Annotated in this window: 40 protein-coding genes and 1 pseudogene; all 41 read left to right on the forward strand. The window is 43.5% G+C overall.

Annotation, left to right across the window (positions count from 1 at the left end; translation table 11 throughout):
- Positions 1-474: nucleotidyl transferase AbiEii/AbiGii toxin family protein (locus tag U9Q77_13405; protein ID MEA3288353.1), on the forward strand; the 474-nt coding region annotated here is incomplete at its 5' end.
- Between the two features lie 135 nt (positions 475-609).
- On the forward strand, positions 610-2,157 hold the full coding sequence (locus tag U9Q77_13410) for a Fic family protein (GenBank protein ID MEA3288354.1): 1,548 nt from the start codon (positions 610-612) through the stop codon (positions 2,155-2,157).
- A gap of 372 nt (positions 2,158-2,529) precedes the next feature.
- The gene (locus U9Q77_13415; GenBank protein ID MEA3288355.1) at positions 2,530-3,255 is read left to right on the forward strand and encodes a DUF6088 family protein; all 726 of its coding nucleotides are present in this window, start codon (positions 2,530-2,532) and stop codon (positions 3,253-3,255) included.
- On the forward strand, positions 3,252-4,226 hold the full coding sequence (locus U9Q77_13420) for a nucleotidyl transferase AbiEii/AbiGii toxin family protein (protein MEA3288356.1): 975 nt from the start codon (positions 3,252-3,254) through the stop codon (positions 4,224-4,226). The genes U9Q77_13415 and U9Q77_13420 overlap by 4 nt, the downstream gene beginning before the upstream one ends.
- A 477-nt stretch (positions 4,227-4,703) precedes the next feature.
- Positions 4,704-7,634 carry a TonB-dependent receptor gene (locus U9Q77_13425; protein MEA3288357.1) on the forward strand — a complete coding sequence of 977 codons (2,931 nt, stop codon included), beginning with the start codon at positions 4,704-4,706 and terminating at the stop codon, positions 7,632-7,634.
- Positions 7,635-7,653: 19 nt separating this feature from the next.
- A complete protein-coding gene (locus U9Q77_13430; GenBank protein MEA3288358.1) occupies positions 7,654-9,957 on the forward strand; it encodes a hypothetical protein in 2,304 nt (767 codons plus the stop codon).
- A 10-nt stretch (positions 9,958-9,967) separates the two neighbouring features.
- Complete coding sequence (locus U9Q77_13435; GenBank protein MEA3288359.1) at positions 9,968-10,936, forward strand: PorV/PorQ family protein; 969 nt, start codon at positions 9,968-9,970, stop codon at positions 10,934-10,936.
- 11 nt (positions 10,937-10,947) lie between these two features.
- Complete coding sequence (locus tag U9Q77_13440; GenBank protein ID MEA3288360.1) at positions 10,948-12,486, forward strand: hypothetical protein; 1,539 nt, start codon at positions 10,948-10,950, stop codon at positions 12,484-12,486.
- A 9-nt stretch (positions 12,487-12,495) separates the two neighbouring features.
- Positions 12,496-13,998, forward strand: coding sequence for a T9SS type A sorting domain-containing protein (locus tag U9Q77_13445; GenBank protein ID MEA3288361.1), 1,503 nt, complete (start codon positions 12,496-12,498; stop codon positions 13,996-13,998).
- A 16-nt stretch (positions 13,999-14,014) separates the two neighbouring features.
- On the forward strand, positions 14,015-18,565 hold the full coding sequence (locus tag U9Q77_13450; GenBank protein MEA3288362.1) for a DUF5123 domain-containing protein: 4,551 nt from the start codon (positions 14,015-14,017) through the stop codon (positions 18,563-18,565).
- Between the two features lie 48 nt (positions 18,566-18,613).
- Positions 18,614-21,328: a chondroitinase-B domain-containing protein gene (locus U9Q77_13455; GenBank protein MEA3288363.1), complete on the forward strand. Its 2,715-nt coding sequence runs from the start codon at positions 18,614-18,616 to the stop codon at positions 21,326-21,328.
- Between the two features lie 8 nt (positions 21,329-21,336).
- The gene (locus U9Q77_13460; protein MEA3288364.1) at positions 21,337-22,602 is read left to right on the forward strand and encodes an alginate lyase family protein; all 1,266 of its coding nucleotides are present in this window, start codon (positions 21,337-21,339) and stop codon (positions 22,600-22,602) included.
- Positions 22,603-22,604: 2 nt separating this feature from the next.
- The gene (locus U9Q77_13465; protein ID MEA3288365.1) at positions 22,605-23,321 is read left to right on the forward strand and encodes a FadR/GntR family transcriptional regulator; all 717 of its coding nucleotides are present in this window, start codon (positions 22,605-22,607) and stop codon (positions 23,319-23,321) included.
- 91 nt (positions 23,322-23,412) lie between these two features.
- On the forward strand, positions 23,413-24,177 hold the full coding sequence (locus tag U9Q77_13470; protein ID MEA3288366.1) for an SDR family oxidoreductase: 765 nt from the start codon (positions 23,413-23,415) through the stop codon (positions 24,175-24,177).
- A 17-nt stretch (positions 24,178-24,194) separates the two neighbouring features.
- Entirely contained in the window at positions 24,195-26,393 is a 2,199-nt protein-coding gene (locus U9Q77_13475) for an alginate lyase family protein (protein ID MEA3288367.1), read from the forward strand.
- Positions 26,394-26,415: 22 nt separating this feature from the next.
- Complete coding sequence (locus tag U9Q77_13480; GenBank protein MEA3288368.1) at positions 26,416-27,711, forward strand: MFS transporter; 1,296 nt, start codon at positions 26,416-26,418, stop codon at positions 27,709-27,711.
- On the forward strand, positions 27,711-28,049 hold the full coding sequence (locus tag U9Q77_13485; GenBank protein ID MEA3288369.1) for a cupin domain-containing protein: 339 nt from the start codon (positions 27,711-27,713) through the stop codon (positions 28,047-28,049). The genes U9Q77_13480 and U9Q77_13485 overlap by 1 nt, the downstream gene beginning before the upstream one ends.
- A gap of 8 nt (positions 28,050-28,057) precedes the next feature.
- On the forward strand, positions 28,058-28,705 hold the full coding sequence (locus U9Q77_13490) for a bifunctional 4-hydroxy-2-oxoglutarate aldolase/2-dehydro-3-deoxy-phosphogluconate aldolase (protein MEA3288370.1): 648 nt from the start codon (positions 28,058-28,060) through the stop codon (positions 28,703-28,705).
- Positions 28,706-28,714: 9 nt separating this feature from the next.
- Positions 28,715-29,740, forward strand: a complete 1,026-nt coding sequence (locus tag U9Q77_13495; protein ID MEA3288371.1) for a sugar kinase — start codon at positions 28,715-28,717, stop codon at positions 29,738-29,740.
- Positions 29,741-29,871: 131 nt separating this feature from the next.
- The gene (locus tag U9Q77_13500) at positions 29,872-31,587 is read left to right on the forward strand and encodes a right-handed parallel beta-helix repeat-containing protein (GenBank protein ID MEA3288372.1); all 1,716 of its coding nucleotides are present in this window, start codon (positions 29,872-29,874) and stop codon (positions 31,585-31,587) included.
- Between the two features lie 38 nt (positions 31,588-31,625).
- Positions 31,626-33,926: a heparinase II/III family protein gene (locus tag U9Q77_13505; protein MEA3288373.1), complete on the forward strand. Its 2,301-nt coding sequence runs from the start codon at positions 31,626-31,628 to the stop codon at positions 33,924-33,926.
- Positions 33,927-34,073: 147 nt separating this feature from the next.
- A complete protein-coding gene (locus U9Q77_13510; GenBank protein MEA3288374.1) occupies positions 34,074-35,102 on the forward strand; it encodes a LacI family DNA-binding transcriptional regulator in 1,029 nt (342 codons plus the stop codon).
- 159 nt (positions 35,103-35,261) lie between these two features.
- Positions 35,262-36,827: a hypothetical protein gene (locus U9Q77_13515; protein ID MEA3288375.1), complete on the forward strand. Its 1,566-nt coding sequence runs from the start codon at positions 35,262-35,264 to the stop codon at positions 36,825-36,827.
- 7 nt (positions 36,828-36,834) lie between these two features.
- The gene (locus U9Q77_13520) at positions 36,835-37,929 is read left to right on the forward strand and encodes a glycoside hydrolase family 88 protein (GenBank protein MEA3288376.1); all 1,095 of its coding nucleotides are present in this window, start codon (positions 36,835-36,837) and stop codon (positions 37,927-37,929) included.
- A gap of 3 nt (positions 37,930-37,932) precedes the next feature.
- Positions 37,933-40,407 carry a glycoside hydrolase family 2 TIM barrel-domain containing protein gene (locus U9Q77_13525; GenBank protein MEA3288377.1) on the forward strand — a complete coding sequence of 825 codons (2,475 nt, stop codon included), beginning with the start codon at positions 37,933-37,935 and terminating at the stop codon, positions 40,405-40,407.
- Positions 40,404-41,594, forward strand: a complete 1,191-nt coding sequence (locus U9Q77_13530) for an alginate lyase family protein (GenBank protein MEA3288378.1) — start codon at positions 40,404-40,406, stop codon at positions 41,592-41,594. The genes U9Q77_13525 and U9Q77_13530 overlap by 4 nt, the downstream gene beginning before the upstream one ends.
- A gap of 7 nt (positions 41,595-41,601) precedes the next feature.
- On the forward strand, positions 41,602-42,768 hold the full coding sequence (locus U9Q77_13535) for a DUF4861 family protein (GenBank protein MEA3288379.1): 1,167 nt from the start codon (positions 41,602-41,604) through the stop codon (positions 42,766-42,768).
- 57 nt (positions 42,769-42,825) lie between these two features.
- Entirely contained in the window at positions 42,826-43,659 is an 834-nt protein-coding gene (kduI, locus tag U9Q77_13540) for a 5-dehydro-4-deoxy-D-glucuronate isomerase (protein ID MEA3288380.1), read from the forward strand.
- Positions 43,660-43,661: 2 nt separating this feature from the next.
- The gene (locus U9Q77_13545; protein MEA3288381.1) at positions 43,662-44,423 is read left to right on the forward strand and encodes an SDR family oxidoreductase; all 762 of its coding nucleotides are present in this window, start codon (positions 43,662-43,664) and stop codon (positions 44,421-44,423) included.
- A gap of 1 nt (position 44,424) precedes the next feature.
- Complete coding sequence (gene uxaC, locus U9Q77_13550) at positions 44,425-45,837, forward strand: glucuronate isomerase (GenBank protein ID MEA3288382.1); 1,413 nt, start codon at positions 44,425-44,427, stop codon at positions 45,835-45,837.
- A gap of 7 nt (positions 45,838-45,844) precedes the next feature.
- Positions 45,845-46,840 carry a TRAP transporter substrate-binding protein gene (locus U9Q77_13555; protein ID MEA3288383.1) on the forward strand — a complete coding sequence of 332 codons (996 nt, stop codon included), beginning with the start codon at positions 45,845-45,847 and terminating at the stop codon, positions 46,838-46,840.
- The gene (locus U9Q77_13560; GenBank protein MEA3288384.1) at positions 46,837-47,331 is read left to right on the forward strand and encodes a TRAP transporter small permease; all 495 of its coding nucleotides are present in this window, start codon (positions 46,837-46,839) and stop codon (positions 47,329-47,331) included. Before U9Q77_13555 ends, U9Q77_13560 begins: the two co-directional genes overlap by 4 nt.
- A complete protein-coding gene (locus tag U9Q77_13565) occupies positions 47,331-48,626 on the forward strand; it encodes a TRAP transporter large permease (GenBank protein ID MEA3288385.1) in 1,296 nt (431 codons plus the stop codon). The genes U9Q77_13560 and U9Q77_13565 overlap by 1 nt, the downstream gene beginning before the upstream one ends.
- A 31-nt stretch (positions 48,627-48,657) precedes the next feature.
- Positions 48,658-49,476 (forward strand): SDR family oxidoreductase, encoded by an 819-nt coding sequence (locus U9Q77_13570; protein MEA3288386.1) that lies wholly within the window; start codon positions 48,658-48,660, stop codon positions 49,474-49,476.
- A gap of 144 nt (positions 49,477-49,620) precedes the next feature.
- Positions 49,621-51,078: a decarboxylating NADP(+)-dependent phosphogluconate dehydrogenase gene (gnd, locus tag U9Q77_13575; protein ID MEA3288387.1), complete on the forward strand. Its 1,458-nt coding sequence runs from the start codon at positions 49,621-49,623 to the stop codon at positions 51,076-51,078.
- A gap of 70 nt (positions 51,079-51,148) precedes the next feature.
- Positions 51,149-52,396, forward strand: a complete 1,248-nt coding sequence (locus tag U9Q77_13580; GenBank protein ID MEA3288388.1) for a lactate racemase domain-containing protein — start codon at positions 51,149-51,151, stop codon at positions 52,394-52,396.
- A 20-nt stretch (positions 52,397-52,416) separates the two neighbouring features.
- On the forward strand, positions 52,417-53,499 hold the full coding sequence (locus U9Q77_13585; GenBank protein MEA3288389.1) for a sugar kinase: 1,083 nt from the start codon (positions 52,417-52,419) through the stop codon (positions 53,497-53,499).
- 20 nt (positions 53,500-53,519) lie between these two features.
- Positions 53,520-54,284, forward strand: a complete 765-nt coding sequence (locus tag U9Q77_13590) for an HAD family hydrolase (protein MEA3288390.1) — start codon at positions 53,520-53,522, stop codon at positions 54,282-54,284.
- A 25-nt stretch (positions 54,285-54,309) separates the two neighbouring features.
- Positions 54,310-54,522, forward strand: a complete 213-nt coding sequence (locus U9Q77_13595) for a hypothetical protein (GenBank protein ID MEA3288391.1) — start codon at positions 54,310-54,312, stop codon at positions 54,520-54,522.
- Positions 54,523-55,958: 1,436 nt separating this feature from the next.
- Positions 55,959-56,279: pseudogene (locus U9Q77_13600) on the forward strand (Fic family protein).
- A 222-nt stretch (positions 56,280-56,501) separates the two neighbouring features.
- On the forward strand, positions 56,502-56,952 hold a 451-nt coding region (locus tag U9Q77_13605), incomplete at its 3' end, for an ATP-binding protein (GenBank protein ID MEA3288392.1).

Below are 56,952 nucleotides of genomic sequence, written 5' to 3' on the forward strand. Positions count from 1 at the left end.
AGGACTAATAGGTCTCAGAATTTGAAGATCAAAGTGGAGATCGACACGGACCCTCCTCCGGATTTTAAAACCGAGGTGCTCCAACTTTACAATCCCATCCCTTATTCAGTCAAGACATATGTGCAAGAGGATCTCTTTGCGGGGAAGATGCATGCTGTGTTATTCAGAGAATGGAGAAGTAGGGTGAAAGGCAGGGACTGGTACGATATGCTCTGGTTTATGCGCAGAGAGATCAAGCTGAATCTCCACTACTTAGAACAGCGTATGCGAGCATCGGGGAACTGGACTGGGGAGAATGGTCTAACTGAGAAGAAATTTATGTCGCTCTGCATGGACAAGATAAACAACCTGAATATCGAGAGTGCAAAGGAAGATATAGAAGTGTTCCTACACGATCCACGTAGCATCGAAGCCTGGTCGCAAGAATTCTTCCGTGGAGTTGTCAAGAAAATAGAAATACTCCAAATCAATTGAGGGAATCGTATATCAAAAACTGAACGTATTCTTCCACATTATTTTCTGAAAGTCGACTTTTCTGTCAGACACTAAATAGATACTGGCTTTGAGTATTATACTTCCATTAGGCATGATAATACCTATAATTCACGCATGATAGCAAATAATACCCAATATTCATGTGAAATACCTCATATTCATGACAGAACTCTACCTGAGCCCGGATCATTGGTGGGCTACACTGCGATCATCAATGCTTTAGAACTAGAGGTTCCAATTCCAGATATCGTATCGATAATATCAAAGAAAAATAAACGGTATGAAGAAGATGGCTGGAAAGTCTTTACGCCCAAGCATCAGCCAGAAGATTCCCTGTATCACCATTTGGTGTTCGCCTTAAAGTACGAAGGCATAAATCTGCTATTATTCAAAAAACTGTTTCAAAGTCTCTCTGAATCAGAAATTATTGAAATACTACAAATAGCGCCAACAGGGCAGTACAGTCGGAAAATATGGTTTCTGTATGAATGGTTGATGGATAATAAATTGGATATTCCAGACCTGCGGATAAAAAATGCTGTCCCCCTTTTGGACGATAAACTTCAATATACTGGAAAAGGGGTTAGCTCTCCCCGGCACAGAATTTTAAACAATCTCCCCGGGACGAGTACATTTTGTCCGTTGATCAGGAAGACCGAGAAACTTCAGGCTTTTATCCATTCAAATTTAGCTGACAGAAAAAATGATTATTTGCAGAGCGTCCATAAAGATGTATTGCAGCGTGCTTCGGGATTTCTTTTGTTAAAAGATTCTAAGGCATCTTTTACCATCGAAGGTGAAACTCCAGGCAATAAACGGGCTCAACGGTGGGGGGAGGCAATTGGTCAGGCTGGGAGTCAGCCCTTGACTAAGGATGAGTTACTTCGGTTGCAAAAACTGGTCATCGAGAATAGTCGGTTTACAGCTATGGGTTATAGAGAAGCAGGTGGTTTTGTAGGATCACATGATCGTTTGACAGGAGAACCGATTCCAGATCATATCTCAGCAAGATGGCAAGATGTGAGTTCTTTATTGGATGGTCTGATCGAAATGGATCATTTATTAGAGGAATCAGATTATGACTCGGTCTTAGCAGCTGCAATCATAGCTTTTTCTTTTGTATTTATACATCCATTTGTTGATGGCAATGGCCGATTACACCGTTACCTAATCCATCACATCCTGGCGAAGATGAATTTTACTCAACAGGGGATTGTCTTTCCGGTCTCCGCCTCAATGTTGGATCATATTGGAGATTATCAGAAAGTTCTAGAGTCATATTCACGACCACTACTTGAATTCATTGAATGGAAAGCCACATCAAAGGGTAATGTGGAAGTTCTTAATGAGACATCAGATTATTATCGGTATTTTGATGCAACCAAACAGGCTGAATTCTTGTACGCCTCTGTCCAGGATACGGTCGAAACAATTATACCATATGAGGTCGATTACTTAAATCATTATTTTGAAATGAAACGGTATTTAGATAATAATTATGAGATGCCTGATGGAACCGTTGCACTTCTTGTACGCTTTTTGGAACAAAATGGAGGGAAGTTATCAATTAGGGCAAGGTCAAAAGAATTCAGGGCACTATCCAATGATGAAGTTACTGATATTGAAAATGTGTATCAGGAGATCTTCGAAATAATCAAATAGACAATATAGATCTCCATACTTGTATATTATTTTCTGTATACATGATTCTGTTGATTTAACCGCTAATTACACTAATGTACGCGAATTTTATGATTTATGTATTTGTTTCTATTGAACAATTATTTATAATTAAATAAGACGAGTAATTTCTATTGAATCCGGCATGATGGGCTCCTCTGATATTCTACCACCTAGTTTACCATAATCATGATTGATAAACACAAAGTATAATTATCTCCATAAATATAAACTAATTAGCCAGCATGATTTGATACTGTATAATGTAAATATGTCAAGTAAAATATGATAAAAACTTGACAATAGATAAAATAGACTTACCTTTTCTGTAGATAGTACAAGGGAGGGTGCTTAATGAAGGTTACAGAGAAAATCGCAAAAAAGATTAAGCGGATGAAAGAAGGATCCGTATTTGGGTATACTCAACTTGGAATAGAGCCCGATGAATTTGTTGCTGCAGCCAAAGCATTAGAGCGGTTTGTGAAAAATGAGACTATTGGCAAAGTCTCTAAGGGAAAATTTTATAAGCCAAAGGAAACAGTGTTCGGAAAGCTGAAGCCACGTGAGGATGAATTGCTGAAATTGTATTTATTTTCTGGTCGGAAGCAAGTTGCCTATATCACCGGTACAGCGCTTTTCAATCGATTGGGGCTAACAACACAAGTTCCTAAGGTTATCAAAGTGGCAAGTCAGGATAAGCGGATATCTATTAACAATGGAAGTTTGCGAGTGAAGTCTGTCACAGGCTATGTGAGAGTAACAAACGACAATGTCTACCTTCTTGAGCTCCTTGATGTCATGAAAGATTTCTCGAAAATACCGGATTTAGATAAAGATATGGCAATTCGTTATTTGAAAGGACGATTAGGGAACCTGAGTGGGAAAGAGAAATCAAAAATAGTAACGTATGCCCTGGAGTATCCCCCGAGAGTTCGGGCGCTACTTGGCCTGCTCTTAAGTGAAATTGGGTCCTGTGAAAAGATTGAGAAGCTCAAGGAAAGTCTCAATCCACTATCGAAGTATGATTACGGTCTTAGCAGTGCCTTGGTTGAAGGGGCAGCAGCGTGGGGGGTGGCTTGAATCTCCATGAAAACGAAGAATTGTTTCAAGATGCAGTTGTAGCTACTGCACAAATGCTTGATATCCCTGAAATCTTTGTAGAAAAAGACTATTGGGTAACATTGGTACTGCATAAGATTTTTCACTCAAGTATGGCTGAGGCTGCTGTATTTAAGGGAGGCACAGCACTTTCAAAATGTCATGGGTTGATTGAGAGATTTTCAGAAGACATAGACATGGTCGTATTGAAAAACCCAGGGGATAGTCATAGTCAGTTAGATAGAAAAGTTAGGAAAATAGGAAAGGTAGTCGAATCGATTCTACCGGAGATCCACATTGAGGGTGTGACAAATAAAATGGGAAAAATCAGGAAAACAGCACACCAATTTGAAAAAGTCTTCTCTGGGGATTATGGTCAGGTTCGACCTGATATCATTGTAGAGACAACCTGGTTCGGAAACTCTGAGCCTAATACTGAAGAGGATGTAAGTTCTTATATCGCCGAGATGATGCACAGGCAGAATCAACACGACCTGATCGAAGAATACGGTTTACAGCCTTTTAAAGTGAGAGTCGTCAGTAAAGAGATATCTCTTTGTGAAAAGATAATGAGTCTTGTCCGATTTTCTCGCCGGGAAAACGCGTACGAAGATCTAGCCAATAAAATTAGACATATTTATGATATACATATGATGTTACTGGATAGTGAGATTGAACAATTCTTTAAGAGCCAACTGTTTGATAAAATGCTCATAACAGTTGGCAAAGAAGATGTGGAGAGCTTCAACAACAATAACGAATGGCTTGTTGAACACCCGGGAAAAGCGGTCATTTTTAATCAAGTTCAAGATACTTGGAATAATATTCGCTCAACATACCGGGGTGTCTTCAGCGAATTAGTCATTGGCAAGCTTCCTGATGACAATGAAATAATCTCTACACTTAAGAGAGTCTCAAATCGGCTAAATAAAGTGGATTGGAAATTGGGCTGAAACTAGAGATGAAATAGCATCGAGGGACATTAAGTCCCTTCAAGAGGTAGCTAAGTATTTTGATCAAGGGTGATTCCTTATAGATTTTGATCCGTATTTGTTGCTTTCACCGGATATCATTTGACCATTTAATTGTCTTTGTTTGGCAGTATCAAACGAGCTTCATCAGATTGACAATATCTCTGCGTTGGGATGCCGCCGGGGACGTGGGGAGTGAGTGTCAGTCGGTCACAGATTTACATTTTGATTTTCGAACAACTGCTTAGTAAATGGGCAGAAATATACTTGACATGTGGGATGGCATCTTTTAAACTAAATACGTCATACATCTTACTAATTCTAATTGTTTGACAAGTATTAAATAAAACATAGACAATAAAGGGTACAGCGTATTCTTGTTCAACTTGATGGTAGTTTTTTCCCTTTGATACATAAATGTGTCATACATCATTCACATTATTTATGGAGAGTCTCTTCATGACTTGGTTACGTAAGTGGCAATCATCTTCTTTGATCGTACTGTTGTTGGTCGCACAGGCCACTTTTGGCGGACAGGGTGGAAAAATATCTGGACAGGTCAGCGATGCTCAATCTGGAGATCCATTGCCGGGTGCGAATGTAATGATCACCCATCGTTGGATCGACGGCCAGGAAATCCCTCTGGATAACCTGATTGGAACAGCGACTGATGTGGATGGTCACTATTACCTCTTAAATATTTATCCCGGTAGCTATTCACTAAGAGTCGATTTTATTGGAATGTCGAGTCGGGTGGTCACCGATGTTGCGATTATGGTCGATATGACAACCTTTATAGATATTGCTATGGAAAACAATGCGCTCGAAGGTGAAGCGGTTATCGTTGAATCTCAACGAAAGAATACGGTCCAAACAGATCTCACAGCTACCAAACAAGTCTACCAAATATCTGATGTTCAAAGTATTGCCGGTGTTAATGATATCGGTGATATCATTAACCTGCAAGCCGATGTGGTTGATGATCATTTTCGGGGAGGGCGAGTCGGCGAGGCAAGTTATCTCCTCGGTGGTGCAACCATCGTTAATCCTTTGACCAATGGCAGGGCTTTTAAGCCAATCGTCACCGGTCTGGAACAGGTTGAAGTCTATACCAGTGGCTTTAGCTCTGAATATGGAAATGCCCAGTCTGGTGTGATCAATATGATTACTAAAGAAGGCCGGGAAAAATGGGAATCACGCCTGGAGGTTTCCATAGTTGCACCGTACTATAAGGTCTGGGAGGAATTTCTGGATGCCGATAGTAACCAAACACTGAAGCCGGGAAGTCCTTATGATAAAAACAGTCTGGATTTTTATGAAATGTTGACTGATACAGCTGAATGGTTAAAAGAAAATCCACAGCAGCCCGGGAGAGTTCTGTATGACCTGGGGTATGGCTTCGGTTCCATCTATTTGCCACCACGTACAACCTGGCCTCCCAATCCGCTCTCCTTTAGCGATTCGATCCAACTTGCACGTCTGGGACAGGTCGCCTGGCTTCAATCTGTAAGGGATGTGGGGCTCCAGTATGACAATACATTTGACAATCGCTTAGACTTTTCAACAGGGGGACCGGTTGCTGAAAATATAAAGATGTTTGTGGCTGTACGGCAGAACAGATCCTATACCCGAATTCCAACCCAGAACCCGGATACTGATAGACAACTGATGAGTAGCTTGGTCTACAGACCTACTGTATCTGATAAATATAAATTGAGTTGGAATTATAATAAATCTAGTCAAACCTACTTTAGCAGTTCATATCGATACTGGCTCTTTGATCCAGCCCTGGCAACCTCCCAACGATTATCTAAGTCCACCCAGTTGGGACTGGATTGGAACCATGTGGTTAATCCTTCAACCTTCTGGCATTTGCGTTTTAGCACCTTAGAACTTATGAATGAGGAATTACTGGCTCTGTTAGCTGAGGATCAATTTGTAACCGATTATATGAAATCTTCTAACTGGGTTGACCTGGTTGGCCCCTCTGCCCACCGGGTTGGAAGAATGAACGATGATGGTGGCCGTGATATTACCACTACCTATGCAGCCCAAGCAGATATTACATCTCAAATTGACCCCGCCAACATGCTCAAAGGTGGCATTCAGTTCAATTACTATGATATTGTTGTGGATAAAATGTATAACCGGTATGGCGAAGCCGATATCAGGTATTTAAGCTTCACTGGAAATCCCTTTGAAGGCGCTATTTTCGCTCAGGACAAGATGGAATTTGAAGGGATGATCGCCAACGTGGGAATGCGTCTTGATTTCTATCAGCTCAATACAGACTTCTATGCTGACCTATATGCCCCGCTGCGAAATCCCAACTATGATCCAACTTTACCCTATCTTGACCGGGGTCCATATTATTCACGGGACCTGGCAGCAACTGAACATTCCCAAGTATATTGGAAGCTACAGCCTCGTATTGGTGTCAGTTTCCCAGTAGATGAAACAACAGTATTTCATCTTAATTATGGTACTTTTTCACAGCGTCCAAATTTTAATCAACTCTTCTATAACCAGATCACACAGAATAACGAAATAGAAATTCTCGGTAATCCCAGATTGAAGCCCGAAGAGACCAATGCCTACGACATGGGTATTGTAAAAGGCTTACCTGTGTTTGGGTTGACCATTGATGTCAGCGCTTATTATAAAGATGTTAAAAATCTCATTCAAAGCGCCTACTATTATGATGAGCAACAAGCCATTTACCGAACTTACATCAATCGGGATTATGCAGATATCAAAGGCTTTCACGTGAATATGGAGCGCAAACACGGGAATCTCCGAGGATATCTACGCTATAATTATGAATCGGCCACCGGCAAGAGCAGCAATGATCTAAATGCGCCCGTAACCTTTTTTGAAATAGCAGATCCGGTATACGGTCTTGAACAATTGCCAGATCCTGCTGATGTATATCTGGACTATGACCGAACCCACAAAACGGTGATGAATATTCGCTACAAGACACCAAAGAGATTTGGACCGGATATTGCCGGAATTTATCCGCTGGCTCAATTTAGTTTTAGTATGACTAATAAATACAGTACAGGAAGGCCCTATACAGATCCTGAAACAGGTCTCCTCTTTACTGAAAGAACTCCCGATGAAGAAGAAGTTCGCCTCCGGATTGAGAAGGGGATGACCCTCTCCGGCACGAAAGCAACCATCTATCTGGAAGGCTATAATGTAACCAATCAAGTCGTTTGGGATTACAGTCGCACCTATGATAATCCATATAATACACCGAGGCTGAAGACTGATCCAGAGGGTATTTTGACCTACGAACTTTACGAACCTTATGTGAGCAGTCAGGATATATATCTATTGCGCAATCAACCCAGACACTGGCGTTTTGGCCTGATAGTGAAATTTTAAGAATGGACCTGGAGAATATATGAGAACCACAACACGCATTTTCATTCTTATCCTTTCCCTAGGATTAACGCAGACAATATTGGGACAAATACGAGAATACAGAATCCATGATCGGGGCATGCTCCACAATACTGTATTTAACACAGGAGAGATTGGACGCGCCTGGCAAACTGGAGATGCAGGAAATTACACCAGCGTTCCTCTTTTTGAGTGGCCCCCTTACTCGAAAACAGTGGTAGGTGGGATTGAATATGATGGACAGCATAATATTTTAGGTGCTGGTGTTTATATCGGCGCCAATCTGGAGGGTTCTCCTGGAGAGACAAATCGTTTGTTTGCGCTATGCGGGGCGGTTGGGGCCAGTTCACCTGAAGTCGCCATCGGTCGATGGTCCTTTCCCCTCTACATGGAGGAGATTGAGAACTTTCCCCTGAATGCAGACGGTCATTTAAATGAAGATTATAATCCCAATGAAGCCGAGGAAATAATCACTGCAGCCTGGGCATCATCCACAGGTATTACCGTAACGCGTACATCCCGCCAGTGGAGCTATCCGGATTATGATGATTTTATTATCTATGAATATGAATTTGAATACACTGGCGATACAGATGGTAATCCTGCGACCATTGAAATGACTGATGATCTTAAAGATGTGATGATTGCTGTAAACTATGGATTCGCTCCCTCGATGTATGGCTATCAGAGACAATATCTTGAATGGAAATACTCAGGGGGGCTTTACCGGGGCGATCAAAACAATTTTTGGGATAGTGACTGGTGGCTATCCTTCAATATGAATTTACGGGTTAACATTTCTGATGCTTCTCTGCCTGCCAAGCCGGAACCAGATCCAGAACGCTTCATGGAGCTTGCCCAATCAGGAATAAATGGGGGTGCCTTAGGCTCACCACAAGCACCAGGTTATGCCATCCTGTTCTATGATACCACTCATCTTGCCTATGTAGTTCCTGAATCACTTGATAGCCTGGGCTTGAATGATTCAGAAACACAAGCCGCTCTCAGGACGTCCACATTACTCTCCCTTGATGACTATGACCAGGTTGATATTTATCGGGAAAATGATGATGGGTCCTTTACCTGGTACTATGAATTAGATGAAAAACATCATATTAAACAGCCCTGGTCCAACAAAGTTTCTACTGGAAATACCAATAGTCCCAAAATGATGTACGAAAAAGATGCCTTTAATCCCAATACACGCTGGAGTGGGGTTTATTCACCAAACAGCGTAACTTGGGCAGAGCGAAAGGGCGACCACTGGTTGGGACGCGCGGCATATCCCTATCGTCAAAGTGCTGATGCCGGGATGAAATTGATAGTCTTCGGACCTTACAGCCTCAAGATAGGGGACAAGCTCGAGCTCAGTTACGCAGAAGTTGTTGGCTATGGCGCTGAGCCGGATAAAAGAATCGAAGGGGGAAATGTGACGCAGCAGTGGATGAGAACTCCAGACTGGAATAGACGATATGTCATAGATGGTCAAGTCATGACCGAAGCCTACCTCGATGATTTTGGATATCCTGATTATGTGAATTCAACGACAGTTCGGACGGTTACTGAAGTGACTGAAAAAGCTTTTGAAGCCTATATGGGGCAGACACCAACTGTCCCGGTTTGGCCAGAGGCAAATGGAAAAGATGGCAGCTATCAGATTCCACCACCGTTCCCTGCTCCCATCTTAACCATAAAGAACAATGAATTGGCAACGGTGAAGTTGACCTGGTATCCTGATCAGGAAGATTTTGTGCATCCCCTTTTAAGTAGCACGTTAGAAAGATACTATATCTGGAGATCCGTCGCTGGAATGGGGCCCTGGACCCTGCTGGACAGTTTGGAAGTGGGAACCCCGATGAATATCGATGGTAAGTACGAGTACATCGATGTCGAGGAGAATTTTAAAGTTGGTGAGTACCGCTATTATGCCGTGACTTCTGTGAGTGATGCCGGTCAGCAAAGTGGGAAAACGAATATAGGACGCTTTGGAAAGAATATTGCTGCCGTTGAAGAACTTACCGATGTCTATGTCGTTCCCAATCCCTATCGTGCTGATATTGGATCATTTCACGGATTAGATGCTGGCAAAATTGGTTTTTATGGTCTGCCCGAAGTGTGCACCATTCAAATCTATAGTTATGCCATGCAATTAGTGCGGACCATTGAGCATGCGGAACCTGCCTATTCCAACCTGAATCACCAGACGACCCGAGTGGGGCAGGAGATGGCTTCTGGAATTTATTTCTATGTTGTTACCACACCTGAGGGTGACAGCTCTAACGGTAAATTTGTGATCATTAAGTAGGGGTGCGGGTATGATTAAAAAATCAATTCTGGCCTGGATCATGTTTTCCCTGATTTCTTTTCAAAGTTTTGCATTTGAAAAGGTGGGTGTAACATCTTTTCAGTTTTTAAAAATTTCCATGGATCCCACAAGCGCTGCAATGGGAGGAGCCTTCGCTGCCGTATCAAGAGGGACCGAAAGTATGTATAACAATCCTGCTGCGTTGGTCAAACAACGAGGATTTGGTACCTTTCTATCTCAATTGGATTATGTATTTGACGCGAATCACAGTACTGGCGCTGCTTCCTGGGGGTTTGGTGACTGGGCGATTGGCGTGTATGGCATTTCTGTAGACTATGGATCAATCCAGGTCACAGATATTGACCACCTGTTCTATGCAGACAACGGAAGCTTTAACCCGGGGCTAACTGGGGAAAAGCTATCTCTCGGGGCCACAGATATAGGGATTGGGTTTAGCCAGGAGTTGACAAATAAATTCTCATATGGCATTATCAGCAAATATATACGCGAAGATTTCTCGATTATGAGCAGCTCGCTGGTTGCATGGGATATTGGTGTTTTATATGACTCAGGATTCAGAAGTATCGTGTTGGGAGCAACCTTGAGAAATTTTGGTCCTCAAGTTAAATATATCACCCAAAGCTATCCTTTGCCCCAAACCATGAATCTTGGTGTTTCAGCAGAATTGCTTGGGGCAGGTACGCCTCTATTCAAAGAAAGTGACTCCCATACTTTGCTCATTTCCGCAGACTTGCTTCAGCCCCGAGACTATGGGCAACAGTATAATATTGGGGCGGAGTATGCTTTTCGTGATCTCTTGTTTGTCAGGAGTGGCTATCGGTTGAATTATGATACAGAAGGTTTGAACATTGGCCTGGGATTTAAACTGAAAAGTGTGGCCTTGAACTATAGTTACAGTGACTACGGAGAACAGCTACCAGGTGTTCACCGTGTTAGCATTGGCTTTATAAATATTTAGGGAATGGCAAGATGACTCAATTACGTGGCTTCTTAATGGTGATCGTGTTGACAGTTCTTGGGCTTAGTACAATTACAGCTCAAAACCGGGGAACGGCATTGTCATTTCAGGGAGTGGAAAATGCACTTCTTTTTACACCTGGTTTGTTTGGCTCTGGTTTAGACGGTGTTGCTGGTCTTGGAAAAACAGTCTCAATTTTTAATAATCCTGCGGGTTTAACCGGCTTTCAGAAGATCACGATGAGCGTTGGCTATGGTCAGAATCAACACAAATGGTGGGAGAATCAGAATATTAAACCGAACCGTCTTTTTGTCACTTTACCTTTTTATTTGGAGGGCCTGTATATACCGGATCCTGCCAATAATGGATTGCTTGATTCTGATATATTTTTTGAATCACTCCTGGATACTACCTATGTCGTAGCTGATCCAGAGATGGGTGTAGAACACTTTTCCGAAGAAGCAGCCGATTGGTCTCGGGAAGAAAATACCAATGGTTTAACCCATCTGGGCCTTGCCATACCCGTGCGATTGGGTGGAAAAGAGATAACCTTTAGTCTTGGTTATGCCAATCTGCTCCATGCCATAAGCTTTGACCGAAACGCTACTTATCTAACCCCAAACCCGGGATATATTGATTATGCAATGCCTGCAAAGGCTGAGGGAATGGATACCGTTCACATCGACTGGTTTGCTTTTGAACGATTGCAGAAACACAAATTTCAGCAATATGATATAAGTGTAGGGTTTCAGCCTATGAATATTATTCATCTGGGTGCTGGCTTTTCACTGGTAAGTGGAAGCTCTCAGGAATATCAGCATCAGGACAAAATCGGGTATTTCGATCTCTATGACCAAAATGAATTTTCCTATTCTTATGATACACTGAATACACGATACCTGGGGGAGGCTGATTATTCTGGGATTAAGGCTCGACTTGGAGCTATCCTGGAGTTTGATAAAATACAGATAGGTCTGTCATACACAACGCCCCTCGAACTGAGCAAAAGCTGGTCGTATACCGAAACCACTAGCTTTATTGATGATGATTCACTCATGGCAGACAATATCCGTGAGCTTGAGGGAGAGGATACTTTTCGCATTCCTGCTTCCTATTCCATCGGCTTCCAGGTGACACCAGTGAATCGGTTTGCTTTTAGCCTGGGTTACGAGATTCACCCTTATGTTGATGCAGAACTAACGCTGGATGAAAATAATCCCTTTTCCCAGGGCGATGTACAAACCTGGATGGATCAGACAATCCTGTATTACGGCTGTCAGTATCAGGTCTTCAATTTTCTGGGTGTAAGCGCGCTCTACCGATCCATTCCTCAAGTCTATATTCCTGATGGCTCACCAATAAAAGATTCTGGCCCAGAGACAAACAGTTACACGTTTGGTGTAGCGAGTGATTTGGGTGTATTTGGCAATGTTTATATCAATCTTGAATACCTCGACTTGAAATATCAGGACATCTATTTTTCAAATACAAATTATGCTCATGAACAGGGATGGTCCCTAAGGATGAGCTACAGTTATTCCATTAATTAAGGAGGCGGTATGAAGAAACTGCAACTAGGCCTTTTATCGTTGCTGATCTCAGTAACATCGTTTGCCCAGATTCCATCACTCATTGAAGTGGGTGCGGATAACTGGGAATCGTGGTATCAAGGTGATTTTAAGAATGTATTGGGCTTTGTGGCACAGGGTGCTGATACAGTCCTGTTGACCTCGGGAGGTTTTGTCTATACGACATCAGATACCTTCCCATTGCTCATCAACAGCCCCGTGGTCATTATGGCTGCTCCGGGTTTGACTGAGAAACCTATTTTGACTCATTCAAATCCTAATCTCAGTACTTCCATGGAGATTTTTCGCATTACAGATGATGTGGAATTCCATGGAATTGCTTTTGAGGGAGCCCTTGATCAGCCCCATGGCCTCAAATACGCATTACGTTATGGCGATTTTGAAGATACTGGAACCGGTATGATAACCTTGGGTAAAACAGATGTAGACATTACCGTAAAGGATTGTAGCTTCAATAATTTTCATTCTGAAGGTGATCAAAATCTTCAAGGGAATGCCTTCTACTTTCTCAAGCCAATTGATATTACGAATGATCACTTGAGAGCGCATAAGATTCTCATCGAGAATTGTATGTTTACCGATATAGGGGATGAGGCTATCCGCATTTCAGAAGGTGAGAAATACCCCTTTGGTTCAATCGGTACAGTGGCCTACGATACGCTTATCGTTCGAGATTGTACTTTTGATGATATCGATGCCGAGTGTATCCGGATCTATGGTGACACAGATACCAGTTTCGCAGGGCCTACCTACGTTGATGGGTTAACCCTCATCGAAAATGTCACGGCAGTAAACTGTTCTCCGCGCTTCATTTATGCTAAGAATTATCGGCAGACGATTGTGCGGGACGTGTTGGTTGCTCACGGACGAGGAACTTCTCTAGCCAGACCGGAACGTGGTGATTTTGTCATGCAGATTCAACTGAGCTCATCCTACATAGCTCATATCGATACATTTGATCTGTTGTTTACCATGTATTACGATAAACGCATTGGAGCAACCAAGGGTGGATGGGTCGACACGAATTCAGTCTATGGCTTTGATCCACTATTTGCTGATTTTGCCAATGGGAATTACGAAGCACAATCCAGTTCGCCGCTTTACTGGACCAGTTCACTTGGTGGATTTAACTCCAACGGTGGCTTTATTGGTGATCGTCGTTGGGCTACTGATCCGCCTGCAGCAGGAATTAATTCTGAGAATAAACCCGAAAGATTTCAACTGGGTCAGAATTATCCCAACCCATTCAATCCATCAACAACCATCAATTTTTCCATTGAGAGACCTGATTTCACGACGTTAAAGGTTTTCAATGTTAGGGGGCAGGTCATCGCAACCTTGAAGGATGGATTTCTCATGGATGGAAAGTATAGCCTCGTATTCAATGCATCTGATCTGTCAAATGGCGTTTATTTCTATGAGTTACGCCAGGGGCAGCAGGTACAAATTCAAAAAATGATATTACTTAAATAACGAAACGGGAGGAAACATGAAACGATTGCTACTGGCTATTTGTCTTGTGACATTAGCATTTGGAACCCTGCAAGCTACGGTGATTCCAGTAGAAAATACTGTAAACAACTCGCTGTCAGATGCTATTGCTGCTGCGACTGCAGGTGACATCATTGAGTTGATTACAGATGGAGATTATCTGTCAACATCACAGATCGTTATTGATAAGGATCTGACGATCCGCGGTCTGGAAACACTGGCCAATAAACCAGTATTGAAGTATATCGGTACTTCAACAGGTGCCTATATGTTTAAGGGCGTTGGTTCATCCCATATCGAATTCCACAATCTGGAACTCGATGGTGACGGAACTGCTGAAGGTGGTGCCGCTCTAGCAAAATATGCTTTCAGATTAGACAATGGTGATCCTACTATGACCATGGACCTGTTCATGGACAATTGCCATGTCCATGATTTCAATGAGAAGTTCATCAAACCTTATGGAAACACTGGACTTGACTCCCTGGTTATTACCAACACCGTTTTCCATGATGGTGCCAGAGAAGGTATCGTTCTTTATTCAGGTTCTACCAGTGACCCAGCTGTAGTTTTTGCTTATGCTGAAATCTCTAATTGTACCTTTTATGCCATAGAACGTGAAGCCATTAAGGGTGATACCTATGTTGATGGTGTGGTTCGTATAGATCGCATCACTGCTTACGATTGTGGAAGCACTCAGAATAAACCCATGATTTATTTCCGGGATATGACGGATGTTATCGTAACAAACAGCATTTTTGCAAATAATACCAATCCTGATGCAGGTGAGGAGTTTGCTGAATTTGACTCTGACTTGAGTTTATTTAACCATAATTGTGTCTGGGATATTGTGAATTCAGATGTTAGTGCTGCAACCGTGAGTGATACCATCCATACGGATCCTCAGTTCACCGACGCAGCCAATGGTGATTTCTCCATTCCTGAAGCATCTGTATTGTATTTCTTTGCTGATGATGGCGGCGCTATTGGTGATTCACGTTGGGCTCCTGTAATTGAAGCGACCGTGATTCAGATTAGCAATGCTGCACCAAATGCCCTGGCTGACGCTATTTCAGCAGCCGCTGAAGGTGATATCATTGAGCTGATCTCTGATGGTGTCTATACCAATGATTCTCAGATTGTTCTAGATCAAGACATAACCATTCGTGGTTCATCTAATATCCCCAATCGACCGGTTGTAAAATATAATGGTACATCCACTGGTGCCTATATGTTCAAGGGGGTTGGTTCACCACATTTGGTTATTAAGAATCTGGAGCTCGATGGTGACGGAACTGCTGAAGGTGGTGCCGCTCTAGCAAAATATGCTTTCAGATTAGACAATGGTGATCCTACTATGACCATGGACCTGTTCATGGACAATTGCCATGTCCATGATTTCAATGAGAAGTTCATCAAACCTTATGGAAACACTGGACTTGACTCCCTGGTTATTACCAACACCGTTTTCCATGATGGTGCCAGAGAAGGTATCGTTCTTTATTCAGGTTCTACCAGTGACCCAGCTGTAGTTTTTGCTTATGCTGAAATCTCTAATTGTACCTTTTATGCCATAGAACGTGAAGCCATTAAGGGTGATACCTATGTTGATGGTGTGGTTCGTATAGATCGCATCACTGCTTACGATTGTGGAAGCACTCAGAATAAACCCATGATTTATTTCCGGGATATGACGGATGTTATCGTAACAAACAGCATTTTTGCAAATAATACCAATCCTGATGCAGGTGAGGAGTTTGCTGAATTTGACTCTGACTTGAGTTTATTTAACCATAATTGTGTCTGGGATATTGTGAATTCAGATGTTAGTGCTGCAACCGTGAGTGATACCATCCATACGGATCCTCAGTTCACCGACGCAGCCAATGGTGATTTCTCTATTCCTGAAGCATCTGTATTGTATTTCTTTGCTGATGATGGCGGCGCTATTGGTGACTCACGTTGGGCACCCCCCATCGGACTCTATGCTCTAAATGTTTTCACAGATGGTTTGGGCTCTGTAGCTCTAGATCCTCCTGGTGGTGTTTATACTGAGAATACGGTAGTTACGCTGACAGCTACACCGGATGATTATTATGCATTCGAAGGCTGGAGCCCCAATGTACCAGCTTTTCCACCTAGCAACCCAGTTGTTTCAATTACAGTAACTGAGACCATGGATATCACAGCCTACTTTGTTCCGACTATCACGGAATACTTTATCGAGATATCCAGTATTGGCCTGGGACATGTTGATGCAACCCACACACCTCAGTTCCCGGTAGATGGTTACTATGAAGGGGATAACCTTGCCTTAGTGGCTGTTCCCGATACCACAACCTGGGAATTTGCCTATTGGGTCAACGCTGCAATGGACAGTATTGATGTCGGTGATATCGATTATACCATCGATGCCGATACCAGCTTTATTGCTTATTTCCGTAGCACCATTGATCAGGTTACCCTGACCACCAGTTTTACGGGGATGGGGTCTATAGCAATCAGTCCTACTCCAGTAGCCGGATTTACAAGCTACGATACAGGTACTGAGATTACCTTGAATGCCATTGCTCCACTAGGTTGGGAGTTCACTGGATGGACAGGAGATCTAACTTCAACTGATAATCCACTGGTCTTTACAATCAATGCGGATATGGCTTTGGCAGCGAGTTTTGCTGAGATTAGCCATCCAGATGGCGTTCTTGCAGTTGATCTCAGCTGGGAAATTCTGGATGCAGTTGAATATGCAGCCAATAATAGTCAGGTAACAACGCTTCTATTGACCAGTGTTGGTCCATATGTGCCCTCTGAAGACCTGCGCGTTAATGGTAAAATGCCACCAATTACCCTCCGCAACCATCTGAACATATATGGGGCCGATACCCTGGCCATGCGACCCTTGATCCAGGGCTATACCTCATCAACAGGTGGAACCAGCTCTGAAGGTTTTTTCCGATTTAGAGATGGGGGTAGTCTTACTCTTAAAGATCTTCGCGTAGATGGATTAATGGACGGTGCAGTTGTTCCTTCAAAATACATCTTTCGCGCAGATGATTCTGCAGTGACTGAATTTCATTGTTCTTTGAATGCCTATAACGTTGATTTTAAATCAACAGTAGAGGTCTTCTATAAGAATTATGGAACTGCCTATGTAGATACCATGCGATTTGTTGACTGTGTGGTTTCGGATATTGGCAAGGAGTTAATATACTTGAATACTGTAGGACAGGCTGATTATGTGGAGCTTACCAACAGCACGTTCCATAATATTGGTCGTGAGATTATTTACCTCAAGAATATGAACCCCCAGATCGTTGTTGACCACATAACCATCGACTCTTGTGGTTATGGCTATGGTACTGAAGGTGATAAATTCGGTGCTTTCCGGATCGAAAATACAACGAATGTCAGTTTTACCAACTCGATCATCAATGATATGCCAAATACTATCTATGATTATGCCATGAGAATTTCCGGCGAGAACTCAATCATTGATAATATTCTAATGAATAATGTGTCCATGAATATCCAGAATAGAGATGGTGCGACGATCGGATCCAATGTCTTCTGGTATGATCCCATGTTCGCCAACGAAACAGACCATGACTATAATTTGGCTGACGCTTCCGTGGCTTACCACTTAGCCGATGATGGATCAGCTGCTATTGGTGATCTGAAATGGGCCACATCAGTAAATGTAACACCGTACAACGCACTCAATCTTGATGTTATTGGTGAAGGACTTGTTATGGTAGTTCCTGAACCCATGGCCAAATTCTATGTGCCTGGTACTTCAGTAACAGCTTCAGCTGCTCCAGATTCATTGGCACAGTTTGATGGTTGGAGTGGTGATGTTGTCTCTCCTGATGCAGCGATTACTTTCACAATGGATGCTGACAAATCAATCACAGCAACCTTCAGTGTACCTACCTATACGCTTAACCTGAATGTGAAGATGCAGTATCAAATCCATATTGGGACCTTCAACCCAGCAACCGATTCACTAGATGTAGCTGGATCATTTAATAACTGGGGTGCCGATGGGACCTGGTTGTATGATGTTGATGGCGATACGGTCTGGTCAGTTGCCATGGTATTTCCAGCCCTTTCACCAGACCTGAATTTTGAGTATAAATTCAGAATCAATGCCAGTTGGGATGATGCTACAGCTGAGTTCCCATATGGTGGACCAGCTCGTGTTCTGAATCTCACCAGTGATACTACTATCACGGTATGGTATAATGATCTGGATATGACTACTTCCGTGGATGAACATTTCATGCCTGAAGTTTATAGCCTATCTCAGAATTTCCCCAACCCCTTCAATCCTAGTACCACTATCTCCTTCGATCTCATCGAAACAGCGGATACTAGATTGATTCTTTATGATATGCGGGGTCGAGAAGTTGAACACCTTGTGAATCAGAACATGGCTCCAGGGCGCTATACTGTCACCTTTAATGGTGCTGCCCATGCCAGTGGCGTTTATTTCTATCGCTTGACGAGTGGCACATTCTCAGATGTTAAGAAGTTGATGCTTATAAAATAAGTTAGTGACCATCCTGCGGGGTGCCTGGTCACCCCGCAGGGCTTATTTATGAAAATACTGATCTATATATTATCCTTTTTAAGTGCGGTTCAACTACTGGCAGACAATACGCTGGTCTATACAGCGCTTGAAATTCATAATATCATGGATGAATTGCTTCCAGGTGATACTCTGACCCTGAATAATGGGGTTTGGAATGATCAACGGATCTCTATTCACGCAGAGGGAAGCGCAACAGAACCAATTGTGTTAATTGCAGAAACTCCCGGCCAGGTGATCTTGACCGGGTTTTCTACACTCGCTATTTCTGGTTCGTGGATTGAAGTAAACGGACTTAATTTTAGAGATGGTTATTCTACCGGATCTGGCGTTATTGAATTTCGACGGTATGGTGACAGGGCTAATTATTGTCGTGTAACCAATACCACCATATTCAATTTTAACCCATCTAGTAACACAGCGAATTATAAATGGGTTTCCATGTATGGTCAACACAATCAGGTGGATCATTGTTATTTCGCTGGAAAATCTCATGATGGGGCTACTTTTGTGGTCTGGCTGACAGAACCACAGGATCGTGAGAATCAGCATATCATCGAGTACAACCATTTTGGCTATCGACCACCCCTGGGTTTTAACGGTGGCGAGACTATTAGGATCGGGACCAGCACGCACTCAATGTCGAATTCTCAAACTATTGTCAGACATAACTTATTTCAACAATGCAATGGTGAGATCGAGATTATTTCCAACAAGTCCTGCGAAAATATTTTTTTCAGTAACACCTTTCGAGACAATGAAGGTTGTCTCACCCTCAGACACGGAAACCGCTGTCGCATCGAGGGAAATTTCTTTTTTGGCGCTGGCAATACTGAAGCTGGTGGTGTTCGTATCATTGGAACAGACCACGAAATTGTAAATAATTATTTTGAAGGGTTACCTGGAACCGGTTATCGATCAGCAATCACATTTGTTATGGGTGTCGTGGACTCACCCTTAAATCGTTACTTCCAGGTTGAAAATACAACAGTAGTCCACAATACACTGGTGAATTGCTCCCAATCATTTTTAATCGGCTATGGTTCCTCAGATGATCAGACCCTGCCACCCATTAACTGCACCATTGCTAATAATGCTGTAGATGCCGGGAATTATGATGTCTTTCACTTTGGTGCTTCAGAAGGAAACCCTCAGGGGTTTTCATATTCACAAAATATGGTTATGGGACATGCTTTAGGTGTGACGGATACCAGTGCTGGAATTATTTGGCTTGATCCTGAGTTGAGCCTTTCAGAAGATGATCTATATCGACCCGCCAATATCAGTCCTTTGCTGGGTGCCGCCTCTGAGTTGAACATCGTCATGACCACCGATATGGATGGTCAGCTTCGAACTGCATCTACCGATATTGGGGCAGATCAAGTATCGTTTGATCCTATTGTTTATAGACCCCTGTCGGAAACGGATGTTGGTCCGAGCTGGATTTCAGTTCCAAGTGGTAACCAATTCGTTGAAGCTGGTATGAACACATTGCTAGATGCAGTTGAAACGGCAATACCAGGTGATACTTTATTTCTTGTTGGGGTGGACTACCAGCTTTCTGAACCCATTGTGATAGACAAAGAGGTTTTGATACTCCCGGGATCTGACTTAGAGCTAACCCCAGTTATCAGCTTAGCCAGTGACGTATTATCCATGTCAACGCTCTTTGACATTCAAGGGAATGGTGAGCTGAAAATAACCGGAGTGACCATTGATGGTGGTGGAAATAGTGGAAATATAGCTCAACGTGCATTCCATGCAAATTACAACGATGCAAACCTGCTCTACGCACTCGATATTCAAAATACAATATTTCAGAATTTTGGGACCACAGGTGACTATGCTTCAGTTCTGGAAGGTTCAGTAGGTAGTTTTGCTGATTCCATCAGTTTTAAAAACTGCATATTCAAGCATACCAAGGGGACTTTGTTTATCCTGGATAATAATGATGATGATACTGGCTTGTATAGTGTCCAATATCTTCTTTTTGAGGATTGTACATTTTGGGATATCCCCCATGGCGTTCTCAGTATTTATGGCGGCGATAGCAATCCGTACTCTGTTGGCCCAGTTGTCCTGATCGATCAATGTACGTTCCATGAATGTGGCCTTGATGGTTTACCCGTAATCAATGCACGGGACGTAGATGTTACCACCATCGCAAATAGTATTTTTAGCACTTGTAGTCCCGATGCCGCAATCGTTGAACTATATAACTGGTCCCAAATATATAACTGCGATATTTATGAGAGTGGGACGGTTTCCCTTCACTCTACTGCAAGCATTGGAGAGGGGATGCTCGAAAGTGACCCGCAGTATATGGATGCTACTCAGGGCTTATTCAATTTGATCGAAGGCTCTCTGCTCTATGAAAATAACGGGACAAATGGGATTCCCTACGGGGATAGTCAATGGCATGACCCACTTCTCATCGTAGGGGTTGTCGAAAATCAACCTCACATCTTGCAACCTAGCTATAATTATCCAAATCCCTTTAATGCATTCACAACATTTTATGTGGAATTCACTTCACCTGGTCCTTTGAAATTAGAGATATTTGATCTGGCAGGCAGGCAAGTCGTTGCCAAGGACCTAGGGGTTTATTCTGCGGGAGGGCATGATATAAATATGAATTTGGAGTATTTGGCTTCGGGTGTATACGTTTGGAAAATAATGCAGGGTAATATTTATCACTTGGCAAAAATGACAGTAATTAAATGAGAATTGTTATGAATAGACCCTTGGTAGCGTTAGCTCAGATTTTGTTTCTGGGATTATTACTGACCACATGCTCAACAACTCAGAGTTTAAAAGTGGAGCTGAGTCACACTGGGATGTTTGAGCTAAGTATCCTGGAAACGAACAAACAGGAGATCTTAAAAGGCAGTCATATGCTGATGCCTGCCTATGACCAGTTGAAATTGGATGCTTTGGTCGCCCTGGATCTTGTTGCTCCAAGCGTGATGGATAAGGTATCCATTCCACCCAGCGGCGATAAGCACGACTACACGAGTATGGGGCCATATTGGTGGCCAAATCCTGATACACCTGATGGTTTACCCTATGTCCGTAAAGATGGTCAGGTCAATCCGGAGCGAAATAAATACGACAAAGTGTCAGGTTCGGAAATGTCATATGCTGTCAAGGCGTTGGCTCTTATGTATTATTTCAGCGAAGATGAGATTTATGCAAAACAAGCAGCCCATCTACTCCGTACCTGGTTTATTTCCCTGGACACACGTATGAATCCCAATCTAAATTATGGTCAATTTGTTCCTGGTCGTTCAGTTGGCCGTTCAGTTGGTATTATTGAATCTAGAGATTTTGTATTTTTGACAAGTTTTGAGCCATTGTTGCAGTCATCTGAACATTGGACAAAAGCTGACCACCACTCCTTTGTGACCTGGATGGATGAATTTCGGGTCTGGTTAGTTAAAAGCGACTTAGGCCAGCAGGAGTTTAAGCGTGCCAATAACCACGGTTCCTGGTACGATTATCAAGTGCTGGCATTAAGTCATTTTTGCGATAGAACAGAAGAAACAACTATTTTGGCTGAAAGTGTTCTTGAAAGACGGCTGGAACATCAAATTGAGCCAACGGGTGAACAACTTGAAGAGTTAGCCCGTACAAAATCTTTCAACTACTCTGTGTTCAACATAGAGGCATTAACGCATGTAGCCATTTATACTCAGGATTATGGCATTGATCTATATCAGACAAAAGAAGAAAACCCATTATTAGTGCAGGCCATTGATTTTCTTTTGCCCTATATTGTTGGAGATAAACCCTGGCCATATAAACAGATATCAAGCATAGCACATTCACAAGAAAAGATGATATTTATCCTTGCTCGTGCGTATGCGCATTACAAAGTCCCTGAATACATGAGTGCAATAGAAATTTTAAAAAATAGATTTCCTCAGTCACGTTATAACCTTACCACAAGGCAAGGAAACATCACGACGATAAATCAGGATTTGCTGGGAGAAAAATAGGTATGCATACATATTCAAAAGTGGGTAGCACAGAAACCCTTAGCAGCAAAATTCAAAATCAGATTGAGCAATCAATCCTACAGAAGAAATATTTACCTGGTGATAAGCTACCGACTGAAAAAGAATTGTGCATCATGTTTGGTGTCAGTCGGACCGCACTTCGAGAAGCACTCCAAATGTTGAGTATTCAGGGACTTATTAGTATTCGAAAGGGGAGTGGGATCTACGTTACGGAGTACAATTCCGATCACGCTGTTAGACCCATGAGCCGTTACCTGGCAATGAATCTGAATGCTGAGTTGATCATACAGGTCATTGAAGTTCGAAAAGCATTTGAACCTCAGATTGCCTGGATAGCAGCCAGGAATCGGGATGAGGCAGATGTGAACGGTTTAGAAATAAATCTGGAAGAGCTGCAAAAAAGTGATCAATCCAATTCCGAGCGACAAGGTGAGATTGATCAAAGTTTTCATATGCAAATTTGTGAAGCCACCAAGAATCCGATTATTCCCCTGCAAATGGAGCCAATATTTCGGTTGATGCCAAGGATTCGAACTATTGTTTATAGTACTGTGGACACAGCCTTAAGTGAAGCAGTAACATTTCATGAAAAAATATTTGTGGCCATTCGTGATCAGAATTCAGAGGCTGCCCGTGATGCTATGATGGGGCACTTGGCTGTTGCAGAAGAACATTCCTACAAGATATTGAATCAATAAAGAGCGGATGATTAAAACCAACCGCGATCTTACAGGCCAAATTAATTAGTATGACATATTATAAAAAGATACAAAACTGAAAGGGTTGGACATGAAAATCGATTTAACAGGTAAAACAGCCTTGATTACAGGTAGCATCCAGGGAATTGGATTCGAAACAGCGAAAACACTGGCTTTAGCAGGTGCAAAGGTAGTGCTCAATAATCATATGGATGCTGATGGTCTCCAAACAAAAGTGGATGAGATCATTGCAGCTGGTGGTGAGGCAAAAGGGGTCATCGCAGATTGTTCAAATAAAGCGGATGTCCAAAAATTAATTGATGAAACCGTGGCTTTTGGCGGATCATTAGACATTCTGGTGAACAACGCTGGTGGACTTATTAAACGTGTTCCCATAGCAGATTTTGATGAGGGTCATTTTGATACTATCATGAACGTAAATGTCAAAACTGCATTTATGGTTACGTCCTTCGCTATTCCTCATCTTATTAAAAGTACAGCAGGTCGCATTATTAACTTCTCCAGCCAGGCTGCCCACGATGGTGGTGGGCCTGGTGCCGCAGCCTATGCCGCTTCAAAGGGTGCTATTTGGACCATGACCAAAGGTGTAATCAAGGAAGTGTCTTCGCATGGTGTGACTGTAAATGCTATATCTCCTGGATTCATTGCTGGTACGGCATTTCATAACACCTTTACTGCTCCCGAAGTTCATGAAAAGGTCACTGGGATGGTTCCTCTAGGTCGTTTAGGCGAGCCTGTTGATGTGGCAAATGTCGTATTGTTTCTTGCTTCTGGTCTAGGTGCTTATGTCAATGGGCAGAGTATCCAGGTAAATGGTGGTTTATACATGCCCTAATGTGATTTGAGGACCCAATGAAAAAAATAATTTTAATAGCTATTCCCGTCATGTTGCTGGTGCTGAACTGTACTCAAGAACCAGTTGTATCATCCAACCATCCGAATCTGAGTATTTCTTCAAGCGAAGCGCAGGATGTCGTGCTTGCCATAAAGTCCAACACACTGATGGACAAGTCATACACCGATCTGAAAATGAAAACAGATCAAGCCATTGCATCTCCAATAGATGTTCCAGAACCGGGAGAATCAGGTGGTTATGCTCACGAAAAGCATAAGCAGAACTATAGGGATATGAAAAATGCCGGCTATATGTACACGTTCACCGGTGATGAGACTTATGCCAGATTCATCAAAGACATGCTGGATACTTACGCTGACTTTTATCCCACATTGGGTCCTCATCCCTTATCTCACAAACAGAAACCAGGCAGATTATTTCACCAGATGCTAAACGAGACAGTCTGGTTACTGAATACTGCCCAGGCCTACGATTGCATCTACGATTGGCTGTCTGCAGAGGATCATGCCAATTATGAAAAGAATATCTTCATTCCCATGGTTAATTGGTTTTCCATTGATCATGCCGAAGAGTTCAACCGGATTCACAACCATGGGATGTGGACTGCTGCTTCTGTTGGGATGATGGGACTGGTCATGGGAAATGATGATTTTGTAGAGCGTGCCCTTTATGGAACAGAAAAAGATGGCAATGGGGGCTTTCTGGCTCAAATCGAGCATCTGTTTGCTCCCGATGGTTATTACATGGAGGGCGCCTACTATGTGCGTTATGCCATGCGACCCCTGCTCTTTTTTGCTGAAGCCTTGGAACGGGTTAAACCGGAAGTAAAGATCTATGAGTTCAAGGAACAGATTATTAAGAAAGCTTTTTATTCAGCCGTTCAGATGACCTATCCAAATGGTGTCTTTCTGCCCATTAATGATGCCAGCTTATCCATGGATATCTTAGCACCGGGGATACTGTTTGGTACATCAGTTATTTTGGACCGCTATGGTATTGATAAAAATCTACTAGGATTGGCCAAAATTCAGGGGTCTGTATATCCCAATGGCTCTGGTTTAAAACTAGCCCAGGCCTACGAGAAGGAGTCTGTCGTAGTCGAGCCAACGTGGTCCAGTATCGAGTTTGTTGATGGTGATGATGGTACTCAGGGTGGTTTTGGAATCTTACGCTACGGCAAAGGTGCTGACCAAACCCTGCTGGCCATGAAATATGGTGTTCATGGTCTTGGACATGGACATTTTGATAAACTTCATTTTATGTACTATGATCAAGGTTCTGATGTGATTCCTGACTATGGCTATAGCAGATGGATCAATATTGAAACAAAGTTCGGTGGTCGTTACCTTCCAGAGAATAATTCCTATGCTAAGCAGACTATTACCCATAACACACTGGTTATCGATGGGAAAACCCAGAATAATTTTAATCGAAAAGCTGCGGATAAAGTACATGGGAATCGTCATTTCTTTGATGCCACAAATGGGGATGTACAGGTGATGAGCGCCACGGCCAATGATCATTATGATGGAGTGAAGATGCAACGAACCATGTTTCTATTGAAAGATGCGCGTCTGGACTATCCTGTGGTTGTTGATATTTATCGCGTTCGAAGTGCCCAGCGACACCAGTATGATATGCCGGTTCATTTCCATGGTCAAATCATCAATTCAAATTTTGAATATACGGTTAACACCGCTAAGCGTGAGCCAATTGGAAAATCGGATGGTTATCAGCACATCTGGCAGATCGCCCAATCGGTGGTGAATACAGATGCCAGCCTCACCTGGTTGGATGGACATCGTTATTATTCTTACTTGACTGATATTGATTCTGATACTGAAATGATATTTGGTATGATTGGAGCCAATGATCCCAATTTCAATCTACGCAATGAACCCCTGTTGATTCGTAGGTCTGAAGGGAAAAGTGAAGTATTTGCCAGCGTGATCGAACCACATGGATATTTCAGCGAAGCACAGGAAGTGTCTTCCAGTGTTTATCCTGAATTAACTGAAATTCAGGTCATAGGTCATTCTGATGTTGCTACGGTGGTAAAAGTGATGGGCGAAAATGATATCGTCTGGACCCTGATGATCACCAATAGTGAAGCTGATCTAGAAGCTGAACACTCCGTTGAATTCCATGGAGCCACGTACTCCTGGAAAGGGAATTACAAAGTTACTCTGAATTAATGCATAAGACTTGGAGCTGAAAATGAATGCGAAACAAGAAAAAAAGATTAAAGGTCTCAGGTGGTGGATTGTGACACTGGTTGCAGTGGCCACCATGATCAATTATATCGATCGTTTCGCTATGGCCATCATGTGGCCGGAAATGAGTGAGGAATTGGGCATTGGTAACGCAGGGTACGCCAAGATAATGAGTATGTTTCTGGTGGCCTATGGTGTGAGCCAGATGCTTTCGGGTAAGCTGTATGATATTGTTGGTACCAGACTTGGATTTGTGATTTCCATTGTGGTTTGGAGTTTGTCAGCAGCCCTTCATGGCTTGGCACGTTCGGTTGTTTCTTTTAGTCTTGTCCGCTTCCTGTTAGGGGTTGGTGAGGCGGGTAACTGGCCAGGAGCCACCAAGTCCAATGCTGAATGGTTCCCCGCTAAGGAAAGAGCCTTTGCTCAGGGTATTTTCAGTACGGGAACATCGGCTGGATCCATTGTAGCTCCGCCTCTGATTGCTATTCTGTATTTGTCAATAGGGTGGAAAATCACTTTCATGTTACTCGGTTTGCTTGGAATGTTATGGATCATCCCCTGGTGGTATTTGAATCGGGCTTTACCAAAAGACCATCCGTGGATCACTGACGAAGAAAAACAGCATATCCTGGGTGACCAAGCCTTAAGTGATACACCTGCCTCCACGGAGAGAGTTCCTGGCTGGGGTGAGTTGCTCACCTATAAACAGAGTTATTCCGTAATTATTTCAAGAATATTTCTGGATCCGGTCTGGTGGCTGTTTGTAGTATGGCTACCCATATATTTGCACAACAAATTTGGTTTCAATGTCAAAGAAATCGGCATGTATGCCTGGATGCCCTATGTGGGGGCAGCGCTGGGATCTCTATTTGGCGGTTATCTGAGTGGCTATTTCATGGAAAAAGGCTGGACCGTAAATAAAGCCCGGAAATGGGCCATCACCCTGGGAGCCATCATCATGTTCCCCAGTTTGATTATGACTGCTTTTGCCAGCACCTCAGCTGCCGCTATTGCATTGATCACCATCATCTTATTCGGTTTCCAAATATCAATGAATAATATTCAGACCCTACCCAGCGATTTCTTTGGGGGAGGTACCGTTGGTTCCCTGGCAGGTATGGGGGGGTTGAGTGCTGTTCTGGGAGTCATTGTTGTTACGAACCTGGTACCAGTCATTGTTGACACATCAGGATACACATTGGTATTTCTTATGGGTGCAGGTCTTGTACCAGCAGCCTTGCTTTTCGTCTTCTTGTTCAGCGGGGAGATCAAAAAAGTACAGCTGAAGGAACCCAAATAATGAAAACAGGTCATATCTACGCCAAGGATGTTGAAGTTGAGAACATCCAAGAGGGTTTGGATCGTCAGATTCTTGGATATTTATCCGATTTGATGCTGGTAAGGGTTACTTTCAAACAGGGTGCCATTGGGTATACCCATGAGCACCTCCATCAACAGGTTACTTATGTGGAATCTGGTGTTTTTGAAGTTGAAATTGATGGACTGAAAAAAATCATGCGTGCTGGTGATGCTTTTGTACTTGTCAGTGATATTAATCACGGTGCCGTTTGCCTTGAAGATGGGGTACTTATTGATACTTTTTCACCGATGCGCGAGGATTTTATTGAAGCTGAATAGAGGTTAAGATGATGCAGAAAAATGAGGTCTTGGATAAATTAATAGCCATTGGAATTGTTCCAGTGGTTCGGATCACTAAGGGGTCGCAGGTCATGGAAGCTGCTGAGGCTCTGATGGCGGGTGGTATTAGTATTATGGAAGTGACCATGTCATCAACCCGGCCCTTTGAGATCATTCAGAATCTGAAGAAGACGTATGGGGATCAAATACTGGTTGGCCTGGGATCCGTACTTAATCCAAGGGTGGCTCAAAAAGGCATTGATGCAGGCGCAGAGTTTATTGTCTCGCCTATATTTGATGAAGGTGTGCTTGAAATCGCTCATAGTCATGATAAGCCAGCTATTCTGGGCGCTTTGACACCCACAGAAATCCAACGCTCCTTTGCTGCTGGTACAGATATCGTTAAAGTGTTTCCTGCTACAACTTTTGGTCCGGGTTATTTCAAAGATATTCTGGCACCCATGCCACATCTTAAAATGACGCCTACAGGTGGTGTGAACTTAACAAACGTTGCAGATTTTATTAGAAATGGTGCTGTCTGCGTGGGCGTTGGCACAGCTTTGCTCCAGTACGATTTAATTAATAATGCCCGCTGGGATGATTTGGCCGATTTGGCCAGACAATACTATCGTGAAGTAGAAAAAGGACGAGCATAGGAGCTAGTTATGAGTCACAAAATTGTCACCTTTGGGGAGATCATGCTCCGGCTTTCTCCCTACGATCATCAACGATTTATTCAAACCGACCGGTTCCAGACAACCTTTGGCGGTGGCGAAGCAAATGTTGCTGTTTCACTTTCTAATTTTGGAAATGATGTGCAATTTGTGACCAAATTACCAGAAAATCCCATTGCTGATGCTGCACTGGGTGATTTACATAAGTATGGCGTTAAAACCAATTTTATAAGTCGCGGTGGAGATCGTATGGGGATTTACTTCCTGGAACATGGTGCTTCTATCAGACCTTCCAAAGTGACTTATGATCGTAAACACTCAGCCATATCAGAGGCTGATGGTAGCGATTTTGACTGGGATCAGATATTTGCCCATCAAGAATGGTTTCATACAACGGGAATTACTCCTGCACTCTCACCACAAGCTGCTAAACTTACCCTGGAAGCTGCAAAGACTGCTAAAAAGCTCGGTCTTCGTGTGAGTTGTGATTTGAATTATCGCAATAAGTTATGGACCCGTAATGAGGCTCGTGAGGTGATGACTGAATTGGTTCAGTACACTGATCTTATTATTGCCAATGAAGAGGATTGTGCTGATGTGTTTGGTATTCGAGCCAATTCAACGGATGTTCATTCCGGAGAATTAGATGTTGAGCACTACCGGCAGGTTGCTACTGAAGTGATGTCAATCAGCAAAGCTTCCATGGTCGCAATAACGCTTCGAGAAAGTCTTTCAGCCAGTGATAACAATTGGTCCGCCATGTTGTACGATGGAAGTGAATTTTTTCTTTCTAAGCGGTATTCCTTACATATTGTTGATCGTGTGGGTGGGGGAGACGCTTTCGGGGCAGGTCTAATCCATGCCTTGTTAAAAAAACAACCGCTTCAGGATGCTCTTGAGTTTGGCGTTGCTGCTTCCGCTCTTAAACAGACCATTCCCGGTGATTTTAATCTGGTTTCTGAAACTGAAGTGTTCAGCGTGGTACAGGGGAATACCTCAGGACGGGTTCAGCGTTAGCATTCGCTTCGAATGATACTTGGTCAACGACAAACATGCGATGTAATCTGCCCAATGAGTGTGCAAAAAGGCGAAAAAGGTCCAGGGGGTAAGGATGGATCAGTAAATCCTCAAATTGAAGTATCTTTGGTATGAAGCGCCTCGTGATCATTATTTTCTTTTTGATCTTTGGTGGCTCATTGCTGGCCCAACCAGCTTTTGATATTCCAGGTTTCTTCAATGAAGATGGCTCTGTTCATGAGATTCTTGATCCCCTTTTGCCCTGGGGTGATACGGTCAATGTCCTTGATTATGGGGTTGACATTTTGGACAATGATTTTGACGATAGGCCAGGTATTCAGGCGGCAGTCAGTGCTGCAGGCGCAGGTGACCTCGTTTATTTCCCCAATGGTGTATACAACCTCTTGTCTTCACACACTTCCAGTTCTACATCCCACATTATGCTATCAGATGGATATCATCTTCATGGTGAGTCTATGGAAGGCACAATCCTCAAGTCTCAATTTCCACTGACTATCAATCAGAATGAAACGACAAAAACAGTTAAGCTTCAAGGTCTGTACGCAGTGACCATCAATAGTTTGACCTTTAGTTCAGATTATTCAGGTGCATATTCGACCAATCCAACAATAAATAATCCTGATCGATCAGCTCCTGGTGTACACCTCTATATTGATGACTCAGGTAGTACACCCTCCAGGCGGGTTGTGGTAGATAGTTGTCGATTCGAGAAATTTCGAGCAGCGGCCATTCGTTTGGCCAATTCCAGTGACTGTATTGTTCGAAACTCTGATTTCAGGATGGCGACTGATGTGGGTGGTGGGGGATCCGGTTATGGAATAACTGTCCAGGGTAATGGACATAACGTGGATAGTTATGGCCTGGCCAGAGACAGTCGTTATAATCTGATTGAGGATAATTCGTTTACCGGTCCATACATCAGACATGGAGTGGTGGTCCAATACTACTCTCACAACAACCTTATTCGGAACAATATCCTTACTGACAACGTTTTGGATGCCCTTGATCTCCATGGCGAAGATGAATACAACAATGAGATCTGCTATAATGAGATACGCGATGTAACCTCAGGGGGTGGAGTGGGCGTTGGCAACACTGGTGCCTTGCATGATGCATCTGGATATTACAATTATATTCATCATAACGTTTTTATTAATTGCCGAGAAGGGGTTCGGGTGTATCTCGGTTCACCCCATACTCGAATTGAGCATAACCGGGTTGAGAATTGCACTGTAAGTTCCGGGAAAGGTTTCTACATTCAAAATGCTCCTCACACAATTTTAAAGAACAATATCATTCGTTACAACAATTCCTCCGGATTCGCAGGGATCTATCTCAAATATGATCCGGGAACCCTAGGCGGGTATGCTGGCAATCCTGAGTTTGTCTGGATCGATAGCAATCAGATTTATTACAACACCAATGGGGTTATCATAGAAAATGGCACTTCCATCTATTATGGACCGGATAATCTGGTCTATAGTAATACGGATTATGATACACTGTTTGGTGTGAATGTCACCTGGTGGGAACCGGTGGAAATTGTGCCAGTAGTTTTGGCTGGTCAACCTTTTGTGATATCATCATATCCCAACCCATACAACACCAGTTTTGTACTGAACCTGAATGGGCTAAGTCGTTCTGAGACCAGCATTGTGATAATTGATATTTGTGGTCGCCGGCTTAAGATGCTATTTCAAGGGGTTCTTGAGGCTGGAAACCATCGCTTGACTGTCCAAACACCTGAATTAGCCAGCGGCATCTATTTTATCCATTGCCGGCAAAGCCTGGAGTCTCGCACTCACAAAGTTGTTTTAAATCGCTAAATAATTTTCAGCCCATCATTCGATTGGGGAATCTGTCTATGCTACTTAAAAATAAATTTGTTTTCATCTTATTGTTTTTCATCTGTATCACAGCTCTTTTTGAATGTTCAGGTAGTGAACGTACGTCAAATTTAAAACCAATACAGGTGATTCGCGCTGATGAAATACCCTCCGATAGCGTTTTACTCTATGGCCTTGTTCCCAATATCAAGGGCTTGGGTAAGGTATATTCAGCGCGGAACAATGGAGATCATCAATTAGCTCTCAAACGATTGGCTGCCTATTTCAAAGAAGCTGCCTCAGAACGCTACTATTTCAATTGGAAACATTTTCCGGAAAAGTACGCGAGTTATCATAAGGCCTTCCCGAAGCGACTCAAATATCACACGGATAGGTCAGCAGAGATGAAAGCCATGTATGCCCCTGAGACACATTGGATTCGACCTTTTAAGAATTTGAGGGGAGCAGAAGTTACCGCCTATCGTCTGCGTCATCTGGCACGCCAAAGCAAATCCAGAGATATGGTCTTTATGTATTTCGCTGATCCTGGAGAATCTGAAAATATGCAGTACTGGGTGCGTCAGATGGCCAGTCTGAACCAGGCTTTCAGGGAAGGGGAATATGACCAGGCCGGGAATGCGGTGTATGAAGTATTCCGGGCTGGAAAGCGAACCCATCAATGGCTGCATGCCCATCATAGTTATTTGAGCAGTGATGATTATTCATGGCAGGATCAGATTGAAACCATAAGGACGCTCTTGCATACAGGGGCACAGCTGGCTGAGAAGGGTAAGAAAGTTCGACATGGTAATCACCATACTCGGGGGATGGTTTCGCTTTTTGAGATATCTACACTATTCAATGAATATGCCAGTGCCAGATTGTGGCAGCACCTGGCTGTTGATGGGGTAACCTGGCACCTTGAGCATGAGATCAATGAGGATGGGTTCCAATTTGAACGCACGGTGCATTACCATAAGGGAGATATTGAGAATTATCTTAGGGTTTGGCAACTTGCTCAGCGAAGTAAGGTCAAATTACCCCCAATATATGAGCAGCAATTCCGAAAAATGTTCCATGCCCTCGTTGTATTGGCACAACCAGATAAATTATTACCTGTTTTACAGGACGATACGGATGCTTTTCATGCCGAAACCAATACAGCGAGTGATGTCATGGCGTTGGGAACCATTCTCTGGCAGGATCCTATTTACGGCTATTTTGTCGATGAAGGTGTTTCTGCCAATTTGTACTGGCTTTTAAATCAGGAAGAGATAGCCTCTCTCTCTAATATTCAAACTCAAAGACCGGAACTATCCTCGACTGCTCTGACCAGTACCGGCTACTATGTCATGCGGAATGGTTGGGCTAAGGACGATGAATACATGGTGATCAATGCTGGTTTATCACCCACTAAACCGGATCATCAACACGCTGATATGCTGGGTTTGGTTGCGTATGCCGACGGCAATGAGATTTTGCCTAATTATCAAGTCAAATACAACAAACCTGATTTTCGGTTCTGGAAGAATAGCTGGACTAAAAGTGTTGTGCTGGTTGATAGTATTCCCCAAGCTCAGAACTGGAAAGGGAACAGCGGGGGATCAGGTTTTGGAAAATGGTTAGATCTGCCTCAGCCTAAGGTTCTTAGCCATCACTTTGGAAATGATATCGATTATTTTGCAGGAACCCATAATGGTTTTGATGCGCAAAACCTTACATACACGAGGGAGGTTCTTTTTGTGAAAGATGGCTTTTGGATAGTTCGAGATGTCTTTCATAACCCGGCTGGAACAGACCACGAATACCAACAGATCTGGCAGGGCCTTTTTACAGAAATTGATAATTCGCAGGTAAAACGGGTGTTTAGTAATGGCTCCGTATTCATTATCAAATCACTTGATGCAGAACCTGTAACTGTTTGGAGGCACGGGAGGTACGCTGACAAAGGCAATGTCATGCGTGTTCAGAATACCGCTGCTAGCGACATTATTATGACTAGTTTACTTCTTTCATCTCAAGCTGATAATGGCAAATTACCTGAAGCTTGGGTAGGGGTAACTCCAGTAAGTCCGGGAAAAATTAATTGGAAACATGCGACCTATTCCGCTACCGCTCTTTTGGTTAGGGAAAATGGAGATTATGTCGCCATTGGTTTGACCAGTATAGTGAATCAAGCCATCCGACATCTTTTCAAACAACCAGTAATTCTGGTGAATATATCTGGCGTTCAAACGATCTATGCCTCAGTATCGACCCATATTGAAAGTCAGAGTGGAGCAGAAGAAACCATCCTTCAAGCAGTCAAATCAGGTGAAATGTGGCGATCAGGTAACTGATATCTACCCAATGGGAATACTATCGGGCGGTTTTTCCCCGATTGGTATTATCCGTATACCCCTATAAAAAATAAAATTCCTAGAATACTTGCGAATCGTGAAGCACAAAGTAACTTAACCGGTAAAGTAACTTAACAGGGATCAACCGTGAGTAAGATAAAACCAGTTACGCTTCAAGATATTGCTACCCGTTTGGGAATCTCAAAAGTATCCGTGTCTAAAGCATTACGACGCCAATCCGATATTGGGCAAGCGACTACCGAGAAAGTCCTAGCCTTAGCTAAGGAGTTGGGCTACCGTCCAAATATCATCGCTCAAAAATTGACTGCAAAACATACCAGGACTATTGGCCTGGTGGTGCCTAAAATTGCTCATCATTTTTTAACTCAGGCCATTGATGCCATATATTTGCTGGCCAATGAAAAAGATTATGAGATTATCATGATGGTCTCAGAGGAAGACGATACCCTGGAACAAAAACATCTGAAGACACTGCTTTCCATGCGTGTGGATGGTCTGTTGATCTCGGTAACAGAGCAGACTAGACAGACCGACATATTTCAAAGGGTGGCTGAGAATGGAACACCCCTAGTCTTTTTTGATCGTGTGATAGAAGATCTGGGCTTTAGCTGTATCACCTCTGCAGATGAGCAGGGTACCTTAGACCTGGTGGATTGTGCCATCGACAAGGGTTATAGGGAGTTAGGACATATAGGTGGCTATCAGAATGTCAGTATCGGTCGATTACGCTATAAGGGTTTTTTAAAAGCGTTGGAAAATCATGGACTAACAGCCGCAGATTCCCATGTGATCTTTGGCGGTTTTAGTCGCTCAGATGGTTATTCCGGATTACAAAAGATTCATGAAAAAGGGGCACTGCCTCAGATCATTTTTGCTGTCACTTATCCAGTGGCTCTGGGAGTACTTAGCTATGCCAAGGAGCACGGAATTCAAATTCCACAGGATCTGGATATTGTCTGTTTTGGCAGTAGTAATTACAATTCGTTCATATCACCTGCCATCACCGGGATCAAGCAACCGGCGCAAGAGATAGGTCGTATTGCATTGGAGCAGGTACTTCGTCAAATCCATGATCCAAGTACTGATGACAGGGCAAGTATTTCAGTTCCAGTTAAGATTAACCAGGCAGAGACCTGTATCGGCATTAAAGATTAGAAATTCTATAAAAGAGAAATGAAGCTATTAATAAATACAAAGGGGAAAACTGTGAAACATAAGTCATTATCATCCAGAATCATTGCACTCGGAGTAGTGTGGGTACTATTAATCAGCACTGGATGCACGCCACAAAAACAGTCCTCTGTAGGACCATGGATGCCAACCATCCTGGAGGATTCAGATATCTACCTTCCTGATTTCTCGTACGCCGGGTATCATTGGGGCGAAAAAGAAATCCCCCAAATGCAAGCCACCCTTTTTGCAACAGATTTTGGAGTTGTAGCCAATGACTCTCTGGATGATACAGATGCCCTGAAAGCCGCTTTTACTGCAGCGCATAGCCAATCTGAACCTGTGGTGCTTGCTCTACCTGCCGGGCGGGTGATTATTTCGGACATCCTATACATCGAGCGCAGTAATTTTGTTCTGCAAGGTGCCGGGAGCGGGGCAGAGGGAACCATTCTGTATTTCCCCAAACCACTTAATACCTTGCCAACGCCCACGGATATGATCGAGCTGGAAGAATATCTTCATGTAAACAATAAGCGCCAACGCGAACCGGAACGAGGCATCGATTCTCTCTATTCACTCTATGCCTGGTCAGGGGCCTATTTTTGGACGAGAGTACCAGGTGAAGCTGCCAAAACGTATATGTCTAAATACTATAAACCGGATCAAGTACTGGCCTCCATACTGGAAGGCGCCCGGGGAAGTCATGAGCTCATTGTGGATCAATCTGATGGGCTGAGTGTCGGTGATGTTGTACGTGTCAACTGGTACAACAAATCGGGTGAGAATTCTTCACTGATCAAACATCTATATGATAATCAGGACGTAATGGTGGGTTCCCGTCATTGGGAAAATCCCAATATGCCGGTCATCAAACAAGAAGTCACAATTGTTGAGATCAATGCGGAGGTTATCAAGTTGAAGGAACCACTTATGCATGATCTGCGACCTGAGTGGGCACCCACATTAACTGAATGGAAGCATCTTGAAGAGATTGGTATGGAACACTTGCGTTTTGAATTTGCCTATGAACCCTATTTTGCTCATCACCTTGAGGCGGGTTACAATGGGATATACTATGCCAATGTTGCCAATTCGTGGGTAAAGGACGTGTCTTTTCATAATGGGGATAGCGGATTTCTGTCTGATGTCTGTGCTAATGTAACGGTTGAGAATGTGAAGGTTACCGGTCGCAAATATCACTATGCAGTTCATTTTGGTGATGTCTACGATATGCTGGGAAAAAATATTCACGTAAACTGCGATGTTTATCATTCATTAAGTTTTAATACCGGTGCTAGAAATTGTGTCTTTACCCATTCAGTGGTAACTGAAGTGCCCTCTCTTGATCAACATAGTGGTGCGAATCATCAGAATCTGTTTGATGATATTAAACTTATCGAAGCTGATCCCAACAGGACCTTTTTCTATATGGGAGGCGATGGATATTGGTCGCCCACTCATGGCGCCTTTTCCACATTCTGGAATATCCAGGTTGACTTCACCTATGATGAACCCAAGGAATTACCCTTGCAGATTAAGGGTGTCACCAATGGACCCTCAGCCCGCCTGATTGGAGTGACAGGCAACTATCCCATGGAGATCAATTATGGACCAGGAGCCTATATGGAAGGGATCAATGCCAAGAATATTGCCGTTCCCTCACTCTATGAATACCAGTTCGAACAAAGATTAAATCGGATGAACAAGTAGTTTCCTGATGCGCCGTATTTTAGTTCTCATACTCGGTTTATTGATCTGGCTTTCCCCAGGTATTGGTGATTCAGGATCGACCCTGTTGACCAGTGTCCAGGTCAAAAAGCAGATGAAGGCAGTCGCCAAATATCAGATTAAGAATCCCAGTCGGCACAGAAGCAAGAACCGTGATTTCCCCAATGGCTGGGTGCCTGCTTCATTCTATATCGGCGTGATGGCTGCGCATGAGGCTACGGGTGATAAGTATTACTTAAAACAGGCTCGAAAATGGGCTGAGGCAAATAATTATGCAATGGGACCTCGATTGCGTCATGCGGACGACCATGCCTGTGGATCTGTTTACTTGAGTCTTCATGCTGATTCCCCAAAAAAACACCGTATTGAGGCTGTCAGGGCTGTTTATGACACACTGATGAGTCACCCAAAGCTTGGTAGAAAGGATTGGTCCTGGTGTGATGCTCTCTTTATGTCGCCGCCCACCCTGGCTCAACTCGGGCAAGTGACTGGTCAGAAGAAATATCATAAATTTTTGCACCAGCTATACTGGGACACAGCTGAGCATCTGTTTGATAAAAACGAAGCTTTATTTTACAGGGATCAACGTTACTTCTATCGTAGGTCCGCCAATGGATATAAAGTTTTCTGGTCCAGAGGCAATGGGTGGGTGATTGCTGGCTTACCTCGCATCATTGTGAATCTTCCTGAAAAGGATAAACAGCGCCAGTCCTATATTGAACTTTTCAAGACTTTGGCAGCATCACTGGTTGTTCTCCAGGGAGAGGATGGTCTTTGGCGCTCCAGTCTACTGGATGCTGCAGAATATCCTAATCCAGAGAGCAGTGGCAGTGGTTTCATTACCTATGCTTTAGCCTGGGGTGTTAATCAGGGTCACCTTGATCCGGCGAAATATGAATCAGCCGTAATTCTGGGGTGGTCCGGGTTGGTTCAGGCTGTTCATGAAGATGGTAAGATCGGTTGGGTCCAAGATATTGGCATGGATCCCAGAGATGTCTCCTATGATGATACCCATGCGTATGGGGCTGGAGCCTTTCTTCTGGCCGGTTCAGAAATGATTAAACTTTTGGAAAACAGGGAGTAAATAATGGGGAAGACCATCCTTACACCACTACTATTAATGGTATTGTTGAGTAGTTGCATACCACCAGATGGAAATACCAGTCACTCCTCTCAGATTGTCCCCCTTAGCATTGTACTGGATCCTGAGTTAGCTCGCCAGACTATCAATCTGAATGAGGGCTGGAGATATCTTGAACAATCCCTTGAAATTTCACAAGTAGGAGAGGTATCTCAGTCAGAATGGGTAGACATCAATTTACCTCATACCTGGAATGCTCTGGATGCCACTGATAACAATCCCGGTTACCGTCGCTCTGCAAGTTGGTATCGGAAGTTGATTCAATTTCCTGGTGCTGATAAAAAGTGGATCCTGCATTTTGAGGGTGTCAACATCTCATCAAAAGTCTATCTGAATGGCCAGGAAGTAGGGGGACATGTAGGTGGTTATGTGGGGTTTGATGTGGACATTTCGACTTCCCTGAAACCTGGCAAGATCAATGAACTGCTGGTTTGGGTGGATAACTCAGTGAACCCAAATATCATCCCATCCCAAAAATCTGATTTTTTCATTTATGGTGGCATAACCCGGGATGTGTGGCTCAAGGTTCTTCCTAAAGTACATCTGAATCAGCTTCATATTTCAACCCCGCAGGTAAGCGTTGCTTCTGCCAATACCAGTATTGCTATGGAAGTCATCAACGATCTGAACCATTCTGATGAGATTGCGATATCGATACAACTTATAGATCCACAGGGAGATATAGCACTCAGTTCAAGGTATTCAGAAAGGCTAGAAGCTGGTTTGAATACCTATACATTTGTTCTTCCAAATCTAACTGGCCCAAACCTTTGGTCCCCGGATAATCCTGATCTATATACTGTAGTTATTCAGTCCAGTGTTGCTGGATATAAAGATATTGTGAAAGAAAAGATTGGTTACCGATGGTTTGAATTCCAGGAACATGGTCCCTTTTTTCTCAATGGAGAACGCCTCCTTTTGCGGGGTACCCACCGCCATGAAGAGTGGGCTGGCTATGGTAACGCCATGCCGAATGCTTTGCACCGTAGAGATATGGAAATGATCAAAGAGATTGGGGCAAACTTTGTCCGCCTGGCTCACTATCCCCAGGACCCAGAAATTTACAAAGCTTGTGACGAACTTGGCTTACTGGTCTGGGATGAATTGCCCTGGTGTCGTGGCGGTATGGGGGGCACAGTATGGAAATCCAACACTGAACGGCTCTGGAGGGAGCAGATCAATCAAAATTTTAATCATCCCAGCATCATCCTATGGTCTGTGGGCAATGAACTTTACTGGCAGCCTGATTTTGAAGGAGGCGGCAATATTGACTCTCTAGTGACCTATGTTCATCATTTGAATGATCTCACACATGCATTGGATCCGTACCGTTTAACCACGATGCGCAAATTCTATGATGGTGCTGATGTCACAGATGTGTTTTCACCTTCGATCTGGGCCGGTTGGTATTCGGGGATGTATAAGACCTTTGAAACCGCCATCACAAAAGCCAATAAAAAGTACAAACATTTTTTCCACATGGAGTACGGCGGGGCCAGTCATCTGGGTCGGCATACTGAATATCCCATTACTGGCGAGGGTTTTGTCAAAGCGGATGAGTGGGATGAAAAATCCAATATGATCAACGTAAAAAGAGTCTCAGCTTCAGGTGATTGGAGTGAGAATTACATCGTGGATCTATTCGATTGGCACCTCATGATCAGCGAGACCAGTCCATGGCTTACTGGGAATGCCCAGTGGGCGTTTAAAGACTTTGGGACCCCGCTGAGACCGGAAAATGCTATTCCTTACATTAATCAAAAAGGCCTGGTGGATCGGGAGGGTAATCCCAAGGATGCCTATTATGTGTTTAAGAGCTACTGGACCACCGATCCAAAGTTCTGTTATATCGAATCGCATACCTGGACCGAGAGATTCGGCAAAAAGAACGAAACCAGAGAGATCTCCGTTTTCAGTAACTGTGAAACAGTGGAATTTTATCACAACGATGTATCCATGGGTAGGCATGAAAAGGAACTCAGAGCCTTTCCCGCCAGTGGATTTCACTGGGATGTTAATTTTGAAGCAGGTCCAAACACACTGATCGCTGTTGGATATACAGGAACAGAGGAAGTTTCCCGGGATTCGCTCATTGTGAATTTCACCGTGGGGAAGCCGAGTAAACCTGAAACCGTAGCGCTGAGCCAGACCGTATTGGACAATGGCACTATTTTGATCGAAGCTAGAGTCGTTGACAAAAAGGGTGGCTTATGTCCCCAATACAATAAAAGAGTCTATTTCGATATCGATGGTCCAGGAGATTTGTTGCGTTACCAGGGCACCCCAACTGGCAGCGATGTGATCGAGTTTGCAAGTGGTAAAGCATCAATCGAATTCTTGCCAGGTGCTTCAGGAATTTCAACCATCGAAGCCAGAACTCAAGATTTTAAGGGAAGTTATTTAAGGATTACAACACCATGAAAAATCACATCAGACCTCTGCTATTGATAATAGCTATCCTCCTTGCAGGATGTGTGAATCAAACTCACATAATTCATCCAAAGCAAATAACTCTGGACAAAATAAAAGCCGTAGACGGTGCTTGGATCATCCAGTCGGCTGAAAAATATCTTAATATTGCTCCAGTCACAGTCACCGCAGCGCAATGTGATCGCAGCCAGGGTGGCTTGCATGACTTTTATTCTGAAGGTGATTACTGGTGGCCGAATCCTGATGATCCAGAGGGTCCCTACATACGGAAAGATGGGCAGAGTAATCCTGACAATTTCTTAGATCATCGCTTGGCAATGCGGAAAATGAGTATTGCTGTGGCCTCTTTGACGGCCGCTTTCAAGCTTACTGGTGACGCAAAATATGCTACACCTGCTGTCCGGAATCTGAAGGCCTGGTTTATTGATCCTGCCACTAAGATGACTGCAAATATGAATTATGCTCAGGCGATCAAAGGCCGTGTACCGGGTAGGGGAGTTGGTCTGATTGATGGAATTCATTTTGTTGAGCCAGTTCAGGCAATCATGATTTTGCATCACTCAGGGCAAATTACGGATGATGATTACCTGCTTTTCCAGGCTTGGTTCAGTGAGTTTTTAGCGTGGATGATGACCCACGAGTATGGAATCGATGAGCGGGATCGCACCAATAACCATGGGACATGCTGGGTCATGCAGGCTTCCATTTATGCGAAGCTAACTGAGAATCAGGAAATGTTAGACTACTGTAGCTATCGTTTTAAGACGGTCATCCTACCGAATCAGATGTCTGAAGACGGGAGCTTTCACCTGGAGCTGAACCGGACCAAGCCTTATGGCTATTCATTATTCAATATGGATATCATGGCAACAGTCTGTCATATACTCTCCACGCCAGAGAATAATCTTTGGACCTATCAGCTGGAAAATGGCAGTGGTCCTGCAAAAGCGATGGAATTTATTGTCCCATTTATTGATGACAAATCAGCCTGGACTTATACCCCCGATGTTATGTATTGGGATCAATGGCCTGCAAGGCATCCAGCCCTTTTGTTTGCCGGGACCGCTTTAAATCGATCAGATTATATCCACCTTTGGGAACAATTTCCACCTCTACCAAAAACTCAGGAAGGATTGCGAAATTTCCCAATTCGTCAACCAATCCTTTGGTATGATTAAATCCACTATGCATCTAAAAAAATCCATAAATAATCCCGGATTATTTGTTCTTCCGTTGGCGCTATTAATTTTGGCTTGCCAACCTGAAAACAGTGTGATTCAAGTCAGCAATTCTTTAGATCTAGATCGTAAGAATGAGATGATTTCTATCAGTCGGTCACAGTTGGCAGGAACCATCAATACTGATGCCAAGCTTAAAATCCTCGATCTTGAAACGAAACAGGAAATTTCCACTCAGAGCCTTGATCTGGATCAGGATGGGGAATGGGAGGAACTTCTACTCTCAGTTGATCTAAAGCCCCTGGAGCAACGTTCATTTCTCATCGTCAATGCAGAACCTACTGGGGTCGATACCCTGGTTTATGGTCGTTTTGTGCCAGAGCGAAAAGATGATTTTGCCTGGGAAAATAACCGGATTGCCTTCAGGATGTATGGGCCTGCCCTGGAACAATCGGGTGAGATCAGCAGCGGGGTTGACGTATGGACCAAAAGTGTGGATGATCTCATCATTAATAAATGGTACGCCAGAGATGACTATCACCGAGATCATGGTCAGGGAGCTGATTTTTACAAGGTTGGTCCTACCCTGGGCTGTGGTGGTCTGGGATTGTGGGTCAATGATACGCTGTACACGAGTAAGAATTATGTTGATTATCGGATTTTGGCAGAAGGTCCCCTGCGTCTGGTCTTTGAATTGGATTACGCCGCGTGGGGATCCAAAAATAACAGATTTACCGAAACAATGCGCATTTCCCTGGATGCAGGTCACTACCTGAATCATTTTGAATATCGCTTTACTCACGAGCCTGAACCATCTGCTACGCTAAAATTTGTTGCTGGTTTAACTGCTCACCCCAGTCGATCTCCAGAACCTGTAATCCTCGATAGCTCAGGTGATTACATGGTACTCTATGAAGCTTTTAAGGGAAACAATGGTTGGTTGGGTTCTGCCATCATTCGAGATCCGTCATCTCAAGCAATACCAGTAATTCAATATGACGATCAATTTTTATTTGGCTTATTTCAAGAGGGACAATCAGAACTCTCATATTATGCTGGAGCAAGTTGGTCAAAATCTGCTTACATGCCGGATAAAGAAACCTGGATTCAGTATGTTAACAATTTTCAGGAACGAATGAGGACTCCGCTTGAAGTGTTGGTGTTAACAAAATGAGTCAGCTTGAAACTATCCTCGCAAAGAATACAAAATAATTAAATAAATGGAGCAATAATGGAAACACGATACTTACCAAACGATCAGGCTTACCCCCGCATGAATACTGAAGAATTGCGTCAAAATTTTCTAGTAGAACATCTTTTTATGCCTGGGGAAATAGTTCTCCTTTACGCAGATGCAGATCGCGCCATCGTCGGCTCGGCCGTTCCCCTTGATCTTACACTGGAGCTAAAAGGCAGTCAAAAGGAAATGGCGACAGAAATCTTTGCTGAGAGACGTGAATTAGGCGTTATTAATATTGGCGGTCATGGCAGCATCCAAGTAGATGCAAATACTTATGACCTGGAAAAAGGGGATGCGCTCTATGTTGGGCGTGGTTCACGCAGTATCAGCTTCACAAGTGTAGATCAAGATGATCCTGCTGAATTCTATCTGTTGAGCTATCCTGCACACACTAAATATCCCACTAAGTTGATTAAAAACTCCACTGGAGAGGTTGAAGACCTGGGTACTGCAGAAGCTGCCAATACCCGCAGGATTGTGAAGATGATCCATCCCGGTTCCGTCCAATCATGTCAACTGGTCATGGGTATTACGTCCTTGGGTGTTGGTCAGGTATGGAACACGATGCCGCCCCATCTCCATCCCCGTCGCATGGAAGTTTACATGTATTATGATCTTGAGCCAGGGCAACGAATTTTTCATCTCATGGGAAAACCAGATGAGATTCGCATGCTGGTGATGAAGAGCAAGCAAGCAGTCATTAGCCCCAGCTGGTCCATGCATTCTGCCGCTGGGACCCGTAATTACACATTCATCTGGGGCATGGGTGGTGAGAATCAGGCTTTTACCGATATGGATTTTATTGATATGGAAAAACTGAGGTAAGCATGCATTCCGATCTCTTTTCATTAGCTGGAAAAACAGCATTGGTGACTGGTTCCAGTCGGGGAATTGGCGAAGCTTGTGCCATGGCTCTGGCTGAAGCAGGGGCCGATATAGTGTCTGTTTCGCGATCAGGGAAAACTCTAAATCTGTCAGCGAAGTGTGATAATTTAGGCCGATCCTTCGCTAACTATACCTGTAACTTCGCTGACAGACAGTCACTTAGCGAATTTACCTCTACCTTGGCGAGAGATCACGCAGTCATCGATATCCTGGTGAATAATGCTGGAACCATTCTGCGTAAACCAGCTGAGGATCATCCGGATGAATTCTGGGATGAGGTCCTACATGTGAATCTTAGTGCCCAATTTATTTTGAGTCGGGAGATCGGTAAACAGATGCTGGCAAGGGGGCAGGGAAAGATCATATTTATTGCCTCATTGTTATCATTTCAGGGGGGCATTACAGTTCCAGGCTACGCAGCCAGCAAAGGGGGCATCAAGACGCTTACCATGGCGTTGGCAAATGAATGGGCTGGACTGGGTGTGAATGTTAATGCAGTGGCGCCTGGTTACATCGCTACTGACAACACAGCTGCTCTACAGGCAGATCCTGTTCGCAACAAAGCGATACTGGAGCGAATACCAGCGGGTCGTTGGGGAGAACCTGAAGATATAGCAGGTGCTGTCCACTTCCTCAGTTCGAGCGCCTCTGATTACATCCATGGTACTACCCTGCTGGTAGACGGTGGCTGGATGGGACGCTGATATGATGGGTTCCAGATTACATCCACACCGTTTCTTCGATCCAAATTATGCAATCAGGAATATGGCCCACGAATTATATGATGGGGTTAAAAATCTACCCATTATTTCTCCCCATGGACACACTGACCCCAAATGGTTTGCCGAGAATAAACCCTTTAGCGATCCCACTAATCTGCTGATAACGCCTGATCACTATGTATTGCGGATGCTATACTCACAGGGGGTTGCCTTTGAAGATTTGGGCATTGCCAGGTCAGATGGAAGTCCAGTGGAACAAAATCCACGTAAGGTCTGGGATTTATTTGCCAAACATTATTACTTATTTTCCGGGACACCTGTAGGCTCTTGGTTCGATCATGTTTTCCATGATGTGTTTGGTATTAATGAAACCCTGGATGAGAATACATCCACAGAGTTTTATCGGCAGATCAACCTGGCACTGAAATCCCCTGATTTTCTACCTAGAAGCATTATCGAAAGCTTTAATATTGAGGTAATTGCCACAACTGATCGGGTAACAGATACACTTGAATTTCATCAGGATATACTTGATTCAGGATGGAAGGGGAAGGTGATTCCTACCTTTCGTCCAGATTCAGTAATTGATATTCTGGATACTGATTGGAAGCAAACTATCATTTATTTAGGTGAGCTGGCTGGCATTGAGATAAATTCTTATACTGCATATATTGCTGCTTTAGAGGAGCGTAGAAAGACTTTTAAGAGCCTGGGTGCCACAGCCACAGATCATGGCGTATTGAGTCCCTATACTCACAGATTATCTGATCAGGAGGCCAATAGTCTTTTTAGCAAAGCCTTGAAGGGAACCGCTGATCCTACAGATGCTCAAGCATTTACAGCACATATGCTCATGGAGATGGCTCGGATGAGCATGGAGGATGGCTTGGTCATGCAAATCCATCCAGGGTCCTTCAGAAATCATAATAAACAAGTTTTCGAGTTGTTTGGAGCGGATATGGGTGGGGATATTCCAACGCAAACGGAATACACAAAAAACTTATACGAACTATTAAATGCTTACGGTAATGATCCTCATCTGAAATTGATCATCTTTACTCTGGATGAATCGAACTATACGAGAGAATTAGCTCCTCTAGCTGCCCACTATCCAGCGCTGAAATTAGGACCCGCCTGGTGGTTCAATGATAGTATTGAAGGGATGAGGCGGTTTCGTCAAATGACCACAGAAACTGCATCGATCTACAATACTGTGGGTTTTAATGACGATACCCGTGCTCTGATGTCCATCCCTGCCCGACACGACCTCAGTCGGAGGGTTGATTCGAATTATCTGGCAACTCTAGTTGCTTCACACCGGATTGACATGGCAGATGCCAGGATAATGAGTAGAGCAATGGCCTACGATCTGGCTAAGCATGCGTATAACCTGTAGGTGACTTATGTACACTCGTTTTAATATACTCCTCCTCTTGTTAAGTATGTCTCTTGTAAGCTGCTCCCAGGATCAGGACGTAAAAATTATCAAACTCGCACATGGACTGGATCCCAGTCATCCCGTACACCAGGCGATGGAATACATGGCCGAAAGATTGACTGAAAAATCCGCCGGACAGATGCAATTAGACATCTACCCCAGTGGACAATTAGGGGCAGAACGAGAGCTCATCGAGTTACTTCAGATTGGTAGTCTGGCTATGACAAAAGTGTCTGCCAGTCCCATGGAATCATTTGTCCTCGAAATGAAACTGTTCAGTATTCCCTATGTTTTTTCCAGTGAAGCGCATTTATGGCAGATACTCCAAGGTCCCATCGGGCAGGATATCCTATTGGCTGGGCAGGACTTCAGGTTACGTGGCTTAGGATATTTTGATGCGGGTAGTCGTAGTTTTTACACAAAGGAAACTCCAATTCACAGTCCAACTGATTTGCAGGGTCTGAAAATTCGTGTTATGAAGAGTCTGACAGCCGTAAAAATGGTCCAGGCTCTTGGTGGTTCGGCGACACCTATTTCTTGGGGTGAGCTATATACGGCTTTGCAACAAGGGGTTGTAGATGGTGCCGAGAATAATCCCCCTAGTTTTTTTCTCTCAAAGCATTATGAAGTCTGTAAATATTACTCTTTGGATGAACATACCAGTGTCCCTGATATCCTCCTTATCAGTACGGTCGTATGGGAATCACTGTCTTCTCAACAGCAGACTTGGCTCCAGGAAGCTGTAAACGAGTCCGTGACCTACCAACGCCGACTATGGAAGAAATCTACAGACCATGCTTTGGCAGAACTTGTCAAGGCCGGGGTGCAGATTATACAACCTGAAAAAGTCAACTTTCAACAATCAGTAAAAGACATGCATGAAAGCTACAGAGGAACAGCCATCTATGATCTCATTCAGGAAATAGCTGCACTTGATACCAGTGGAAGGGACGAGGGATGAATACACTTATCACACTTCTTGATAAAGCCTTAAGTCGTTTTCTGATCAGTCTTATGGCATTTATTGTCCTGGTAGTGACCTGGCAGGTTATTACCCGCTTCCTCATGTCAACACCGAGTTCCTACACCGAAGAATTAGCCCGATTTCTGCTCATCTGGATTGGTGTTCTGGGCTCCAGTTATGCCTTGCGGACCCGAGCCCACTTGGGGATTGATCTATTGTCTACCAAGCTGGAGGGAAGAGCAAAAGGGCTGCTTATTATTGGAATCTATCTTTTGGTCATTCTCTTTGCCTTGCTGATTATGGTCATCGGGGGCATTCGTCTGGTCTCGCTTACTTTCAACCTGGATCAAATTTCTGCTTCATTAGGTATCAAAATGGGATACATATATCTGGTGTTGCCTTTGAGTGGATCGATTATGATCATCTATTCCAGCGATTTCATCTTAAAAGCGCTGCATCTCATTACTCATGGGGAGGAGACAAGCTGATGGATATGTCAATTCTCGTTCTCATTATTAGTTTTGTCGTTTTGCTGGGCCTGAACGTTCCCATTGGTTTCAGTATTGGTCTTTCCACCACATTTACTATGCTATTTACCATTCCCATGGGACCAGCAATAACCACGGTGGCCCAGAGAATGGCCACAGGAATTGATAGTTTTGCACTCTTGGCAATTCCCTTCTTTATTCTATCTGGACAGCTCATGGGGCGTGGGGGCATTGCTAGGCGCTTGATTGAATTTGCAAAAGTTTTGGTGGGGATGTTACCCGGGGGACTGGCTTATGTGAATGTCCTGGCTTGTATGTTTTTTGGTGCGATATCTGGTTCGGCTGTTGCTGCAACATCAGCCATTGGTGGGTTTATGATCCCCATCATGAACAAGGAAGGATACGATAGGAACTTTAACACAGCGGTAACTGTAACTGCCTCAACCACAGGGCTTTTAATCCCTCCAAGTAATGTTCTTATTGTCTATTCCCTGGCCAGTGGAGGAATCTCAATTGCAGCGTTGTTTATCGCTGGATACGTTCCCGGGATTATGATTGGGATCGCTTTGATCCTGGTCGCTGCTTTTTTGGCAAAACGCCGTGGATATCCCAGGGGTGAGCGGGTTGCATTTTTACCAGGTGTAAAGAAATTATTAGATGCCATACCAAGTATGATGCTTATCGTGATCGTCATTGGAGGGATTATTGCCGGAATTTTCACTGCCACGGAAGCCAGTGCAATTGCTGTGCTCTACTCACTCCTGTTATCAGTGGTTTTTTATCGCGAGATTAAACCGTCTCAATTGCCAGAGATTCTCCTGAAAACAGTTGAGACGACAGCTATTGTCATGTTGCTGATTGGCACATCTTCCGCCATGTCCTGGATCTTATCCTACGAAAACATCCCCCAAAATATTAGTCAGGCCTTGGTATCATTGACTGAGAGCAAAATTGTCATTCTCATGATCATTAATCTGGTGTTGTTGGTTGTTGGTACTTTTATGGACATGACCCCTGCCATCCTGATTTTCACGCCAATTTTTCTACCCGTCGTGGCGGAACTGGGAATCAGTCCTCTGCATTTTGGGATTATGATGGTTCTCAATCTAAGTATCGGTTTGACGACACCACCTGTTGGCTCGGTTCTTTTTGTGGGCTGCGGGATCGGAAAAACAACAATTGGGGGCTTAACGAAGGCGCTATTGCCATTTTACGCTGTCATGGTTTTGGTACTGATCGCTGTGACATACTTCCCCTGGATCACTGAATCCTTACCTCGTTATCTTGGCTATTAAACACCTGAACTTTTAGATAAAGGAAACTGAGTTGAACAATCTATTCGATGTTAATGATCAGGTCATTGTGATCACCGGAGGGGCGGGCGTTCTAGGCAGCGATCTGGCCAGAGCCCTGTATGGTTTGGGAGCGAAGATTGCCATTCTTGATCTCAATGAAATTGCAGGGGATGAATTGGTGGTGGAGCTTCATAAGAAACCAGGCCAGGCCATCAGTTTGAAAACAAATATTCTGGAAGAAGATTCAATTGCAGCAGCGGCGGATGAGGTTGTGAATCGATTTGGTCGGATCGATTGCTTGATTAACGCGGGTGGTGGGAATCATCCCAAGGCAACAACGGGTCCAGACCTGAGCTTTTTCGATGTTCCTAAAGAAGCTTTCCAGTTTGTTTCCGACCTGAATTTGCTGGGCACTGTTCTGCCCAGTCAGGTGATTGGTAAGATTATCGCCAAACAGGAATCAGGAATTATTCTGAATATATCTTCGATGAATGCTTTTCGACCCCTCACACGCATTCCTGCTTATTCTGCCGCAAAAGCAGCTGTGAGCAATTTTACCCAGTGGTTGGCAGTGCATCTAGCTCAGGAGTATTCACCTAAAATCCGGGTGAATGCAATCGCACCTGGATTTTTCCTCACCAATCAGAATCGTTTTTTACTTACTGATGAGAAAACAGGCGAGCTAACAACCAGAGGCAAGCAGATCATTGATCATACACCCCAGGGACGTTTCGGAGATCCAGAAGATCTCATCGGAACCGTTGTATGGTTATTATCACCGGCTTCAATATTTATCACTGGTGTCGTAGTCCCCGTGGATGGTGGGTTTTCCGCTTTCAGTGGTGTTTAATACCCTTTAACAAGAAAATGGAATATATCCTACTATTGTGCAAGTTCATAGTCCCCTCCTGGTTAGGGCGGGGTACCTGTCCGCTCAAATAGAAGCATAACTAAAAATAATAATTTAAAAAAAATAGAATAATTGGAGCAAAAATTGACAAAGAATAAAGCAAATATAGGGGTTGTCGGGCTGGCAGTCATGGGGGAGAACCTCATTCTCAATATGGAAAGTAAAGGCTTTCAGGTTGCCTGTTTTAACAGAACTACTTCAAAAGTAGATGACTTTATTAATGGTCGAGCGAAGGGGAAGAACATCCAGGGGTATCATAGTCTCAAAGATTTCTGCCAGGGTCTAGAATCTCCTCGTAAGGTCATGCTCATGGTCAAAGCTGGTGGTGTGGTGGATGCCTTTATTGATCAGATCATTCCTTTTCTTGAGCAGGGTGACATCATTATTGACGGTGGAAATTCCCATTTTCCAGACACCATTAGGCGGACAGCGTACGTTGAGAGCAAAGGTCTGCTCTATATCGGAACAGGTGTGTCAGGTGGCGAAGAAGGAGCTCTATTGGGTCCTTCTATCATGCCAGGTGGCTCACCAAAAGCCTGGGATCAGGTAAAGCTTATCTTTCAAAAGATATCAGCACATACAGATGAAGGGGATGCTTGTTGTGAATGGGTGGGTGAGAATGGTGCTGGTCATTTTGTGAAGATGGTCCACAATGGGATCGAGTATGGTGACATGCAGATGATCACTGAGACCTATCAGATGATGAAATATGGCTTAAAGATGAGTAATGGAGAGATGGAGGCTGTTTTCAACACCTGGAATCAGGGAAAACTGGATTCCTACCTGATCGAGATAACTAGAGATATCCTGGGTTATCGTGATGAAAATGGGAAAGCAACCCTGGATTTAATTCTGGATACAGCAGGCCAAAAAGGTACAGGGAAATGGACAGCTATTGCTGCATTGGACGAGGGCATGCCTCTCACGCTCATCGGTGAAGCCGTTTTTGCTCGTTGTCTTTCTGCCATCAAGGATGAACGGGTGGAAGCATCAAAAGTACTCACCGGTCCAGAAGCAAGCTTCACGGGTGAAAAAGCCGCTTTTATTGCTGACCTGGAAGAAGCTCTGTATGCTTCCAAGATCGTTTCCTATGCCCAAGGTTATCAGTTAATGAGAGCTGCGGCTACAAGCTATGAGTGGAATCTCAATTATGGTGGGATTGCCATGATGTGGCGGGGTGGTTGCATTATTCGATCTGTCTTTCTGGGTAAGATTAAAGATGCCTTCGAAATGAATCCCGAACTTAACAATCTTTTGTTAGACCCATTTTTTCGGGATGCTGTGACAAATGCTCAAGCTGCCTGGAGGAGGGTGGTCATGAAAGCTGTGGAATTAGGCATTCCCATGCCGGCCATTAGTTCTGCACTGGTCTATTACGATGGGTTTCGTTCAGAGCGTTTGCCAGCCAATCTACTTCAAGCTCAGCGCGATTATTTTGGTGCTCATACTTATGAGCGAGTTGACAAGCTTCGTGGTGAAGTTTTTCATACCAATTGGACCGGTCGCGGTGGCACTACCTCCGCCTCAACTTATGTGGTTTGAGGGGATAAGGAATAAGTAAAAAGGGATAAGGGATAAGTAAAACAGTTATGATACATAAAGCGAGAAACCAATGATAGGCAAAGGCTTTACGGACCACATTCTTACCGAAACAGAAGTTATCAAACTTGTACAGGATGCTTTCTCAGCTAAGGATATGAGTACTAAGAAGGTGCTTTGCATCATCCCGGATCTAACCAGAACGGCTCCCATCGACCTCATGTTCAGAACGGTTTATGCTGAGTTGGCAGAACAAGTAGAACTGTTGGATTTTATTATCGCTCTGGGAACCCATCAACCCTTAAATGAAGTAGCCATCAATCACCGCGTTGGTATTACGCAATCCGAACGAACGTCACGCTATCCGAAAGCCAGGTTCTTTAATCACGAATGGAAAAATTCAGATCAGCTCGTAGTTGCTGGAACATTTTCCGCAGAAGAAGTCTTTCTACTTTCTGATGGACGAATGAATGAGGCCGTGGATGTTAGCGTCAATAAAATTGTCTACGATTATGATTTACTCCTGATCATTGGTCCAACCTTTCCCCATGAGGTGGTGGGGTTTTCCGGAGGAAATAAATATCTCTTTCCAGGGCTAGCTGGTCAGGAAATTATTGATATGTTCCATTGGCTAGGAGCGCTTATCACCAATCCCATGATCATTGGACATAAGTATACTCCGGTGCGTGCTGTAGTAGATCGTTCAGCAGCATTTCTGCCTGTTGAACGCATGTGCATGAGTCTGGTGGTCAAGGGACAGGACCTGGCAGGTTTATATATTGGAACCCCAGAAGCAGCCTGGGAAGCAGCCTCGGATCTATCGGATAAACTGAATGTGAAATACCTGGAAAAGCCATTTCATACGGTGCTATCCAGAGCTCCTGAGATGTATGATGATCTTTGGACTGGTGGCAAGTGCATGTATAAACTGGAACAAGTCGTCGCGGATGGTGGTGATCTCATTATTTATGCTCCTCACATCACTGAAGTATCCGTTACCCACGGGGATATTATCGAGGAAATTGGCTATCATGTGCGTGATTACTTTGTAAAACAAACCGAACATTTCAAGCATATCCCTGGTGGGGTTATGGCGCATTCCACCCATGTACGAGGGGTTGGTACGTATGAGAATGGTGTTGAAAAGCCCCGAATAAATGTCATCCTGGCTACTGGTATTCCAGAAGAAACCTGCAAAAAGATCAATCTGGGTTATCGAGATCCAGCAAGCATTAAAATTGAAGAATTTATGAATAGAGATGACGAAGGTATCCTGTATGTGCCCAAAGCAGGTGAGATACTTTATCGACTAAAAAATTAATAATGTAAGGATTTACAATAATGGCTGAATTGAAGATTAGACAAGATGACTGCGCTTTGGATTTCCTGTCACTGGGTTCCTTAGTACATAGGCTTGATCCAGGCCGGATCCCGTTCCGAAAAGCCAGATCAGTAAATATTCATGTTTCTGGTGGTGAATACAATTGTGCAGCAAATCTATCTGATTGTTTTGGCTTGAAAACGGGTATTGCAACGGCCATGATCGATTATGGTATTGGCGAGTTAGTTCAATCCCGAGTCCAGGAAATGGGTGTGAAGCCCATTTACAAATGGTTTAAGCATGATGGGGTCCGGGGTCCCAACATAGCTACAGTCTACAGTGACCTGGGGTATGGTGTTCGTCCACCCGTCGTTTTCTATAATCGAGCCAATGAAGCGGGAGCCATGTTGAAACCTGGCGATTTTGACTGGAAGGGCATCTTTGATAAAGGGGTCCGCTGGTTTCACTCAGGTGGCATTTATGCGTCTCTCTCGGAAACTACTTCTGAATTGATCGTTGAAGCCATGAAGGTTGCCAAAAAATCTGGTGCAATTACCTCCTTTGATCTGAATTATCGTGGAAAACTCTGGGAATCCATGGGTGGACTGGAGCAGGCTCAGAAAACCTTTAAAAAAATTGTCGAGTATGTAGATGTTCTTATCGGAAATGAGGAAGATCTGCAACTGGGACTGGGAGTTAAGGGGCCAGATGTGGAGAAAAAATCAAAATTAGACACTTCAGTGTTTTTTCAGATGATGTCTGACGTGAATCGAGATTTCCCTAACGTAAAAATGGTTGCTACAACCATGCGCGAAGTTGAATCAGCCAATCGTCATCAATGGGGTGCCGTGGTCTGGACCAAGGATCAGCAAGCCATTAGTCCCACCTGTGAACTAGGTGTGATCGATCGTATTGGTGGTGGTGATGGTTTTGCCTCAGGATTGATCTTCGGATTATTAGATGGTCGTGAGCTTGATGAAGTCCTGCGACTGGGATGGGCACACGGCGCCTTATCTACGACTTTTTCTGGTGATGTAACTATGGCTCGGTTGGAAGAAGTGGAGGCTTTTGCTCAAGGTGGATCAGCTCGAGTGCAGCGCTAATAAACACCGCAAGAATTCTGATGTTTGATACTTCAATCCCCCGATTAATGGCACTTGATTTTGATGGTGTAATTTCTGATAGCATTCAGGAGTGCCTGGTAACAGCATTTAACGCTTATGCAGAGTTTCGGGGTTTATCGGACTTTAGAACTGATCTGGAAAAATTCAGTGACACGGAGATTCAGAGGTTTCGAGAATCTAGGGTATTTATTCGCAGGGGGGAGGACTATGTCTATTTGCTGCAAGCCGCTAACGAAAAGATTACGATCTCTTCTCAGAATCAGTTTGACGAATATCTACAGGAACATGAATTGATTCGAGAGAAGTATAGAACACTTTTCTATGGTTATCGTAAGCGGCTACAAGGGGAGAACCCTGAAAAATGGTTGGCGCTCAATCCTTTATATCCGGGTATGGCAACTTTCCTGAATCAATTCAATGATCTAGATATGGTATTTATCGTTACGACCAAGGACTTGCTGTCTGTAGAACTCATCCTCAGTTCGCATGGTATTACACTTGCACCAGAAAATATGTATCAGGCCACTCGAGTTTACCGGAAGCCTCAGATTCTCCAGGAGATCATTCAGAAGAGACATATTACGCCCCAGCAATTGCATTTCATTGATGATCATGTGGCAACTGTTCTTGAGGTTTCAGAGAACACTGAGGTGAACTGCTCTTGCGCTGATTGGGGTTATAACACATTTGCACAACGATCAGAACTGACAGATCATCAAATACCGGTTGACTCCATTGATATTTTTTTAAATCGATTTACATAGCTTCAGATAGAATATTTGAAACTCCATGGCTAATAATAGAAAAAAGACATGTATCAGGGTTGATCATAAGACAGAATGGCAACCTGTGATCAATTTAATGAAAATGATCGAAATTAAGAAGAAGCCATATTTGCCAAGAGATATGAAGCTTGTTCAATTGAAGAAAGAGCACCAGGCTACGATGATAATTAATTCGGTTAAAACAGAGATGGATCCCCGTGAGGTTGAATCAAGATGACTACAAGCAGTATGAGATTGACACATTCAATACCATTTACACTAATAATTGATATGATTGTAGTGTCAGGGCTATATCTGAGTATTTCGTATGCCCATATACTTCCTATTCCTTTATATATGCTGGATCCCATGAAGTTGCTCCTATTACCTGTTATTATCTATACTGGAAGAAAGAATGTTTTGTTCTTGGCAGCTACATTTCCGCTTTTTTCATTCTTGATGACGGGGCATCCCGTTTTTCCAAAGTTTATGATAATCAGCCTAGAGCTTGTTGTATTTTCGATAATCCTGTTATCAGAAAGGTTTACTGTTTATGGTGAAAACAGTAAATTCTTCTTCGCAATTATATTTTCAAAGACGATTTATTATGCGATCAAAGGAATTCTGATTAGCTCTGGTTTGCTAACATCATCGCTGTTCTCGACCCCCATAAGGATCCAAATGCTCAGTATTGTGATCCTCTTTGCAATATTTTGGTTAATGAAAGCTCAACTATCAAAAAATAAGTGATTTGTAGATGTTTCACTGAAATAGAATGGTTGGTAGGCACCATTCATCCTGATTGATATCCTGATAATTTAGCACAGGTTAACATGACCTTTGAATACGCGTATACGTATTTTCAATAAATGCTATAAGATACTGTTAATACATTAGTTGTAATTCATTTCTGCAGACTTCATAAGCCGGGCGTCGGCGAGGGTCCGAAGGCGAAGATAAATTTCATACAATAATCGGAGATGATATCTGTTGGTTCATTCTGCTGGCAGAGCTAGTTACGCTTCAATGATCAAGTGATTAAATCAAGGGAGTGGAGGCCGACCCGAGGAAAAAAACGACTCATATATGACCATTTGATTGAACTCATGGTTCTTAATTCATTCACCATCCAAATTGATTAGTTTTTGAAAATCATAAAATCAGCTCCCTTCCAGTACCTCCAGTAATTGGATACCCCCTGCAAATCAACATCGATATTAATACTGTGTCAAAATAGTGTCAAAGAATATTAGAAGTGGTGGCGCGATATCCACGAGAAATTGTTGAGCGTACATCAGTAAGTATGGAGCTTGAGGATCAAAAAATTTCCGCTCGACGACTTAAGCAGGCAATAGAGGAAAAAGCTGCTGAAATCAAGGCCGACACACCGAGATATTTATGGGATTAAACATAGACTACATCTACGGTCAAATATCTCTCACAGAAGAGGAGCTAGAGGGATTGTTGATTAAAACAATCTCTACCAGAGGAGAACTTGATGAATTTGAACAGCAGAATATTGAAACTGCTGTCGAATGGAGCTTAAAGCAAAAAATTTAGCTCTAGTAAAATTCTTACAGCCGATTTTATTAATGAAGTACATAAACGGATGTATGACAGGGTCTGGGAATGGGCTGTAACCTATAAAAAGAGAATTAAAAATTTGGCGTCGATAAGTTTCTGGTTCCCCAGGAACTGAAGCTACTATTTGACAATTGCAATTATTGGATTGAAAGCAACACATATCCAAAGGACGAAATCGCCATCAGATTTAAACTTCGCCTTGTTCAAATTCACCCTTTCCCAAATGGCAACGGAAGACACTCACGTCTCTGTGCGGATATCTTAGTTTCACATGTATTCGGACTTCCTGTTTTCACTTGGGGACGCTTTAACTTAACAGCTCCTGGAGAACAACGGCAACTCTACATTGATGCTTTGCATGCAGCGGATGCAGGAGATCTGGAGCCACTGATTGATTTTGCTCGATCCTAAAATAAACTGAGTGCTGTGTGTTGGCCATTCAGGATTTGGCCACAGACATTATCGGAATTTCTAACAGTTTAATTTATATATCATTACAAGGGTAGACGCACTACTTGAGAATCAATTGCTCCTTTCGAGCAAGTATACATGTTTCATATATAGGTGCATTTTAAAGGTGCATTTCCACTCCATGATGGTCATATTCACTCGGCATACTGAAAGGATGACAGGATGGATGTTCAAGAGTTAAACGATCTGGTCTTAAGGGGTGAGGATAGTAGGCTTCAATTTAAAGTGGATGTAAATAATGCTACCTCCCTTGCAGCTGAAATCGTAGCCTTCTCTAATGCCAATGGTGGTACCATCCTAATCGGTGTCTCCGATGATGGTACTATCCCTGGCCTTGAATCACAGGATGTTAGGCGAATAAATCAACTAATTGCAAACACGGCCTCACAAAATGTTAGAAGTCCCGTTACAGTTAATACAGAGAATATTCCCCACGGCGGAGGAAAAACCGTTATTGTACTAGCCATTCCGGATGGAATTGACAAACCATATTTCGTCAATACTGGGGTAATTTGGATAAAGAGCGGCTCTGACAAGCGAAGAATTAACTCTGCAGAAGAACTGCGTCGTCTTTTCCAGAGCGTAGAGCAAATACATGCTGATAAAGTCCCCA

The sequence above is a fragment of the Candidatus Neomarinimicrobiota bacterium genome, from assembly GCA_034716895.1.
GTDB lineage: Bacteria > Fidelibacterota > UBA8477 > UBA8477 > JABMPR01 > JABMPR01.

Coding starts and splice junctions, on each gene's coding strand:
- U9Q77_13525 (MEA3288377.1), top strand. CDS start 37,933: ATGGGGAAGACCATCCTTACACCACTACTATTAATGGTATTGTTGAGT.
- U9Q77_13450 (MEA3288362.1), top strand. CDS start 14,015: ATGAAACGATTGCTACTGGCTATTTGTCTTGTGACATTAGCATTTGGA.
- U9Q77_13440 (MEA3288360.1), top strand. CDS start 10,948: ATGACTCAATTACGTGGCTTCTTAATGGTGATCGTGTTGACAGTTCTT.
- U9Q77_13485 (MEA3288369.1), top strand. CDS start 27,711: ATGAAAACAGGTCATATCTACGCCAAGGATGTTGAAGTTGAGAACATC.
- kduI (MEA3288380.1), top strand. CDS start 42,826: ATGGAAACACGATACTTACCAAACGATCAGGCTTACCCCCGCATGAAT.
- U9Q77_13545 (MEA3288381.1), top strand. CDS start 43,662: ATGCATTCCGATCTCTTTTCATTAGCTGGAAAAACAGCATTGGTGACT.
- U9Q77_13495 (MEA3288371.1), top strand. CDS start 28,715: ATGAGTCACAAAATTGTCACCTTTGGGGAGATCATGCTCCGGCTTTCT.
- U9Q77_13470 (MEA3288366.1), top strand. CDS start 23,413: ATGAAAATCGATTTAACAGGTAAAACAGCCTTGATTACAGGTAGCATC.
- U9Q77_13410 (MEA3288354.1), top strand. CDS start 610: ATGATAGCAAATAATACCCAATATTCATGTGAAATACCTCATATTCAT.
- U9Q77_13445 (MEA3288361.1), top strand. CDS start 12,496: ATGAAGAAACTGCAACTAGGCCTTTTATCGTTGCTGATCTCAGTAACA.
- U9Q77_13435 (MEA3288359.1), top strand. CDS start 9,968: ATGATTAAAAAATCAATTCTGGCCTGGATCATGTTTTCCCTGATTTCT.
- U9Q77_13515 (MEA3288375.1), top strand. CDS start 35,262: ATGCCAACCATCCTGGAGGATTCAGATATCTACCTTCCTGATTTCTCG.
- U9Q77_13535 (MEA3288379.1), top strand. CDS start 41,602: ATGCATCTAAAAAAATCCATAAATAATCCCGGATTATTTGTTCTTCCG.
- U9Q77_13530 (MEA3288378.1), top strand. CDS start 40,404: ATGAAAAATCACATCAGACCTCTGCTATTGATAATAGCTATCCTCCTT.
- U9Q77_13430 (MEA3288358.1), top strand. CDS start 7,654: ATGAGAACCACAACACGCATTTTCATTCTTATCCTTTCCCTAGGATTA.
- U9Q77_13415 (MEA3288355.1), top strand. CDS start 2,530: ATGAAGGTTACAGAGAAAATCGCAAAAAAGATTAAGCGGATGAAAGAA.
- U9Q77_13475 (MEA3288367.1), top strand. CDS start 24,195: ATGAAAAAAATAATTTTAATAGCTATTCCCGTCATGTTGCTGGTGCTG.
- U9Q77_13555 (MEA3288383.1), top strand. CDS start 45,845: ATGTACACTCGTTTTAATATACTCCTCCTCTTGTTAAGTATGTCTCTT.
- U9Q77_13500 (MEA3288372.1), top strand. CDS start 29,872: ATGAAGCGCCTCGTGATCATTATTTTCTTTTTGATCTTTGGTGGCTCA.
- U9Q77_13490 (MEA3288370.1), top strand. CDS start 28,058: ATGATGCAGAAAAATGAGGTCTTGGATAAATTAATAGCCATTGGAATT.
- U9Q77_13560 (MEA3288384.1), top strand. CDS start 46,837: ATGAATACACTTATCACACTTCTTGATAAAGCCTTAAGTCGTTTTCTG.
- U9Q77_13465 (MEA3288365.1), top strand. CDS start 22,605: ATGCATACATATTCAAAAGTGGGTAGCACAGAAACCCTTAGCAGCAAA.
- U9Q77_13460 (MEA3288364.1), top strand. CDS start 21,337: ATGAATAGACCCTTGGTAGCGTTAGCTCAGATTTTGTTTCTGGGATTA.
- U9Q77_13505 (MEA3288373.1), top strand. CDS start 31,626: ATGCTACTTAAAAATAAATTTGTTTTCATCTTATTGTTTTTCATCTGT.
- U9Q77_13590 (MEA3288390.1), top strand. CDS start 53,520: ATGTTTGATACTTCAATCCCCCGATTAATGGCACTTGATTTTGATGGT.
- U9Q77_13480 (MEA3288368.1), top strand. CDS start 26,416: ATGAATGCGAAACAAGAAAAAAAGATTAAAGGTCTCAGGTGGTGGATT.
- U9Q77_13565 (MEA3288385.1), top strand. CDS start 47,331: ATGGATATGTCAATTCTCGTTCTCATTATTAGTTTTGTCGTTTTGCTG.
- U9Q77_13425 (MEA3288357.1), top strand. CDS start 4,704: ATGACTTGGTTACGTAAGTGGCAATCATCTTCTTTGATCGTACTGTTG.
- uxaC (MEA3288382.1), top strand. CDS start 44,425: ATGATGGGTTCCAGATTACATCCACACCGTTTCTTCGATCCAAATTAT.
- U9Q77_13585 (MEA3288389.1), top strand. CDS start 52,417: ATGGCTGAATTGAAGATTAGACAAGATGACTGCGCTTTGGATTTCCTG.
- U9Q77_13595 (MEA3288391.1), top strand. CDS start 54,310: ATGGCTAATAATAGAAAAAAGACATGTATCAGGGTTGATCATAAGACA.
- U9Q77_13520 (MEA3288376.1), top strand. CDS start 36,835: ATGCGCCGTATTTTAGTTCTCATACTCGGTTTATTGATCTGGCTTTCC.
- U9Q77_13455 (MEA3288363.1), top strand. CDS start 18,614: ATGAAAATACTGATCTATATATTATCCTTTTTAAGTGCGGTTCAACTA.
- U9Q77_13580 (MEA3288388.1), top strand. CDS start 51,149: ATGATAGGCAAAGGCTTTACGGACCACATTCTTACCGAAACAGAAGTT.